The 54,290-nt window shown below is 42.4% G+C and carries 48 protein-coding genes and 1 tRNA gene; 36 read left to right on the top strand and 13 right to left on the bottom strand.

What is annotated here, in order from left to right:
* The 6 genes from yidD to INT03_RS10550 form a co-directional block, all read left to right on the top strand.
* A partial coding sequence (yidD, locus tag INT03_RS10575) for a membrane protein insertion efficiency factor YidD (RefSeq protein WP_193008913.1) occupies positions 1–311 on the top strand: 311 nt, incomplete at its 5' end.
* A gap of 211 nt (positions 312–522) precedes the next feature.
* Positions 523–2,220: a membrane protein insertase YidC gene (yidC, locus tag INT03_RS10570; protein ID WP_193008912.1), complete on the top strand. Its 1,698-nt coding sequence runs from the start codon at positions 523–525 to the stop codon at positions 2,218–2,220.
* A gap of 192 nt (positions 2,221–2,412) precedes the next feature.
* Positions 2,413–3,858 (top strand): tRNA uridine-5-carboxymethylaminomethyl(34) synthesis GTPase MnmE, encoded by a 1,446-nt coding sequence (gene mnmE, locus INT03_RS10565; RefSeq protein WP_193008914.1) that lies wholly within the window; start codon positions 2,413–2,415, stop codon positions 3,856–3,858.
* A 122-nt stretch (positions 3,859–3,980) separates the two neighbouring features.
* Positions 3,981–4,457 (top strand): transcriptional regulator NrdR, encoded by a 477-nt coding sequence (nrdR, locus tag INT03_RS10560; RefSeq protein WP_045442876.1) that lies wholly within the window; start codon positions 3,981–3,983, stop codon positions 4,455–4,457.
* Between the two features lie 37 nt (positions 4,458–4,494).
* The gene (gene ribD, locus INT03_RS10555) at positions 4,495–5,550 is read left to right on the top strand and encodes a bifunctional diaminohydroxyphosphoribosylaminopyrimidine deaminase/5-amino-6-(5-phosphoribosylamino)uracil reductase RibD (RefSeq protein ID WP_193008911.1); all 1,056 of its coding nucleotides are present in this window, start codon (positions 4,495–4,497) and stop codon (positions 5,548–5,550) included.
* Between the two features lie 420 nt (positions 5,551–5,970).
* A complete protein-coding gene (locus INT03_RS10550) occupies positions 5,971–6,645 on the top strand; it encodes a riboflavin synthase (protein ID WP_193008910.1) in 675 nt (224 codons plus the stop codon).
* 66 nt (positions 6,646–6,711) lie between these two features.
* On the opposite strand, the gene INT03_RS10545 is transcribed toward INT03_RS10550, so the two are convergent.
* Complete coding sequence (locus INT03_RS10545) at positions 6,712–9,543, bottom strand: response regulator (protein WP_193008909.1); 2,832 nt, start codon at positions 9,541–9,543, stop codon at positions 6,712–6,714.
* A gap of 361 nt (positions 9,544–9,904) precedes the next feature.
* On the opposite strand from INT03_RS10545, the gene fmt reads away from it, so the two are divergent.
* The 16 genes from fmt to INT03_RS10465 all read left to right on the top strand — a co-directional run bounded on the left by fmt (position 9,905) and on the right by INT03_RS10465 (position 26,281).
* Complete coding sequence (gene fmt, locus INT03_RS10540; protein WP_413469126.1) at positions 9,905–10,945, top strand: methionyl-tRNA formyltransferase; 1,041 nt, start codon at positions 9,905–9,907, stop codon at positions 10,943–10,945.
* A gap of 119 nt (positions 10,946–11,064) precedes the next feature.
* Complete coding sequence (locus INT03_RS10535) at positions 11,065–12,627, top strand: transcription antitermination factor NusB (protein ID WP_193008907.1); 1,563 nt, start codon at positions 11,065–11,067, stop codon at positions 12,625–12,627.
* A gap of 9 nt (positions 12,628–12,636) precedes the next feature.
* Positions 12,637–13,170, top strand: a complete 534-nt coding sequence (locus INT03_RS10530) for a hypothetical protein (RefSeq protein ID WP_193008906.1) — start codon at positions 12,637–12,639, stop codon at positions 13,168–13,170.
* A 50-nt stretch (positions 13,171–13,220) separates the two neighbouring features.
* On the top strand, positions 13,221–14,642 hold the full coding sequence (gene thrC, locus INT03_RS10525) for a threonine synthase (RefSeq protein ID WP_193008905.1): 1,422 nt from the start codon (positions 13,221–13,223) through the stop codon (positions 14,640–14,642).
* Positions 14,643–15,014: 372 nt separating this feature from the next.
* Positions 15,015–16,124: a LysM peptidoglycan-binding domain-containing protein gene (locus INT03_RS10520; RefSeq protein WP_226950304.1), complete on the top strand. Its 1,110-nt coding sequence runs from the start codon at positions 15,015–15,017 to the stop codon at positions 16,122–16,124.
* Between the two features lie 76 nt (positions 16,125–16,200).
* Positions 16,201–17,436 carry a DNA-processing protein DprA gene (gene dprA / locus INT03_RS10515; protein ID WP_193008903.1) on the top strand — a complete coding sequence of 412 codons (1,236 nt, stop codon included), beginning with the start codon at positions 16,201–16,203 and terminating at the stop codon, positions 17,434–17,436.
* Between the two features lie 344 nt (positions 17,437–17,780).
* On the top strand, positions 17,781–18,410 hold the full coding sequence (locus INT03_RS10510; protein ID WP_193008902.1) for an L-threonylcarbamoyladenylate synthase: 630 nt from the start codon (positions 17,781–17,783) through the stop codon (positions 18,408–18,410).
* 122 nt (positions 18,411–18,532) lie between these two features.
* Positions 18,533–19,051: a GbsR/MarR family transcriptional regulator gene (locus INT03_RS10505; protein WP_045447558.1), complete on the top strand. Its 519-nt coding sequence runs from the start codon at positions 18,533–18,535 to the stop codon at positions 19,049–19,051.
* Between the two features lie 156 nt (positions 19,052–19,207).
* The gene (locus INT03_RS10500; RefSeq protein WP_193008901.1) at positions 19,208–20,155 is read left to right on the top strand and encodes a fatty acid desaturase family protein; all 948 of its coding nucleotides are present in this window, start codon (positions 19,208–19,210) and stop codon (positions 20,153–20,155) included.
* Positions 20,156–20,272: 117 nt separating this feature from the next.
* Positions 20,273–20,773 (top strand): hypothetical protein, encoded by a 501-nt coding sequence (locus INT03_RS10495; RefSeq protein ID WP_193008900.1) that lies wholly within the window; start codon positions 20,273–20,275, stop codon positions 20,771–20,773.
* Between the two features lie 23 nt (positions 20,774–20,796).
* Positions 20,797–21,762 carry an epimerase gene (locus INT03_RS10490; RefSeq protein WP_193008899.1) on the top strand — a complete coding sequence of 322 codons (966 nt, stop codon included), beginning with the start codon at positions 20,797–20,799 and terminating at the stop codon, positions 21,760–21,762.
* A 79-nt stretch (positions 21,763–21,841) separates the two neighbouring features.
* Complete coding sequence (locus tag INT03_RS10485; RefSeq protein WP_193008898.1) at positions 21,842–22,312, top strand: hypothetical protein; 471 nt, start codon at positions 21,842–21,844, stop codon at positions 22,310–22,312.
* 115 nt (positions 22,313–22,427) lie between these two features.
* Positions 22,428–23,297: a fatty acid desaturase family protein gene (locus INT03_RS10480; protein WP_193008897.1), complete on the top strand. Its 870-nt coding sequence runs from the start codon at positions 22,428–22,430 to the stop codon at positions 23,295–23,297.
* A 1-nt stretch (position 23,298) separates the two neighbouring features.
* Complete coding sequence (locus tag INT03_RS10475) at positions 23,299–23,760, top strand: thiol-disulfide oxidoreductase DCC family protein (protein WP_193008896.1); 462 nt, start codon at positions 23,299–23,301, stop codon at positions 23,758–23,760.
* Positions 23,761–23,947: 187 nt separating this feature from the next.
* Entirely contained in the window at positions 23,948–24,982 is a 1,035-nt protein-coding gene (locus INT03_RS10470) for a metallophosphoesterase (protein WP_226950303.1), read from the top strand.
* Positions 24,983–25,138: 156 nt separating this feature from the next.
* Positions 25,139–26,281: a metallophosphoesterase gene (locus INT03_RS10465; RefSeq protein WP_193008894.1), complete on the top strand. Its 1,143-nt coding sequence runs from the start codon at positions 25,139–25,141 to the stop codon at positions 26,279–26,281.
* 109 nt (positions 26,282–26,390) lie between these two features.
* Here the strand turns inward: INT03_RS10465 and INT03_RS10460 are convergent, their stop codons facing one another.
* Complete coding sequence (locus INT03_RS10460; RefSeq protein ID WP_193008893.1) at positions 26,391–27,794, bottom strand: alpha/beta hydrolase; 1,404 nt, start codon at positions 27,792–27,794, stop codon at positions 26,391–26,393.
* A 455-nt stretch (positions 27,795–28,249) separates the two neighbouring features.
* Between INT03_RS10460 and grpE the strand changes: the two genes are divergently transcribed.
* Positions 28,250–28,849, top strand: a complete 600-nt coding sequence (gene grpE / locus INT03_RS10455; RefSeq protein ID WP_045447584.1) for a nucleotide exchange factor GrpE — start codon at positions 28,250–28,252, stop codon at positions 28,847–28,849.
* A 192-nt stretch (positions 28,850–29,041) separates the two neighbouring features.
* Positions 29,042–30,985, top strand: a complete 1,944-nt coding sequence (gene dnaK / locus INT03_RS10450) for a molecular chaperone DnaK (protein ID WP_045447587.1) — start codon at positions 29,042–29,044, stop codon at positions 30,983–30,985.
* A gap of 108 nt (positions 30,986–31,093) precedes the next feature.
* Here the strand turns inward: dnaK and INT03_RS10445 are convergent, their stop codons facing one another.
* Together INT03_RS10445 and INT03_RS10440 are read right to left on the bottom strand one after the other, a co-directional pair.
* Positions 31,094–31,903, bottom strand: coding sequence for a methyltransferase domain-containing protein (locus INT03_RS10445; RefSeq protein ID WP_193008892.1), 810 nt, complete (start codon positions 31,901–31,903; stop codon positions 31,094–31,096).
* A 74-nt stretch (positions 31,904–31,977) separates the two neighbouring features.
* Entirely contained in the window at positions 31,978–33,210 is a 1,233-nt protein-coding gene (locus INT03_RS10440; RefSeq protein ID WP_193008891.1) for an 8-amino-7-oxononanoate synthase, read from the bottom strand.
* 307 nt (positions 33,211–33,517) lie between these two features.
* On the opposite strand from INT03_RS10440, the gene INT03_RS10435 reads away from it, so the two are divergent.
* From INT03_RS10435 to INT03_RS10410, 6 genes are all read left to right on the top strand, one after another.
* Positions 33,518–34,063, top strand: coding sequence for a porin family protein (locus tag INT03_RS10435; protein WP_193008890.1), 546 nt, complete (start codon positions 33,518–33,520; stop codon positions 34,061–34,063).
* 111 nt (positions 34,064–34,174) lie between these two features.
* Positions 34,175–34,717 carry a porin family protein gene (locus INT03_RS10430; RefSeq protein ID WP_045447596.1) on the top strand — a complete coding sequence of 181 codons (543 nt, stop codon included), beginning with the start codon at positions 34,175–34,177 and terminating at the stop codon, positions 34,715–34,717.
* Between the two features lie 209 nt (positions 34,718–34,926).
* The gene (locus INT03_RS10425) at positions 34,927–35,475 is read left to right on the top strand and encodes a porin family protein (RefSeq protein WP_193008889.1); all 549 of its coding nucleotides are present in this window, start codon (positions 34,927–34,929) and stop codon (positions 35,473–35,475) included.
* Positions 35,476–35,659: 184 nt separating this feature from the next.
* Entirely contained in the window at positions 35,660–36,157 is a 498-nt protein-coding gene (locus INT03_RS10420; protein ID WP_193008888.1) for an NfeD family protein, read from the top strand.
* A 15-nt stretch (positions 36,158–36,172) separates the two neighbouring features.
* On the top strand, positions 36,173–37,033 hold the full coding sequence (locus tag INT03_RS10415; RefSeq protein WP_045447605.1) for an SPFH domain-containing protein: 861 nt from the start codon (positions 36,173–36,175) through the stop codon (positions 37,031–37,033).
* Positions 37,034–37,197: 164 nt separating this feature from the next.
* Entirely contained in the window at positions 37,198–38,589 is a 1,392-nt protein-coding gene (locus tag INT03_RS10410; RefSeq protein WP_193008887.1) for an esterase-like activity of phytase family protein, read from the top strand.
* A 278-nt stretch (positions 38,590–38,867) separates the two neighbouring features.
* Here the strand turns inward: INT03_RS10410 and hemN are convergent, their stop codons facing one another.
* Positions 38,868–40,409: an oxygen-independent coproporphyrinogen III oxidase gene (gene hemN, locus INT03_RS10405; protein ID WP_193008886.1), complete on the bottom strand. Its 1,542-nt coding sequence runs from the start codon at positions 40,407–40,409 to the stop codon at positions 38,868–38,870.
* Between the two features lie 421 nt (positions 40,410–40,830).
* Positions 40,831–43,161 carry a penicillin acylase family protein gene (locus INT03_RS10400; RefSeq protein WP_296292604.1) on the bottom strand — a complete coding sequence of 777 codons (2,331 nt, stop codon included), beginning with the start codon at positions 43,159–43,161 and terminating at the stop codon, positions 40,831–40,833.
* A gap of 522 nt (positions 43,162–43,683) precedes the next feature.
* Between INT03_RS10400 and INT03_RS10395 the strand changes: the two genes are divergently transcribed.
* Complete coding sequence (locus tag INT03_RS10395) at positions 43,684–45,261, top strand: YifB family Mg chelatase-like AAA ATPase (protein WP_193008885.1); 1,578 nt, start codon at positions 43,684–43,686, stop codon at positions 45,259–45,261.
* A 45-nt stretch (positions 45,262–45,306) separates the two neighbouring features.
* Here INT03_RS10395 and INT03_RS10390 read toward each other — a convergent pair whose 3' ends face one another.
* The gene (locus INT03_RS10390) at positions 45,307–46,008 is read right to left on the bottom strand and encodes a phosphoglycolate phosphatase (protein ID WP_193008884.1); all 702 of its coding nucleotides are present in this window, start codon (positions 46,006–46,008) and stop codon (positions 45,307–45,309) included.
* A 164-nt stretch (positions 46,009–46,172) separates the two neighbouring features.
* Complete coding sequence (locus tag INT03_RS10385; protein WP_193008883.1) at positions 46,173–46,673, bottom strand: DUF4385 domain-containing protein; 501 nt, start codon at positions 46,671–46,673, stop codon at positions 46,173–46,175.
* A gap of 182 nt (positions 46,674–46,855) precedes the next feature.
* Here INT03_RS10385 and INT03_RS10380 point away from each other — a divergent pair, with 182 nt between their 5' ends.
* Entirely contained in the window at positions 46,856–47,224 is a 369-nt protein-coding gene (locus tag INT03_RS10380; RefSeq protein WP_193008882.1) for a hypothetical protein, read from the top strand.
* An 87-nt stretch (positions 47,225–47,311) separates the two neighbouring features.
* Here INT03_RS10380 and INT03_RS10375 read toward each other — a convergent pair.
* Positions 47,312–47,387: transfer RNA gene (locus INT03_RS10375), tRNA-Phe, on the bottom strand.
* Between the two features lie 122 nt (positions 47,388–47,509).
* A complete protein-coding gene (locus INT03_RS10370; protein ID WP_045453868.1) occupies positions 47,510–47,932 on the bottom strand; it encodes a hypothetical protein in 423 nt (140 codons plus the stop codon).
* Positions 47,933–48,332: 400 nt separating this feature from the next.
* On the opposite strand from INT03_RS10370, the gene hisB reads away from it, so the two are divergent.
* The 4 genes from hisB to INT03_RS10350 all read left to right on the top strand — a co-directional run bounded on the left by hisB (position 48,333) and on the right by INT03_RS10350 (position 51,571).
* Positions 48,333–48,998, top strand: coding sequence for an imidazoleglycerol-phosphate dehydratase HisB (gene hisB, locus INT03_RS10365; protein ID WP_045453866.1), 666 nt, complete (start codon positions 48,333–48,335; stop codon positions 48,996–48,998).
* Between the two features lie 159 nt (positions 48,999–49,157).
* Positions 49,158–49,793 (top strand): imidazole glycerol phosphate synthase subunit HisH, encoded by a 636-nt coding sequence (hisH, locus tag INT03_RS10360; protein WP_087813930.1) that lies wholly within the window; start codon positions 49,158–49,160, stop codon positions 49,791–49,793.
* A gap of 183 nt (positions 49,794–49,976) precedes the next feature.
* The gene (locus INT03_RS10355) at positions 49,977–50,351 is read left to right on the top strand and encodes a hypothetical protein (RefSeq protein ID WP_193008881.1); all 375 of its coding nucleotides are present in this window, start codon (positions 49,977–49,979) and stop codon (positions 50,349–50,351) included.
* A gap of 98 nt (positions 50,352–50,449) precedes the next feature.
* Positions 50,450–51,571: an SH3 domain-containing protein gene (locus INT03_RS10350; protein WP_193008880.1), complete on the top strand. Its 1,122-nt coding sequence runs from the start codon at positions 50,450–50,452 to the stop codon at positions 51,569–51,571.
* A 15-nt stretch (positions 51,572–51,586) separates the two neighbouring features.
* Here INT03_RS10350 and INT03_RS10345 read toward each other — a convergent pair whose 3' ends face one another.
* The 3 genes from INT03_RS10345 to INT03_RS10335 all read right to left on the bottom strand — a co-directional run.
* Positions 51,587–52,009, bottom strand: coding sequence for a hypothetical protein (locus INT03_RS10345; RefSeq protein WP_193008879.1), 423 nt, complete (start codon positions 52,007–52,009; stop codon positions 51,587–51,589).
* A gap of 109 nt (positions 52,010–52,118) precedes the next feature.
* The gene (locus tag INT03_RS10340) at positions 52,119–53,435 is read right to left on the bottom strand and encodes a valine--pyruvate transaminase (RefSeq protein WP_193008878.1); all 1,317 of its coding nucleotides are present in this window, start codon (positions 53,433–53,435) and stop codon (positions 52,119–52,121) included.
* Between the two features lie 381 nt (positions 53,436–53,816).
* Positions 53,817–54,290, bottom strand: a 474-nt coding sequence (locus tag INT03_RS10335; RefSeq protein ID WP_193008877.1) for a hypothetical protein, incomplete at its 5' end; no start/stop codon positions are given.

Genomic DNA, 54,290 nt, shown 5'->3' with positions numbered 1-54,290 from the left:
ATCAAAAGTTAATAAGTCCACTATTACCTGCTCGTTGCCGCTATTACCCTACGTGCTCGAATTATGGTAAACAAGCTTTGGCATGGCATGGAGTCCGAGCAGGCAGTTGGTTATTATTAAAACGTATCAGCAGTTGTCATCCTTTGGGTGGACACGGCATTGATTTTGTGCCGCTACCGTTATCCTCTTATCATTATCAATATGTAACTTTTAGCGAACTAGCTACTGGTGTCAAAGTTCAAGGTTTATATGTTTTTAGAGATAATAAAGGCTATGTGTCTCGCTTAAACCATATGATGAAACTAACCTAGCGTTCGTCATCGACTGAGAAGTTGTGGATATCTATTTAGTTACCCACAAGTTATCCACACTCTTGGTATCATTTAAGGCAGATTTTTAGTAAAATGATGCACATTTTATGTAAATGACTGGCAATACTGTTGTCACATATGATGATAATTGTACGGTCATGACACATGCCCTAATTTTTCATTCCCTAATTTTTTAATCTAGGAAAGGTTTATGCAAAAGATATTTCGGGTGATGATCATCATTGCGATGTTAATCACCGCTTATCTGCTGATTTTGGCATGGCGAGATGATTATGCCGATGCGCCAGCTGTAGATACGGTGTCAGAAACCACTACTTCAGTAGGTGCTGACATCCCTTCGACAACTGGTGCCGCAGGTGATATTCCGGTACAGACGTTGCCTGTTGATAATAATACAGTCGCTAATGATGCTGTGACGGCAACGCCTGCTAAAGACACGGGATTAATCACGGTCACTACTGATCGCTATGATATAAAAATCAACCCAGAAGGCGGCGATATTGTTTATGCTGCTCTTAAGCAGTATGACGCAACGCTCGATAGCGATAAGCCTTTCGTATTGCTAGAGAATAATAGTAATCGCGTGTATGTGGCTCAGTCTGGTCTTATTGGTCCTAACGGTATTGATACTGCAGAAGGCCGTGCCAAATACAGCCATACTGCTAATAATTACGTCATGGAAGCAGGGCAACAGACGCTGTCAGTACCGCTGACTTATAAAAAAGATGGCGTGACCGTTACTAAGACCTTTACCTTTACTGAAAATAAATATCCGATTGATATTAGCTATCAAATACAAAATGCTTCTACACAACCGTGGCAAGGTCAGCTATTTGCCCAGTTGAAACGTGATGACAGTAAAGATCCAGGTATGTCTGATAAAGGTGCGCTTAGTATGGCGACTTATTTAGGCGGCGCTTGGGGTACCCCTGATGATCCATATAATAAGCTCAAATTTAAAGACTTTAATGATGGTGAGCTAGCTGTTAGTAGTGATAAAGGTTGGGTTGGTGTTGTACAGCATTATTTTGTATCAGCATGGATACCTGAAAACTTTACCGCTACTTTCTTTAGCCGTGAAACAGGCGATGATTACTTCATCGGTTTCAACAGTCAACCTGTCAATGTCGCGCCAAATAAACAAGTGACATTAGATGCCACGTTATACGCTGGTCCTAAAGTACAATCTGAGCTAAAAGATGTGGCAGTAGGCCTTAATAAAACAGTTGATTATGGGTTGTTATGGCCAATATCGAAAATTTTATTTGCCATCTTGGACGGTATTCATAAAGTCATCGGTAACTGGGGTTGGTCAATCATTGTATTGACGATTTTAGTCAAAATTGCTCTGATGTGGTTCTCGAATAAGAGCTATTATTCGATGGCGAAGATGCGTGCGATTGCGCCAAGATTAGCCGCACTTAAAGAAGAGCATGGCGACGATCGAATGAAGATGTCGCAAGAAATGATGGCTATTTATAAAGAAGAAAAAGTCAACCCAATGGCAGGTTGTTTGCCTATTTTGATGCAAATGCCTATCTTCTTAGCACTATATTGGGTGTTGGTTGAAAGTGTTGAGCTGCGTCATGCGCCTTGGATTTTATGGATTCAGGATTTATCGGCGATGGATCCTTGGTTTATTTTACCATTACTGATGGGTGCCTCGATGTTTGTACAGCAGCAGCTAAACCCGCAGCCAGCTGATCCGATGCAAGCGAAAGTGATGAAGTTCTTACCAATCATTTTTACTGCTTTCATGCTGTTTTTCCCAGCTGGTCTCGTACTGTACTGGACAGTCAACAACTTGTTCAGTATGACTCAGCAATATATTGTCAATAAAAAAGTCGAAGAAGAGCAAAAGCGTCGTACTGTGAAAGTATTGGACTAAGTAGCTCATCAATTGATAAAAGACCATCGCAACGGCGGTGGTTTTTTTATGCGTGACATTTCTATTATCGCTCACTGACTTGAAATAAAATAAGCGCAAAGCATGGCTATTTAAAGTTTGCTTTGTCAGTCTGTGTCCAGCCGTCTATAATGGGGTTTTTAGCTATTGAGAGTAATTGTGGATTCCCTAGAGATGGCGTCAAACGTACCTAAAGCATCTGAATCACCTAAAGCATCTGGCTTGGCCACGATTGCTGCTATTGCCACACCGCTTGGAAGAGGTGGCGTTGGTGTTGTACGTCTGTCTGGTGCGCGTGCTTATGACATTGCCTGTACACTAACAGGTAAGTCTGCTTTTACGCCACGCATGGCCAGTTTTTGTCGTTTTTATCAGGCTGATGGTACAGTCATTGATGAAGGGTTAGTGCTGTACTTTAAAGGCCCGCATTCGTTCACAGGGGAAGATGTGATTGAGCTGCAAGGGCATGGCGGCATGATTCTACAAAACCAAATGTTAGCAAGGGTATTTGAGCTGGGCGCAAAACAAGCGGGTGCTGGGGAATTCTCTTATCGTGCTTTTGATAATGATAAATTGGATTTGGTACAAGCAGAGGCTATCGCTGATGCCATTGATGCGACCAGTGCTGCCGCTGCGAGTAGTGCCATTCGCTCCCTAAGTGGTGAGTTTTCAAAGAAGATTAATCAGCTATTAGAGCAGCTTATTCATCTGCGTTTGCATGTTGAAGCGGCGATTGATTTCCCTGACGAAGAAGACGTGGATTTTTTATCAGACGGTGTTATACAAAGTAAACTTGAGCAAACGCAAGACAAGATACAGCAAGTATTGGCGACTGCCAAGCAGGGTCAGCTCTTACGTGATGGTATCCATGTGGTCCTAGCAGGTAGACCAAATGCGGGTAAATCAAGCTTGCTGAATCGTCTGGCAGGGCAAGAACGTGCTATCGTTACTGACGTTGCAGGTACGACTCGTGATACGCTACAGGAGACCGTCGTGCTCAATGGTTTGACGCTGCATTTGACCGATACAGCAGGTCTGCGCGATACAGAAGACATGGTAGAGCGTATTGGGATTGAACGAGCACGTACCGCCATTACACAGGCTGATATGCTACTGATGGTCTACGATGTGACTCGTGATCTTGAAGAAGAAGATACACCGTTACAGCTTGCAGAACAATTATTTGGTGAGTTGCCAGAGGCTAAACGCTTATTGATTATTGCTAATAAGAGTGATTTGTTAAGTGACTTACTAGATGATAGTAGCAGTCAAATACCCTCTGTCTCGCAAATCGCAATAAAAGAACGTGGTTATGAACAAGTTAATGTTTCATGTGAAACAGGTGCTGGTATCGATAATCTGGTAGAAGCCTTGTGTGCTAAGGTCGGTTTTCATCCACCAGAAAACAGCCTAATTGCTCGCACACGTCATATAGATGCACTTAGACGCACAGCCGACTCTTTAGCAGAGGCGCATGAGCAGTTAACGGTCTTTCAAGCAGGAGAGTTAGTCGCTGAAAGCTTACGCCAAGCTCAGAACAGTTTGGGTGAGATTACGGGAGCGTTTAGTGCGGATGACTTGTTGGGCAAAATCTTTGGTAGTTTCTGTATTGGAAAATAATAAGACGATTTTTTTGAATTGCCTGATACAGCTCGTTAATTCTCAGAAATTTCGGTCTTATCATTCGCTCTTATAAATAGTGACTGTGATTCTTGCGCTTAATATTGAAATAAGGAAACGCTATGCATTGCCCGTATTGTAACGCGTCAGAGACTAAAGTTATTGATTCGCGTCTGGCGGCAGAAGGTGCGCAAGTCCGTCGTCGCCGCTCATGCAATAGCTGCCAAGAGCGTTTCACTACTTTTGAGATGGTAGAAGTAGTGATGCCAAGAATCATCAAGTCAAGCGGTAAAATTGAGCCTTATGATAACGAAAAACTGCGTCGTTCTATCTTATTACCTCTACAAAAGCGCCCTATCACCATTGATGAACAAGAAGCGATGATCAGTCGTATTGAGAAGCGTGTTAGACAGATGGGTGAGCGTGAAATCAGTAGCAAAGTGTTGGGTGAGATTATCATGAGTGAGCTTAAGACGTTAGATGATGTTGCTTATGTGCGCTTCGCTAGTGTTTACCGCGACTTTCAAGATATTGATGCTTTCCATCAAGAAATTGCCAATATTCGTCCAAATGAAAAAGCTGACGATAACGTTAAATAGTTTTTACCCTCTACTTTTTTATTAAGTGTATCTCTTTATGACGCTCTCAAACCATACGCAGAATGCGCAAGACCGTTACTTTATGATGCTTGCGATCGAACAAGCCAAACAGGGTTTATATACCACCAGACCTAATCCAGCGGTAGGCTGTGTCATCGTGCAAGCAGAAGCGATCGTCGGTCAAGGGTTTCATCCGAAAGCTGGTCAGCCTCATGCAGAAGTATTTGCGCTAAAAGAAGCGGGTGCGAGGGCTTTAGGTGCAACTGCCTATGTGACTTTAGAGCCTTGTAGTCATACGGGGCGTACGCCACCTTGTGCTTTGGGTCTTATTAATGCTGGTGTGAAACGTGTCGTGATCGCAGGGCTTGATCCCAATCCGCAAGTGGCAGGACGCGGTGTAAAGCTGTTAGAGCAGGCTGGGATTCAAGTGACAGTCGGTATATTAACTGAGCAAGCAGAAGCTTTAAATCGTGGGTTTTTAAAGGCAATGCGCACCCAGATGCCTTATGTACGACTGAAAATTGCCACCAGCCTTGACGGTCGTACCGCGATGGCATCTGGGGAGTCAAAATGGATTACCTCAGCGGCTGCCCGCGAAGATGTGCAGAAGCTACGTGCACAAAGTGGCGCAATTATTACCGGTAGTGAGACGGTTATCGCGGATAATCCACAGCTTAATGTACGTTCCAACCAACTAGCTGTGCCACCTGAACAAGTTCCTACTCCTAAAGTTGTCGTACTCGATAGACGTCAGCGCTTAGAATACAGCTTACAGTCTGACTATCAGTTATGCCGTCGACCGGATACGATTTATTGGCGCGAAGACAACTTGACTGAATTACTAAAGAAGTTAGTCAGTGATCATCAATGTTATGACGTGTTGGTAGAGGCAGGGGCTAGTGTTGCTGGTAGTTTCTTAAGCCAACAATTGGTAGATGAGTTGATTGTTTATCAGGCGCCTTGTTTGTTGGGCGCGCAAGCAAGACCGATGGTCGATTTTAACCCATTGTCTCTAGCTCAGCAGTTGCGTTTTAATATTTATAGCCATGAAACATTAACTCCTGACCTTAAACTGACTTTATTACCGCTATAACTTGTTATTTATAAACAGCTTATCCACAGTTTGTGCTAAATACTTGCTAAGTATGGATAAGCAGCCAGTGTCGTACAAGGTTCCACATGAAACTGTGTATAACTTTGTTTCACATGAAACAGAAAACTAGACCTTTTATAAAAAATTTCATATTAATCTAATATAATCAGCAACTTAGGTTTTATTACTAATCTTTATTGATATTAGCCAACATCTTGCTTTCTGTGGATAACTTAACGGAAATTCGTTTTTTAATACGTTATGAGTTGATTTATGAGGACTTATCCACAATCTATCCCATCATAGGCTCAATTAAGCCCAAGTTGCCATAAAAAACTGGCTTAGACAAATGCTGCCACAATCTTAATAGATCAAGATATATTGTCTATAAAGACAACATCATAATGAAATGAGGTCGATATGTTTACTGGAATTATAGAGAGTGTTGGAAAGGTTAAGTCCATGCAGCCTACGGGCGGTGATATACGTTTGACGATAGAATCTGATGGTTTGGACTTTAGTGATGTGAAGCTAGGAGATTCTATTGCTTCCAATGGTATCTGCTTAACCGTCGTAGACCTAGGTAGTAATCATTACTCGGTCGATGTCTCACGTGAAACCATTGCTCGTACCGCATTAGAAACTTTAAAAGCTGGTCACACAGTGAATTTAGAGAAAGCGATGCTACCAACCACGCGTTTTGGTGGTCATATCGTCGCGGGTCACGTCGATGGCGTCGGCGTGGTCAGTAAGCTGCAACAAGATGCGCGCTCTATCTATATCGAGATTGAGATACCACAAGGGCTGGCGCACTATACAGCGACCAAAGGCTCTATCACGGTTGATGGTATTAGTCTGACGACCAACCTTGTACGAGATAATATTGTCTCTTTAAATATCATTCCACATACCGCACAAGTGACCAATATCGCTAAGCATTGGCTGGTTGGAAATAAAGTCAATATCGAAGTGGATATCGTCGCGCGCTATTTAGAACGTTTGTTAAATAAGTCGCAAACCAGTGGTATGAATACGCCAAGTCCGCAAAGCCAAATTACAGAAGCATTTTTAGCAGATAATGGTTTTATGAAATAGCTGATTTATGAAGTAATTGATTTATAAAGTAATAGTTTAAACCTGAAGAGTCAGTTTTACAGATTGTCATGATTTTATAAAGCTCTGTAAAACCGACTCTAGCTCTTTCTTATTGATCGGCTTTGCTAAAAACTCATCCATTCCTACTTCTATACAAGCGTCGCGATCTTCTTTGGTGTTGTTTGCAGTTAGCGCCACAATCGCAATTTTATCGCCTTGCGCACGAATCGCTTGGGTAGCCTGTAGCCCATCCATGACAGGCATGCGACAGTCCATCAAAATGAGTGAGATATCTTGACGCTGTTGTTGTAGCATATCTAACGCTTGCTGACCATCTTCTGCGACCACACTACGATAACCAAGTTTACTCAATATCTTGCACGTTATTTTCTGATTGGTTGGACTGTCTTCTACTACCAAGATAAGTGGCAATACATTCTCGTTGGCAGCTTTATCTACTTCGTTTGCTAGTTGCTTACACTCTTCTTTTATCTCTATGGTTTGAACCAGCTTCTGTCTCGCTGGTAAGGTTAAGCGCAGTAATTCAGAGAGCAATAAAGTCGCATCTAATGGTTTGCTCAAGAATCCTTCATATTTATCTAATAGTATAGAGGGAATACGGCGCTCAGGTTTCATACTAAGTAGTATCTTTGGTAGCGACGGATTATCGAGTAAGGTATTTAATGCCTGTTGTCTATCATCATTCCCTATCGCCTGATTAGCGGAAGCAATAGACAGGGTTTCATAATATTCATAATCTAATAGCAAGATAGGGGCGAGTCTTTGCTCGTCTTGCGCCAATTTTTCGTTTAATTGTTGTAGATCTAATTTATCTATAGAAGTGTAGATAGTAGCTGGCATCGATAAATATGAGCAAAAATCGCGCAGATGTTTGGCACGTAGTGGTTGTTTAATCACTGCTATTAGATGGATATGAGTCAAATGCTGACTATGATGATAAATAGGCTGATAATTTGGACGTCTGCAAGGCAGATAAAGATTCAGACTGCTGCCTTCAGTCATCGTGCTTTTTATTTCAATAAAACCACCCAATAATCGCGCAAAACTATTGACGTTATTTAACCCTAGGCCTTGCCCAGTCGTGTTATTTTGCATGTAATTAACGTTTCGATGGGTGTTTTGATTGCTGCTTTTATTAAGCTGAACCAACAGTTGATGTTGCTTCGCTATATCGATGCCCATACCGCTGTCTTTTATGCTAAAACGAATCCAGTCGTGTGAGGCATGATTGGGATTGTCTTTATTGATTTGACTATTTTTAATCAGTGTAAGGTCTTTATTAAGATTTACTAAGCTTCGGTTTTTTGTTGCTAATATCTCTGCATTACTGACTGTTTCGATGGTCAGTGATACATAGCCAGAAGTGGTAAATTTCACCGCGTTATCTAATAAGTCGTACAAGATTTGCTGTAGGCGCTGATGGTCTGTATCAATACAACGCGGACCGTCAGGTGCAAAAAAGTACAGCAGCTCAAGTCCTTGCTGCCTTATCCTTTCTATAAATGACTGACTGACCTGTTGCCCCAGTCTATAAATATCAACAGGCTCAATGCTTAGGCGGGTTTTTCTTACCGTTATCTCCTCGATGTCTAGCACATCATTAAGCGTCGTGAGCATACTTTGACTGCTTTTAATTAAGGATATTAAAATGTCATTCTGCGCAGCAGTCAAGGTCTCAGGATCAATCGGTTCTAGCGTGTCAATCATTGCTTCTAACGGCAGGCGCAAATCATGACCCATCGTCGATTTAATCGTATTAAATTCATCAGTTTGGCGTTGTAGCCGTTGATTTTGTTGCTGTAATTGCCCTATTTGACTGGCAAATTCATTAACATTATTCAGCAGTACGGTAAAGCCGTGAACCTGACCATGTTCACCAAACCATGGCGTAACGTGCAATTGGTAAGTCTGTTCATTTTCTAACCCATAGACTGTTAAGGTACGAGTGACGCGTAGGTTGGATAACGTTTGCAGCAATCGTTGCGTGGATTCATCTTTACCCGCGATAAAGTCCGTCAGTTCATAGTTGCTATCGCTTTGCGGTAAAGACATGAATATTTGTTCAAAGCGTTTATTGAAAAAGCTGATTTGACCATGACGCATGATCATCAGCATCGGTAAAGGGGATTGATCAACCAAACGTTCAAGACGATGTGTTAGGGTTTTAATGCGGCGATAGTCATTATGCAGCTGGTAGCTGACACGGCTCAGCGCATGGCCTAAACGCAAAAACTCAGGCGTAGATTTTTTTTGCAAAAAAGGCGGCGGACTATAGGCTTCTTTTGCGTGGCTACTTAGATTGTCCGTATAAATCAGCAGCTGTTCCCAATTGGTGCGACGATTGAGCATATATAGCAAAGCGATAATAAACAGCATGATCGCTGCCATCAATGGTAACCAGTAGCGATAAGATATCCAGTCAATGATCAGCGGCTTATGGCGCAATATAATATAAAGCTGATGACCACTTTTGAGTTTAATGGTGCCGGTTAAGTTGCGATTATTGAGCGTGTAAGCACTATGACTGCCATTATTAGAAGGGGATGAGCTAATGATAGGAAACGTAACGTTAGCAAAAGCAGGCTCATTGGGCTGAGTATGGCGATGGATATAAGTCTGCCCAGAGGGCATCATAAAAACCAGCTGATAGCTTATGTCTTCAAATACGGGTTTTTCTAAAATCCTTTTAATGTCAGGGTTTAGAAGATCATCACGTTCAGTAACTTCATACTGCAATGTATGAAAAGTATCGATACTGTGTTGTTCACTGTGTTTTTTTATCTCGTGAAACAGCGCAAAATAATAGATAGACAACATGACCAGCAAGGTCAGTGCATAAAATATGAGTAAGCGCTGTAAGGACTGGAACTGTTGCATGAAAGCGTGGTCCTATATCGACACAAGAAACATAGTGAGTAAGTAATCAGTTTGGCACAGTAGCTGGTTTATTCAAGCCGTTTTATCTTTTACGGTTGTACAGCCATTATCTAGAAAAAAATGGTGAATGGCAGTGGAATATCGCTCAATCACGCATTGTTTTGTAAATAAACTCATCAATAAGAGCGCCCTGCTTGCTTTCTATTATAAAGACAAACCGTATCATTGGTAACGCTCGATTACCGTTATTACAACCATGGCACAACATCGCAAACTCACCTATAATGAGTCAATCAACCCTATATAATGCCTGTTTATGACTATAATTGCTTCTGCCTCCGATTTATCCATGCCATCTACGATGAAAGATTGCTCATCTAGTAAGCGCTTAAGAGTTGCGTTTGCTGGCACTCCTGAGTTTGCCGCTGTTAGTCTTGAGGCGCTTATCAGCCAGCAAGAAGCATTGAATATAGACATCGTCGCTGTGTATACGCAACCTGATCGCAAGGCAGGACGGGGTCAAAAATTATCGGCCTCTGCAGTAAAGCAAGTCGCATTGGCGCATGATATTGCCGTTGAGCAGCCTCTCACCTTTAAAAAATCTAGTAGTGAAGGGGTGATTGCACGTGAGATTCTGCGTAGTTATCAGCCAGATGTGATGATTGTCGCGGCTTATGGCTTGATATTGCCGATTGGTGTATTGACCACACCGACTTATGGTTGCCTAAATATTCATGCGTCCTTATTACCACGCTGGCGCGGTGCAGCGCCTATTCACCGTGCATTATTGGCGGGTGATAGCGAGACTGGCATTACCATTATGCAGATGGATAAGGGCTTAGATACAGGTGATATGATTTACAAAATCAGCGCTCCTATTGAGGCTGATGATACGGCTGCCAGCCTCCATGATAAAATGGCTGAGCTTGGGGCGACGGCTATTATTACCGTGCTAAAGGACTTGCCACATTATCAAGCACAGGCTGTACCTCAAGATGACAGTCAAGCCAACTACGCTGAGAAACTGGTCAAAACCGAAGGCGAAATCAACTGGACACAATCAGCGACTATTATCGAACGACAAATTCGCGGTTTGACGCCATGGCCAGGTGCATATACTTTTTTGGCAGGGCAGCGTGTCAAGATTTTAGCCAGCTTACCTGTGAATGCATCACAGCAAACCAATCAGCCTGCTGGTACGGTTATCAGCGTTGGACGCAAAGCGATATTGGTAGCTTGTGGTCATGACAGTAATATTGATAATGGCCTCGAAAAACCGCAAGCCAGCACTTTAGCCATTACCGAATTACAGTTTGCTGGTGGTAAACCAATGACAGCCGAGCAAATCTGCCATGGTAACCAATTAAATGATGGTGACCAGTTCACAGCAGACTCAAAATAATTGCTCCTAAATCAGTTTAATACAGCTTAACCTTATTTATTTTTATATTCGTCATTTAATACCAAACAATCCAACTTTTATCAGACGCTAATTGTTAGACGTCAAGGAAATTCAATTTAATGAGAAGCACTGCGCCAAGAAACAATAAGCTCAAACCGTCAAGCAACCTTATCATGAATGGTAGCGTCCGCGTCCGCGTGATTCGCACTTTACTGGCGATTCAAAATGGTCAGTCGCTAGCGAGCGTCCTTGATCCGCTACTAAACAGTTTGCATGATGGTGATAAAGGTTTTGCCCATGCGTTACTGCTCACCACGTTGCGTCAATGGTATGCCCTTGAGCGTCTACTCGATAGTCTGGCTGATAACTCTATTGATGAAAAAGAGGTACGTACCACTATTCAAGTAGGTTTAACCCAGCTGCTTTATTTGCAAGTGGCTGACCATGCGGCGATTCATGAAACGGTTGAAGCGGCAAAAGAAATCGAATTTGCCCATGCGACAGGTTTAATCAATGCCATCTTGCGTAAAGTCGCTAAGAACCCAAGTAAGTTCCGTAAGAAGTGTGATAAAAAACACAGCTTACCGAATTGGCTTGCCTATCAGCTTAAGCAAGATTGGAGTGAGCAATATGACGATCTGATGCAGGGTTTACGTCAACCTGCGCCGATGTTTTTGCGCGTGAATACAGCGGTTACTTCGATAGAGGACTATCAGCAAGCCTTGGTGGAATTTGAAGTTGAAGCAGATTTGGTTGAGCTAACGAGTGGTTTTAATTTACCCAGCTCATCGGATGCAGCCGCATCTAATAGCATATTAACCAAAGGGTTAAGATTACATCAAAGTACCGCAGTCAATGCCTTACCGCAATTCGCTGAAGGTGCGGCTAGTGTACAAGATATGCATGCTCAGCTTGCCGCGCCGCTTATTCATAACGCTTTAATTAATAAGCTGAGTGTTAAAAACGACGATGCAGAAGACGATACGGATACGAGCAATAACGAGATCCGCATTTTAGATGCTTGTGCAGCGCCGGGTGGTAAGCTTGCTCATTGGTTAGAATTAATCAGCTCAAATGAGTCTTCGTTGTTTCACGTGAAACAAGACGATGCTGAAACGTCGCCTGTGATTTCGAAAGTTAAGATTACTGCGATAGATAATGAGGCGCCACGTATCGAGCGTATTCATACTAATTTACAGCGCTTAAACTTAAGTCAGCACGACTTGCAGCAAGCTGAGAAAAATATTGAGCTCAATATTGTCTGTGCTGATGCAACGACATGGCAAGGCGCTGGTAAGAAAAAGAGCAAACTCGTATTTGACGCTATATTATTAGATTCACCTTGTACGGCGACTGGCGTAATCCGCCGTCATCCTGACATCAGTATTTTGCGTACTGAAGAAGACGTTGAGCAAACGGCACTCTTACAAGCGGATATCTTGCACAATCTATGGCCACAACTTAAAGTTGGCGGTTATCTGTTGTATGTCACTTGCTCTATCCTAAAGCAAGAGAACGTCGAGCAGATGCAAGATTTTATGACTTATTATAATAATGTAGTAGCTGTTGAATTTAGCGACGATTGTAATTGGGGTATTGAACAGGCGATTGGTCGTCAGTGCTTACCAATAGATAGTGCGAGTGGCGATGGCTTCTATTATGCGTTGTTGATGAAGAGTTAATGTAATAGCATGAACAATCTTTCTATGATTAATATTCAGCAAGAATATAACCTTGAAGTGTTTCATGCAGAACTCACAGTTGATGGTGTGGCATTTAATGAGTGGCTTGCTGAGTATATAAATAAGAATACTCGGTTCAGAAACCTAGGTGTTGAAGAGCTAGGACTGAGTCTAAACCTAGATTTATATTCCGATACTAAGATCGTTTGGTACTATTTAGGGCAGTTAGGTGACGGTAATATTAGCTATGTACCATTATTAGTCTGCCCTGAAGATAATGATTTGTCTTGTACCACCATTGCCACTGAACAATATATCATCGATGATAAAGTGGTATGGAAGCGTTTTGGACTGCTTACAGGTTCAATCGAAAAGCAAAATCCAGATGCTATAGATTGGTTTGATACTGTACCTGAATTAACGTTTGCTAAAGATAATTTTGAAAAGGTGTTCAGTCAGTTTATGAAGGACTTTACTGAAGCTTATCAACACCGAGATGAATTTGTAGATATTAATTTTCCAACGAATTTTTGTATTAGTTGATACTTATACTGACTGAAGTCACATAAAACTAAGCTTATATAGGATAAACCATGAAATATATCAGTACCCGTGGTCAGACAGCGCCGATGGATTTTAGTGATGTGTTATTAATGGGTCTTGCACCAGACGGTGGATTGATGCTGCCTGAGCACTATCCGAATATTGATAGTGCGACGCTTACCGAATGGCGTGCGCTGAGCTATCCACAGCTGGCAATGGCGATTATGCAGCGTTTTGCTACTGATATTCCGGTGGCTGATCTGCAAGATATTATTGAGCGCACTTACACCGCTGAGGTATTTGGTTCTGCTGAGATTGTTCCTGTCCGCAAACTTGACAATAATTTATACATTTTAGGCTTGTCGAATGGTCCGACGTTAGCGTTTAAAGATGTTGCCATGCAGTTTTTGGGTAATGCTTTCGAATATGTACTGAAGAAGAAAGACGCGCGCATCACCATTATTGGTGCGACCAGTGGTGATACAGGCAGTGCAGCAGAATATGCCCTGCGTGGTAAAGAAAATATCGAAGTCTTTATGCTGTCACCGCATGGCAAAATGAGTGAATTCCAGCGTGCGCAAATGTATAGTTTGACTGATAAAAACATCCATAATATTGCCATCGACGGCATGTTTGATGATTGCCAAGACATCGTCAAAGCCCTACAGCAAGATGCTGAGTTTAAAGCGGCTTATAATTTAGGTACGGTTAATTCTATTAACTGGGGTCGTATCCTAGCGCAGATTGTTTATTACTTTAAAGCCTATTTTGCGGTCACTACAAGCAACGATGAAAAAGTCAGTTTTAGCGTGCCATCAGGCAACTTTGGTAATATTTGTGCCGGTCACATTGCACGTGAAATGGGGCTGCCAGTTGATCGTCTAATCGTCGCAACCAACGAAAACGACGTGCTTAACGACTTCTTTAATCAAGGTGCTTATCAGCCGCGTCCGACTGATAAAACTTATATCACTTCAAGCCCATCGATGGATATCTCTAAAGCCTCTAACTTTGAGCGTTTTGTTTATCTCTTATTAGATAAAGACAGCGCCCGCGTTCATGAGTTATTTGAAGGGGTGAAATCTGGTCAAGGCTTTGATTTGTCTGACCTAATGGAGGCGGTCAACACTCGCTACGGTTTTGCTGCGGGTAAATCGACCCATAGTGACCGCTTACAAACCATTAAAGCGCTGTATGAGCAGCATGGAGAGTTGGTTGATCCGCATACCGCTGATGGTATCAAGGTTGCCAAAGAGCTACAGCGCGAAGGTGAGGTGATTGTCTGTGCTGAGACCGCGCTGCCAGTGAAATTTGCAGATACGATAATCGAAGCGATAGGTCAAATAGAAATCGCACGCCCAGCCCATACCGAAGGCTTAGAGAGCTTACCGCAACATGTGGTGGTGCTTGATAACAGCGCTGAGCTGGTGGCTGAACAAATCCGTCAGCATGTGATACCAAATCCAGCATAAATCAGAGTGGATTTTAATGCTTATTTTCATGAGGAACTCTATAAATTTCAATGAGGAACTATAGAAATAATATTCATATAAAAGTTACGCCATTGTAATAAAGTGTTTATGATTGTGTTATGGTAGATATAATTGTAATATTAGAAACAGCGTCGGCGACTCATCATTTTGCTAGACGCTTTTTTAGTAATCATACCAGCCAATTACACTGAACAGCTGCCCTATAAGCGTCATGATAATCGTACAGTTAAGTCCTTTTACGACCCTCATTGCTTGTCACTATTTTAATGACAGTCAAAGATTAAGGTTAAGTAATAGATCTAAATGGTACTAATTGTGGCGACAACAGCGGTACATATTGTGGATATAACAATGAAGATGAGCTTAAAAAAGACAGCAAAAGCACTGGCAAAAGGATTATTAGTTACGACATTTAGTAGTGCAATGCTAATGAGTGCTGCCCACGCTAACAATCCACCACCAGCCATCAAAGCGGATGCGCCCAATCGCTATATCGTCAAAAAAGGCGATACGTTGTGGGACATATCAGGACGTTATTTAGACAGTCCGTGGCGCTGGAAAGAAATCTGGGCAACCAATAAGCAAATCAAAAACCCCAATCTTATTTATCCTAACGACATCCTTATCTTATGTGTTATTCAAGGTAAAACCTTAATTGGTGTTGATACTGGCGAAGGTTGTGCTGGAGTTGAAAAGCAGTTAACGGGTAACGTGGTATCTAGCACAGTCTCAGTCACTTCAACAGCCAACAGTATTCCACCGCTTCCGTGGTCTGCTATTCAACACTGGTTAGATAAGACAGTCATCGTTAATCCACAAGATTTTAATACCACGCCTTATATATTGGCCTCTAAAAAAGGCAACTTAATTACCGCTAGTGGCGATAAAGTGTATGCCAAAGGTGTGCCACTGATCGTCGGTCAGCGTTATGGTATCTACCGTGAAGGAGAGCTATATGTTGAGCCAAAAACCCAAGAAGTTATCGGTTTAGAGGTCACGCAAGTTGCGACGGGTTTGGTTACTTCGACAGAAACCAACGGCGTCAGCAGTTTGCAGCTCACCGACAGTTACGACAAAGAAGTACGTGAAGGTGATCGCGTATTCGTTGAGTTGAATAACTCTATTCCACCTGTTTTTTATCCAGCCCCTGCAACGGTCAGTCGTGGTGGCATGATTGTCCGCGTCATGGACTCAATCAGCTCGGCGGCGAAGGGTAGTGTCGTTGCTATCAATTTAGGTAGTACCCATGGTGCTAAGCCTGGTGATGTATTGACTGTCTATCAAAAAGGGGCCTTGATCCGCGATACCAAAGACAATGACACGCCAGTACGCTTACCAAATGAGCCAAGCGGTATGGTCATGGTATTCAATACTTTCGATAATATTAGCTATGCTTATGTGCTTGATTCAGAGCTACCATTAAACGTCGGCGACCAGCTGTTACCACCGCCATATCTATAAATGAGTACACTATAAGTGAGAACATGCTCATTTTTGGACGGGATATACTAACTTAGCCTATACGAGCTAGATGATTATGATGGCAGTTACTTCTTCTTTATCAGATGAGCAGCGCGCAGTACTGGCGCTGTGGACTGAGGTGAATGCATCATTATCTGCTTATCATAAGCTCATTACTTCTTTTGGCACAGCAGAGCTTGCTTGGTACGCCAAAGTAGATGCGTGGCGGCAACTGGGTATTCATCATAGCCATCTTGCCCGTCATGAACAGCCAGAGCAAACGCAAGCCAGCATCGATAAAATTCAGCAAGCACTCATCGAGGGGCGCTACGGTCTGCTATTCGCCGACCAGCCTGATTATCCCGCACAGCTCTCGCAAATCTATGACCCACCGCCTTTATTATTTTACCGAGGCAATAAAGCACGTTTGCGTCAAGCGCAAATCGCGATCGTCGGTAGCCGAAAACCCACTGCCCATGCCCAAAAAATCACCTTTGATATCGCACAATATTTGGCGCAAGCGGGTTATATCATCACCAGCGGTCTTGCCATGGGTGTCGATAAACGAGCACATCTAGGCGCGTTAGCACAGGCAGACGCTGAATATCAAGGTCGAACGATTGGGGTAATGGGTACGGGTATTGAGGTCAATTATCCCAATCATCATGATAAATTGTTTGCCCAAATAATTGAGCAAGGCGGCTGTATTATTAGTGAGCTGTTGCCGCATACAATGCCACATAAGCATACGTTTCCACGGCGTAATCGTTTGGTCGCTGGATTGAGCTTAGCAACAATTGTGACGGAGGCGACCATTCAGAGTGGTTCGCTGATTACCGCGCGTTTAACCTCGGAACAGGGTAAGCAAGTTTTTGCCATTCCAAGTCATATTGATAATAGCAATGCAGAAGGCTGTCATCACCTGATACGTGAAGGTGCGACTTTAATTTATCATCCGCAGCAAGTGCTAGAGGATATCAATAGTCAGTTGCCATATAACAGTCATTCATTTCAATCAAATGTCTTATCTACATTGAATCGTAGTCAGACAGAAAACCCTTTAGAAAACGTTAGCAGTTCTACTGCAGATACTGGCAAGCTAGCATCATCCAATATTAAACCTTCTCCCAGTGCTATCGTTGTACCAGAGCATTTAACCCTTGTTTATGAGCAGCTTGATTGGCACGGGCAGGATTTAGATGCGCTGATTATCGCTACCAAACTTGCCACACCGCAGTTGATTGGACAGCTAATGGAGCTTGAATTGTTAGGCGTCATTAGTGTGCAAGGCGGAAGGTATTTACGCGTCTAAAATCGTACTTTCTATCGCTTTAGGCTTTCCACTTATCTATTTTCAAGTGATTGACGACAGTACAATCTAGGGTGTGTCATCAATTAGATTGTGAGGCTTAAAATGAGAAAAATTGTAGATAAACAAGGAAGAAATTGCCGTTAATATGAACATATTGACAAAATTTCTGACGATGTTTAGCAAAATTTAGCCATTTTAAGACCACTAAACGTACTAATGTGCTAATTGATGACACGCCCTAGGTAGCTGCTAATAAGGTCGCTTTAAACTTCGCTGCCCTAATTTTTCTCAGTCTTATGTTATGATGAGTGCTTAAATTTCTACCTTTTTGAAGCCTTCAAGCCATGGAAAAATCTACATCTTTTACTACTGATTCTGTCACTCAAGCTGCCAAATGGCTTAAAGAAGGACAGCTACTTGCTTATCCCACCGAAAGCGTTTGGGGTATCGGTTGTGATGCTTATGACGAAGCAGCCGTTCAACGTATTTTATCTATTAAACGGCGTCCACAAGCCAAAGGCATGATCGTCATTACTGACAGTGCTGAGCGTTTAAAGCCGTTACTAGAGCCTTTAGAAGAAGGTCAGCGCCAACAAATCATCAAGAGTTGGCAGGCAAATACTGACAGTATAGAGCTACAAGGTAAGCAAGCCCATACATGGCTACTGCCTATCCCTCAGACACTTGAAAAGACTATCCCTCCTTGGATCACAGGGCAACATCAAACAGTGGCGGTTAGAGTTATTGCGCATCCTATGATTCGTCAATTGTGCCAACAACTGGTCGACGTTCAAAACCCATTTGGGCTATTGGTTTCCACAAGCTGTAATCCATCAGGACAACCGCCTGCTATGACTTTTACTGATGCGTATGGGTATTTTGGCGAGCAAATCAGCTACTTGCAGGCTGAAACATTAGGCTATACTTTACCGAGCCAAATTCGTGATGCAACCACGGGTTTGGTTATTCGTTAGCGCATAACCTTCAACCAAACGATGAATATTACTTCTTAATTTCACTGTTGACAGAAATAAAAGAATAGCGCAAGATAAGTCAATAAATAACCAAAACTTATAAAATAGAGTGCAGATTAATCATGAAACTAAATCCTGTGACCGAAAAATTTATCTTACATTGGGGTGAAATGGGCTCGCAGTGGGGCGTCAATCGCACTATGTCACAGATTCATGCGTTGTTATTCATCATTGGCAAGCCATTAAATGCTGAAGAAATTACCGAAACACTTGGTGTTGCTCGCTCTAACGTCTCAAACAGTATTAAAGAGTTGCAGCATTGGGGCTTAGTACAAAAGGTTTCCATATTGGGTGATCGTCGCGATCACTTCACGACCAATACTGACGTTTGGGAGCTGGCACGTATTATCGTGGTTGAACGACAAAAGCGTGAGCTTGAGCCAACAGTACAGTTCTTACAAGAATTGATGGACAGTCCTGAATTTGAACATGAAAATAATGAGGTAAAGTCACGTATTCGTGATACCCAAGAATTCGTTAGCACCCTAACCACATGGTCATCTGAGATGCTTAAACTGCCCACAAGCATCCTCAAAAAAGTCCTAAAACTGGGCGCTAGTATTAAAAAAGTCTTACGTTAATAGTGAGCTGTGTAATTTAACATAAAAAATTTGCGATATAATTTCTTTTTTGACAGAAATATATGTAATAACTATAAAAGCCAGTTAAGTTTAAGTGAGATAAGTTTCTATAAAATAGCAGCAACAAAAAATAGTAATAACAAATGGATGTGTAAAATGACAGTCAATCAAACACACGCTAATAAAGAGCAAACCATTAAAAAGGCTATTGCTGCAGTCGAGTGGCAAGACTTGCGCCGGTTAACGCGCGGTCAAATCGCTTACAACGTTATTTTGCCTTATCCGTTTTTATTGTTGTCATGGTGGTTCGCCAGCCACTCTTGGTATGTCTTAGCATGCGGGGCTTCTTATTTATTCTTTGCTGCCGCTTTTCGCCAAGCGCACGATGGCTATCATCATAGTTTGGGTACAGGAAAACGTACGACCACCGCCATATTATTATTGCTCAGCGTACTATTAATGACCAGTTTGCACAGCATTCGAGCCACGCACATGGCGCATCATCGTGACCCATTGGGCGATAGTGATATTGAAGGCAGTCTAGCAAAAGTGTCATGGTGGCAAGCGTTGCTTGGCGGGATAGCGTATCGACTGGATATTTATCGGCAAGGACTGCGTCTAAGCAGCCGTCGCAATCAAAATTTGGCTTGGCTAGAGTTTGCTTTGATTGGTTTAGTCGTCATAGTTGCCCTCATATTGACCACCTTTACTATTCCTACTCTCGCGATATTAGCGCAAGTATTGATATATCACATACTGACCATGATGTTGGCTAACGCCAGTGTCGGTATCATTGCTGTGTGGGGAGTGCATCATGATTGTGATGAAACGATCGCTCGTACTGAGCGTAACCGAGTAGTCAACTTGCTGACCTTCAATTTGCTTTATCACGTAGAGCACCATCTCTTTCCTGCCGTCCCATCCAACCATTTACCTGAACTTGCCAAGCGTTTGGATACCGCCGCGCCACACTTGACCAAAGCACATGTGTTACCGAGTGTGGCTAACGTCATAGATTTTATTAATCATCGTTGGAACAAATTAAAGAATAAATCTCAAAATAATAATGATAGTGACTGTCCTATCCGTAAGCATTTTGCCTAATAAGTAGGCTAAATAAAATCAAGATGCTTATCCACCAATTATTCACAGTAATTTCATTGGCTTTGCCAATGCCATATTTATACTAAATTAACGACTAAAGTTAAGAGGATAAATATCGTGAAAACGAATAACAACGTGGCTGCGTATCCTTATGTACAAGTGATTATTCTGTTTGCAGGGCTTGGGAGTGTGGTTGGTGGAGTGATTGCAGAGCTGGCTTTATTGTTTTTTTTTAGGAATGCGGACTTTGCTCAGATCGGTTATCAGCCATTACTTTACGTTGGTTTGTTGGGCTTTATTCCCGCTTTATTAACCGGCATTATCGTCACTTGTAAGAATGTATGGCGCGGTGACCATAAGAGTATAATCACGATATTTTTGATTGGGTTTATAACGTCAGCAGGTTACATGGGTGCAATCGTTCTATATTTAGGCATCAACTCTTTGATAGAGGTTGGCGTGCTACTGGCCTTTATGATTGGTATAGGACTATTTGGCGCTATCAACTCAGTTATCGCTGGCTGCATTGCTTTACCAAAAGCATGTAAAAGTCGTTTTGATATAAAAGTTAAAAAAGAAGACGATGACTATAGCGAATTAAGTTTTACTAAACGATAAGCGAAAAATATAAGGAATAGGACATGAATATTTTAATCAGTGGTGGCTCAGGATTTTTAGGCAGTGCCTTTAGCAATGAAATTACGGCGCGTTACCGTGCCCAAGATAAAGCGCTGCATATTACTTGGCTGACGCGTGATAGTAGCCAAGTCCATCCGAATGATATCGAAATGATGACTTATGATGAGCTGGCGAGCTCGGATAAGAGCTTTGAGGTTATTTTAAACCTAGCAGGGGCGGGTATCGCCGACTCGCGTTGGAGCGATGAGCGCAAAGAGGCGCTGATTGTTAGCCGAGTTAAGCCTACCGAGTCCTTATTGGCATTTATTAAGGGCACCAGTATTAAACCAAAGCTAATGCTTAGTGGTTCAGCGATTGGTTGGTATGGCACGCAAGGTGACAAACCTCTTACCGAAAGCAGTGGTTTTGAGACTGATTTTGCTCATCGATTATGTAATGAATGGGAGCAGCTAGCATTGACAGCAACCGAATATGGCGTGCCCGTGGCTATTGTGCGTACTGGCGTGGTGATTCATCCTGAGGGTGGTATGCTCGGTAAATTATTAACCCCATTTAAAATGGGTGTCGGTGGACAATTGGGTGATGGTCAGCAGATCATGAGTTGGATCAGTCGTGAAGACTGGGTAGGGGCAGCGATATTCATTATTGAACAGCATCTTGCTAATTATGCGGACACTCAGACTACCGATGAGCACTCGTTAGAAACTATCAATGATACGCCAGTGCTGGTTTATAACCTAACGGCACCCAATCCTGTAAACAATCATACTTTCACCAAAACACTGGGGTCATGGCTACATCGTCCGACATTTTTCACCTTACCAAATTTCTTACTCAAGCTGATGTTTGGTGAAATGTCGACGCTGCTTGTAGACGGACAAAAGGTATTGCCGCGAGCATTACAGGAAGCAGGTTATGAGTTCCAACATCCAACGCTGAAGCAGGCGTTAGAAGAGCAGAGTTCGTAAATCATTAAGTGATGTTTCATGTGAAACATTATTATTTACATGATTTTTTGTTTCATGTGAAACCTAAATGGAGATGTGTATGAGTGACATTGAGGTTGGCGCTACAGCATCCAGCTATCCAAAGAGTAAGGTGATAAATCAATATGCACAATTTGGCGGGGCACTAGGTGGGATATTTCTATGGTTAAGCGTAGCAGTACCTGATGTCTTGTTTAATGATTATAATTTTGATGCGCCCGAAATGTTCAATATTACTAACGTCTATTTCATCACTGCATTTAATGTAGTTTGGCTGCTAGGGTTTGCGCTGATTTTCTATATAATTTTTGGATTTATATTAGGCCTGTTACCTTCGTTATTTACAGGCTGGATTCTTGCGCAAGTAAATGCTCACTGTAATTATAAAGGCCTTCTCATCTCTTTAATTACGGGTGGTTTTATGGGCTTTGCCTTTCTATCTTTACTAGAGCTACCTCTTATTATGCAGGTTTTGACAGGTGGAGCTAGCGCTGTGATTACAGGTCTTATCGCATTACCTAAATACAAATAAAATTTAAATAGTTATTTCACTATTGACAGAAATAAAGTAAATTAAACCAGTCGATTAAATTAAGTAGTCGCGCCAGCAAGATAGCTACTGCTTATCACCAAGTAAGGAGAACATCATGCGTCATCCTTCGTTAGCAAATATTGAATGGCAAGATTTGCGACAGCTTAGTCTTGGCGAGACTGTTTATAATATTTTCTTATCTTTGCCTTTTTTATTATTGTCATGGTGGAGCGCGTGGCAAGGGTGGTGGTTGCTTGCACTTGTGGCGACATTTTTCTTTTTTACTGCCGCACTGAGACAAGCCCATGATTGTTATCATCGAACGTTGGGAGTAGAGAAGCTTGCCACTGAAACCATGCTGTTTTTTCTCAGTATCACGATGCTCTGTAGCACGCATGCTATTCGGCACACACATCTCAATCATCATAGAGATCCACTGGGTGACAGCGATGTCGAGGGTAATTGGGCTCGTCTGCCTTGGTATCAGGCGATATTAGGCGGTGGTATTTTTTCGATTATGATTCAGGGGTTTGGCTTGACGCATGGTAGCCGCCGCAATCGTATGCTCGTTGGCTTTGATCTGTTGCTCATTTTCGCAGTGATTGCCACCGCTTTTATCACGATGCATCCAGTTTTGATATATCACGTATTGGTGATGATATTGGCCAATATCATGGTGGGATTCTTTGCCGTATGGAGCGTCCATCATGGTTGCGATGATGTGGTATATGCCCGCAGTGAGCGCCATCCATTGATTAATTTGCTAACCTTTAATTTGCTCTATCATATTGAGCATCACCTATTTCCAGCTGTCCCGACCAATCATTTACCAATACTGGCTAAGCGCTTAGATGCCACCGCACCGCAGTGGACGCAGCAGCCCGTCATTCCTTTTTTAGCACCAGTCAATAATTATCAAGAATCTAGCGTGATTAATAAAATGAATAACCTCAATGCTGAGGCATCACTCATAAAGGAGTCGTAACATGATTATCCAAAACCATATCAACAGCTATAGAGAGCAAGCGAATTTATCTATTACCATGTACTACGATGATGCGTGCGTGATATGCAGCACCGAGGCGCATAATATGAAAAAACGTCAACCGGAAAAGATACGCTTAGTTCCTGTGGAAGAAGGGCTGGATGAGTTGGCAGTCGCAGGATTTAGCCGTAAGGATGCGATGACTTATATGTGCATGCAAGACAGCTACGGCAATTGGTACACGCATATGGATGCCGTGCGGCTGCTCTACAGGACGGGCGGCGTTAAATGGTCACCGTTATTGTTTTTGCCAGTGGTCAAGCAACTTGGCGACTTGGCTTATCCTTATGTCGCGCGCAATCGCTATAAAATCCCGAATTGGGTGACCAAGTTGCTCTATGGCAAAGCGCTGATGCAAGCTTGTGACAATGGCGTCTGTAAAATAGCACCAGATAAACGTTAAAGTACGTTTAGTGGCAACCATTTAGTTTTGTGGCAACAGCACTTTAGAGGCAAAGCATATGAAGTTTTCGTGGAAAAAAAGACGCTATATCCAGAGCATTCAGTTTTTGACGTAAGATAGCGTTATCTCTATCTGATTAGACCTTACTATGTGGCTTTTTATCGTTTTTACTCAGTTGCTAGCTGTTATGACCACCGTTCTTATTTACTGGTTAATAAAGCCAAAAACGACTGCTGCAAAAGCTGCACTGATAGCTGTTGTCTTTATTATTAATAATAGTGCTCTCATTTATGGTTTGACTGAGTTTTGGGGTGAGCGCTTTCACGTTTATCTGGTCGTTAGTATTTTGCAAGGTTTTATGATTTATGCGGGTTTGATAACTGCTGCAGTTGCGCTACTCGTTTATCCGCTTTTTAGACGGAAATCTCATCCAATACTCTTGCGCGCTCTATCTGTCACGATTTATATAGCCATTGTTAGCTTAGCTGTATTTAATGCCTACTCGCCCGAAGTACATCGATTGACGATCACTACAGCTAAGCCGCTGGCTAAGCCAATGAAGATAGCGCTTGTCTCTGATACGCATCTGGGCAGATGGTTTGGCAATCGGCAGATAAAGAAAATGGTGCACCTTATCGATGCGCAACATCCCGATGTCTTGGTTATTGCTGGTGACATTATGAATGACAATACCATTGCTTACGATAATACCAATATGCATGAGCAGCTATCAAAGCTAAAGGCGCCGCTTGGCGTCTATGCGACTTTAGGCAATCACGATTATTTCGGTTATGACCAGCAGATTACACAGGCGGTGGAAGAGGCTGGCATCAAAGCGCTTGATAATGAGAGTGTGCTATTAGATGATTCAGTATGGCTGGTGGGGCGCTCAGATGATATCGATCGTACTAGACTGTCAGCCGAGGAATTATTGACGCAAGTAGACACAGATAAACCAGTGATATTTTTGGAGCATCGTCCTAGCGCGATGGATGAGGTCAGCGCCCTGCCAGTCGATTTGCATCTGTCTGGGCATACCCATGGCGGGCAGATATTTCCACTAACGCTATTGATGGATTGGTTGAAACCACTAAACTATGGCAGCAAAAAAATAGCCGATACGCAGTTTTTGGTGACCTCTGGTTATGGTATCGGTCCAGTACCATTTAGACTGGGTACGCGTTCTGAGATTTGGATAATTACGTTGCAGTCTGGTGTATGAGCCATTTAAATAAACAGTGTTACCCTAATGATAAAGCCTCTACTATATCTAAATGGTAGAGGCTTTTATTTGCTGTTAGGCTGGCTAATAGCTACTTTGCTTGTCTGGTTAGCTAAAAACACACTGCATTGACGCCATCATACTCAAGGATTCTTCATGCGTTATATGTTTTTTATCACCATCTTTGCGCTATTGCAGCTCTTTAGTGCCGGCGCAGCTCTAAGCGTGCAATGGTGGTTACAGCCTTGGCAGACAGCAGGCTTGCAAACTTCGGTATGGGTCATCGTATTCGTTATTACCAACGGTTTGCTTCTACTCAGTGTCAATAGAGCATTTAAAAATAGCTATCGCTGGATCAGTGGTTGGATGTTAGTCATGCATTTCATGCTATTGACGGCTTTAGTTACCAGCCTATTTTATGGTGGATATTGGTTGGTCACATCGCTAACTGGTGATGCGCTCGCTACAACGGCTACCGTCGATTTTGGGTTGTGCATATTGGCATTGGCAATATTTATCGGGTTGTTTTTCTATGCCCTATATAGTGCTTATGCGCCTGTGGTACGTGAGTTATCTATTGATATTGATAAGCCTTTGGCTAAGCCATTACGTATTGCGGTCGCTAGTGATTTGCATATCGGGAGACTGTTTGGTAGCGGTGCAATAGATAGGCTACATCATCTTATGGTAAAAAATACAGCAGATATATTGCTGATGCCGGGTGATATCATGGATGACAATATACAGGCATTTACTGATTATAATATGGCAAAAAACTTGGCGGAGTTATGCAAAAGCCTGCCGTATGGTGTTTATGCAACGCTGGGCAATCATGATTTATACGGGCACGAGCAGCCGATTGTCCAAGCGTTGCGTGCTGCTGGCGTGCAGTTGTTAAATGATGAAGTAATCGGTATCGAGCATGAAGGACAACCAATCTGGCTGGTTGGGCGTTTTGATAACCATAAAAGACAGCGGGTAGCCACAACCGATCTACTGGCTCAAGTTGATACTACACAGCCAGTGATACTGCTAGATCATAGACCAAGTGATATTGCTGAGCACAGCCAAATGCCGATTGATTTACAGCTCTCAGGGCATACCCATAACGGTCAAATATTCCCCGCCAACTTTATTGTCAGTGCCATCAACCGCTTGGGTTATGGCTATGAAGCCATTGGCAAAGGACACTTTGTGGTGTCATCTGGTTACGGCTTTTGGGGCATTCCATTTCGCTTGGGTTCGCGCTCAGAGATTTGGCTGATCACTTTGAATGGTCAGGTTGGAGATAACGTTTAAGCAAGTCATATTTAAGAAAACAATGCTTAAAAAAGTAACGTTTAAATAGTGGCAGTGCCATTCTATTTTATAAGTAAACAGGCACTCTCTTATACAACTGTGTTGATAACTATGCCGCTAATTGTGACTGAGTATTGATAACGTCACGCACAAAACTCGCAAACCCTTTAATAATATCGCCTGTTTTTTGTCCGATACCTTGATGAATACTCATAAAATGAATAAAACCATGCGGCGCACCAAGAATGGTATGAGTCTCGACTGCTACACCATGCACCTTTAATTGCTTTGCATAAGCAAATGCTTCATCACGTAATACGTCTAATTCTGCGGCGACAATATAAGTCGGGCATACTTTACTATTATCACCAAGCATCGGACAGTTAAGTATATGCTGGCGTGGCAAGGGGCTGTTATTTAAACAAGCAGCATCAAATACAGCCACATCGGCATGATCCAATAATAATCCCTCACCATATAACTCCCAACTTGGATAATCCGTTTCGATATCCGTCACAGGATATAAAGGCATTTGTGCAAGCGGCTTTGGTAAGGGCTCTAATAAATCGAACATTTTTTGACCTGCAATGCCCAGATCTGACCATGCGACTTTCGAGGGCGCAGTGAGTTGTTGGGCAATCAAAGTGGACAATCCGCCGCCAGCACTATAGCCTGCTAGTACGATTCGCGAGGATAAAGCGCCTAAGGTATGGCAATGCTCAGCCAGCCAAGCGTAGGCAGTAATACAGTCTTTAAATGCGGCTGGTGCAGGATGCTCAGGTGCTAAGCGATAATCAACACTGACTATCGGCCAGCCCGTCTGCTCACAAACCGCGTGGCAAAATTCATGATGGGTATTGACATCACCAATACAAAATCCACCCCCATGAAAATATAACAACACTGTTTCATCAGAATTATGAGTATCCGCTTTTTTGAACCCTAAGCCATGAGAGCTCGCGTCTGATTGATAACAGCGAATGGTCATATCGCCATCATCAGCGTTGGCAATCACTTTGTCTTCCCAATGCACAAGCTTCTGATTTTTTTTCGTAAATCGCTTCATGTTGCTGATGATATTGTCACTTGCTTGCTGCCATACCTGCGGCGCTTGCATCGCCACGGCGTCAGCGGCGAACCTTTCGCGCAGCTCATGCATTGGTGTCAGCTCAAGAGGCGTTTTAAGTTTACTATTCACCGCGAGAATCAAACGCAGGTGAGCATCGGCGTGAAGGTATTGTTTTGAGGTCGGTCCTTTCCAATAACCAACCAAGCTCTCTAATAGTGGCGTTGGCAGATAGCCGACTCCTTTCATGGCATAGTGCAAGGTATGCGGCTGGCAAGTCGTCAACGGGTTATAGCTAAGTACTTTTTGTTTGGCGGTCAAACGATTCTCTTGAGTGCCATTTTCTTCTTTTATACCTTTATCTATACGATCTGTTGATGCGAGCTTTATCGTCATCAGCGCTTTATTTAATAGCGCATTGATTGATAACACGGTTGATTTAGACATAACACTTCTCGTTGATGATTGTCAGTATGCGTTGTCATATATGAGCATTCACTTTGACATGAGCCATACTATTTAATAGCAATAGTAGAGTAATCAAAAATAAAGTTGAGTATTGTTTGGTAATGGCTTATGTACCAATGGTAAGTTTTTTGGAATAAGTACTGCTTTCTTGTAGCTTGTGTTAACGAACGTGGATAGTCATTTACCACCTATGAAATTCTGTTTTGAGCACTTTAATCCAGATTTAGGCAATATTTGTTGTAAATTAGAAAAATTCCCTTGGCTTAGGCTTGAAATTTAGCTCCATCACCTTTATCAAACAGCTAGTAGAAGGTACTCATAACAACAATGTGTAAGACGGGTTAATTATTTAATAAGAGCACAGTATCCCTAGTAAATAGTGAGCTTGTTGCCTCTTATATAAATTGTCATTATTAAAATTCTAAGGAGCTATCATGAGCGAGCAAAATACCAACCACGAATCGCCTGAGCAAAATGTGGCGCATGACAATATTGAACACAGTGACAGTATTTTAGAAGAAACCATGAAAGAGTTTGATCCAAAGCATAACTCAGGTGAAGAAATGACCATCGAAAATGAAATCGATCTCGACACCTTTAAAGCGCGCATCGCTGAACTAGAAGGTGAAGTGAAGCAAGCTAAAGAAGTCACCGCTCGTGCCAATGCTGAAGCTTACAATGCACAAAAACGCATGGAGCAAGAGGCGGATAAGAGTAAGCGTTTTGCCTTGCAGAAATTTGCCAAAGAGCTATTAGAAGTGGTCGATAATTTAGAACGCGCCATCGAAAGCGCCCATGCCGATGACCCTGTTACAGAAGGGGTGAGACTGACGCACAAAGCGTTATTGGACGTATTAAATAAGAACGGCGTCGAAATGGTTGACCCACAAGGCGAGAAATTTAATGCTGATTTGCACGAAGCAGTGGGTATTGATGAAGAAGCGGAAGCTGATACTGTCGGTACTGTATTACAAAAAGGTTATAGCTTGAACGGTCGTTTATTACGCCCAGCCATGGTACGTGTTGGGCAGTAGTACTAAAAATTGGATTTTTAATGTGCTAAACCCTACTATTATTAAGGGTTTTCACAAAAAGTCACACGAAAGACAAATTTTGCATGATGATTGACTTGAAAAAATCCATAAGTAAACCGATATATATAGCAACAAGAGATCAACCACGGTCTGAATAGATAAATACTTAAAACAAATTAGGAGCAAATAATTATGGGTAAAGTAATTGGTATTGATTTAGGTACGACTAACTCGTGTGTCGCAGTGATGGAAGGTGACAAAGTCAAAGTCATCGAAAATGCTGAAGGTACTCGTACAACGCCATCTATCGTTGCTTATAAAAACGATGAAATTTTGGTGGGTCAGTCAGCCAAACGTCAAGCGGTCACCAATCCAAACAACACGTTGTTTGCGATTAAGCGTTTGATTGGTCGTCGTTTTGATGACAAAGTCGTGCAAAAAGACATCGGCATGGTACCTTACAAAATCGCCAAAGCAGATAACGGTGATGCGTGGGTAGAAATTAATGGTAAAAAATTAGCACCACCACAGGTTTCTGCTGAAATCTTGAAAAAAATGAAAAAAACAGCAGAAGACTATCTTGGTGAAACTGTTACTGAAGCGGTTGTAACGGTACCTGCTTACTTTAACGACTCACAGCGTCAAGCAACGAAAGATGCGGGTAAAATTGCCGGTCTTGATGTAAAACGTATTATTAACGAGCCAACCGCTGCAGCACTTGCTTATGGTATGGATAAAAAGCAAGGCGATAGCACTGTTGCTGTTTATGACTTAGGTGGTGGTACGTTTGACGTATCAATCATCGAAATCGCTGACGTTGATGGCGAGCAGCAGTTTGAAGTTTTAGCAACCAATGGTGATACATTCCTTGGTGGTGAAGACTTTGACTCAGCATTGATTGATTATTTGGTTGATGAGTTCAAAAAAGACCAAGATGTCAATTTGAAAGGTGACTCATTGGCGATGCAGCGTCTAAAGGAAGCGGCAGAAAAAGCGAAAATTGAGTTATCAAGTGCCCAAAGTACTGAAGTGAACTTGCCTTATATTACTGCAGACAGCAATGGTCCTAAGCATTTGGTGGTCACTATCAGTCGCTCAAAACTTGAGAGCTTAACTGAAGAGTTGGTACAACGTACCATGGGTCCTTGTAAGATTGCGCTTGAAGATGCTGGCATAAAAATTGGTGACATCGATGATGTTATCTTAGTTGGTGGTCAGACTCGTATGCCACTGGTACAGCAAAAAGTACAAGAGTTCTTCGGTCAGGAGCCACGTAAAGATGTGAACCCTGATGAAGCAGTAGCGGCAGGGGCTGCGATTCAAGGCGCGGTATTGTCTGGTGAAAAAACAGACGTATTGCTACTTGATGTGACGCCATTAACGCTTGGTATCGAAACGATGGGTGGTGTCATGACACCAGTTATTGAGAAAAACACCATGATTCCTACTAAGAAATCACAGGTATTCTCAACGGCTGAAGACAACCAACCAGCTGTGACCATCCAGGTTTATCAAGGCGAGCGTAAAATTGCTAACCAAAATAAACAGCTTGGTCGTTTTGATTTGACGGATATTCCACCAGCACCACGTGGTCTACCGCAAATTGAAGTTACTTTTGACATCAATGCTGACGGTATCATGAATATCTCAGCAACTGATAAAGGTACTGGTAAAGCGCAAAGCATCCAGATCAAAGCAGATTCTGGCTTGACGGATGAAGAAATCGAGCAAATGGTTCGTGATGCAGAAGCCAATGCTGCAGAAGACGAAAAATTCGCTAATTTAGCGCAAGTTCGTAACGAAGCAGATGGTCGTATTCATGCGGTACAAAAAGCGTTGAAAGACGCTGAAGATAAGGTAACTGCTGAAGAAAAATCAACAGTAGAAGCTGCTATCTCTGAGCTTGAAGCGGTAATGAAAGAAGATGATCATGATGACATCAAAGCCAAGCTTGAAGCATTAGACAATGCTTTCTTGCCAGTTAGTCAGAAGATTTATGCTGACGCAGGCGCAGGTAGCGAGGGCATGGATCCAAGCCAGTTCCAACAAGGCGCGGACAATGCAGCAGATAGCAACCAAGCTGATGATGACGTCGTTGATGCTGAGTTTACTGAAGTAGACGAAGACAAAAAATAACTGTGATTTAGTAACTAAACGCAGTTAAAACAAAAAACGCATCCTTCGGGGTGCGTTTTTTTATGGCTGCTATTTATAAAAAATATCCTACCACTCTATATCTTGTCTTCATGATTTAAAGGCACTCACTATCAGTACTTCATAAGTCAAATGAACGATAGGCTGACCGTCGTCATCTTGCGCCGAAAAATGTTGCCAATAATCAGACTCAAACTGTTGCAAGCGTGCCTTGGTCCACATAAAGGGCTGGGTGCTGTTGGCTTTTACTTGCGTCTGATTGGTCGATACGCCTGTCAATTTCATATGTTTTAGGATGGCGTAAGGACTGGCAAACGGTAACTCGAAACGCTGAGTGGACAGTTCAACTTTCTCAAAACCAGCACTAATTAGTGCTAATCGCCACTTAATGATATCGGGATAGTGAAGACCCTGATCCGTTAGAGTCTTTATTTGCAAAAAGTTATTTGGCGTAAAAGTATTAAACAGCAGTTGACCTCCAGCTTGCAAACGGCGTGCTGATTGCGCAACAAAGTTTAAGGGGTCATCAAACCACTGCACAGCATTGGCACTGATTATTAAGCTATGCTCATCCTCAAAGTCCATCGTTTCAGCATCGCCAATTGCTATGTCAGCATTGGGCATTATGGATTGTAAGGTAGCCGCTTGTTCAGCGCATAATTCATTGATTAGCCAATATTGACTTTGAATGTGTGCTGCGAGTAGGCGGGTCATTTGACCGGTTCCTGCACCGACTTCAAGTACACTGTCGTGTTCAGTGTGGGTGAGTTTGTCTATTAAATATTGACAGACTTGCTGCTGAATATTGGCATGCTGGTCATAGTCGCTGGCATTGGCAAAATGACGAGCGATGGTTTGTTTTCTGGTGCTAAAGTTATCAGGCGTGGCGAGTGTTTTCATACGGTTTATTATATCCAAGTGAGCCAATTATCAATCGATAGCAGGACTGACGTCGCTGATGTATAACAACAGATTTATAATTGTTGTATCAATTGTTCGCAGTCTTCATCTGTCAGCTTGGCATTCATCACCAAACGGATACGAGCGGTGTTTGTAGGCACAGTGGGTGGCCTGATAGGCAGGGCGTAAAAACCTGCTACTTGCAATTGTTGTGCTTTGGCAAGCGTGCTGGCATTGTCGCCCAAGATGTAAGGCACAATCGGTGAGTCATAGTGTGGATGCCGGGTGTTCTGGGACACACGGTATCTTGGGTCGATGGCTTGACTAAGCTTGGTAGACAACCGCGCTAAATGCGCCCGTTGATTATTTAGCATTGGCATTTTTGCTAAAATAAATCGCGTCCATGCGTGATTGATAGGGGGTAATGCAGTACTAAAAATTAGTGGACGCATGCGGTTAATTAGCCATTGCTTGACGACATCATCGCACATGATATAAGCACCCACCGAGGCAAACGCTTTACCGAAAGTACCGACCAAATAGTCAATATCAGCCAATGTCTGCGTTTCTTCTGCTAGTCCCAATCCTGTATCACCTAATACACCGATGGCATGAGCCTCATCGACATACAGTTCGATACGAGCATCGCTAGCTTTTAAGTGTACCAGTTGACATAAATCCGCACGATCACCATCCATACTAAAGATGCTCTCAGTGACAATAATGATGCGCTCAATGTCTGGCGCTGCTTGCTCAATAAACGTCGCCAAATGTTCATAATTATTGTGACGATAACGATGATAGCTGACAAGTTTGCTTTGGCTCAAACGCAACCCATCGATAATGCTGGCGTGTACCAGTTTGTCAGCTAAGATCAGTGTTTTGACTGGCAAGGCTGTGAGGGCTGGCAATATACCAAGATTGGCATGATAGCCGCTATTCAATACCAATACCGATTTTGAGGCAGAGATATCACGTTTGCCGACAGCGGTTTGATACCATTCCTGCAGCTCAGACTCTAGCGCTTGTAGCTGTGCATCATTTCCAGTGAGCAAGCGTGAGGACGTCGCACTCATCTTAGGCATTTGTGCGACTGATAGCAGTGTTAGTTGACTGAGAAATTCGTTTTGTAATTCGGTGTCGCCGCCTAAGCCCAGATAATCGTTACTGGCGATATTGAGTAAGGTTTTACCACCGCTAATAACGTATCGCCCATGATGATGGAGATTGGGTAATTGACGGTATTGTTGGGTGGCTTTGAGTACTGTAAGCGCTTCTTGTAGGCGGCTAGTTATACGTCCAGTCATTATTTTTACCTTAAAATATTCGGTATCTCTTATTGTTTTATGTTTATTTCTGCGAGAAAGGCGATGAAATGAGTAGGGATTATTGCATAAACTCAGTGGTTGTAACAAAAGATTTCATATCTTTGCCTTTGTAACCCAAGCACTGATAAATACTTGCAAATCTTAACTCTCATACCATCAAACACTGACAGACGACTTGAAATAGTTTGTTACTATATACCCATCGTTAGCAAACAAGGCGATAGGGCTATAAAAGCCAATATAAATAGATAACTTGTTTGTCCAAATTGATTTTAAGGAGCTAATAATGAAAACTCTACAAAAAACGCTACTTGCACTAGCAGCTGGTTCTTTGTTAACTGTTGGCGCACAGGCCGCTACTTCTTATAGCAACGGTTACACTGGTCAGCCGTATGTCGGCGTCAAAGTCGGTCAGTTTGATCTAGATATTGACAATGCAGATGATCCAACTGCTTATGGTGTCTACGGTGGTTATAACTTCGATCAAAACTTCGGTGTCGAAGCAGAGTATGTAGGTTCAGATGATGCTGATTACAGAAACGGTGATCTTGATGCCAAAACTTATGGCGCGTACGGTACTGCACGCTACCAGTTCCCAAACACTGGCTTATACGCCAAAGGTAAGCTAGGGGTTGCTAAAACTGAAGTAGAAGGTGATTACACCGTTGGCCCAGTCAAAGTTTCGAACTCTAGCAGCGACACAGGTCTTGCTGGTGGTGTAGGTCTTGGTTACTCAGTGAATCCTAACTTTGGTGTCGAAGCTGAATACTCAATGATGGACAGTGATGTCGATGCCAAACTACTTACTGTTGGCGCTCAGTTGAAGTTCTAAAGCCAAAACGATTTATCAGCTAAACGAGTGAGAGAAGATGGCAATAATAATCTTTTCTCATCCAGATACTTTATAGACAAATAATTAAAAATATAACCCTAGGGGAATACTATGAAAACTTTACAAAAAACGTTACTTGCATTAGCAGCTGGTTCTTTATTAAGCATGGGTGCACAAGCCGCCGTATCTTATGGCAACGGTTACACTGGTCAGCCATACGTTGGTGTAAAAGTCGGTCAGTTTGACCTAGATGTAAACGGTGCTGACAAGCCAACTGCTTATGGTGTCTATGGTGGTTACAACTTTGATCCTAACTTTGGTATCGAAGCAGAATATGTAGGTTCAGGCGATGCCGATTATTATAACGGTGATATCGATGCCAAGAGCTATGGCGCGTATGGTACTTATCGTTATCAGTTCCCAAATACTGCGCTATATGCCAAAGGTAAGCTGGGTGTTGCTAAGACTGAAATCGAAGGTAACTATATCGTTGAAGACTCTAATAGAAAAACCATTTCTAACGATGATACCAGCCTTGCAGGTGGTGTAGGCCTTGGTTATTCGGTTAACCCAAACTTCAGTGTCGAAGCTGAATATGACATGTTAGGTAGCGACGCAGATCTAATGACTGTTGGTGCTCAGCTAAAATTCTAAGTTTTTGATTAGCAGTATGATAACTAAAAAACGCACCTCGAAGGGTGCGTTTTTTTGTACGATAAAAAGCACTGTAAGCGTCATTAAAAAAGAGTGCATTTGAAATAATGTTCTGTTAATATCTCGAATTCGACAATAGTTCAGCTAACTTATATGCTCTGTTATTTTCATTCAGATGGTATTTTTAGTTTTATTTAACAGGAAGATATATGAATACTTTACAAAAAGCTTTGATCGCCCTATCAGTTGGCTCTTTATTGAGTGTCAGCGCGCAAGCGGCAGCTAACTATGCAGGTCAGCCGTATGTTGGCGTAAAAGCTGGTAAGTTCATGGTAGATGCTGATGGTCTAGATGATCCTACTGCTTATGGTATTTATGCTGGTTATAACTTTGATCCTAACTTTGGTGCTGAAGTTGAATATGTAGGCTCTAGTGACACTGATGTTGATACAGGTACCAGACTTCTTAAGGGTGAATATGACCTTAAAACTTATGGTGCTTACGGTACTTACCGTTATCAATTCCCTAATACTGGTTTATATGCCAAAGGTAAGTTAGGGTTTGCTAAAGCTGAGATTGATGCGTCTTTAAGTGACGTACTTGGAAACACTGTTAGTGAAAGCGATAGCGATAGTGGTGTTGCTGGTGGTATTGGTTTGGGTTATAACTTTAACCCTAGCATGAGCGTTGAAGCTGAATATGATTATGTCGCTGAGGATATTACTCTATTGACTTTAGGTGCTCACATTAAGTTTTAATAAGTTGATTAAAGAAAAAAGAAACGATCGCTTTGGCGGTCGTTTTTTTATGCTCTAAGTTTTAATATGTGTTTCTCATATTTTTCGAAGTATACACACCATATATTGATGATTTTTAAGAAATTATTAATACTAAAAATGTGCTACATTAAAAGTTAGAATGATAAAGATAGGGAATATAGTGATGATGGAGATGCTGTGGCTGATTGAACCTTGGCACTGGTTAGTCTTAGGTTTTATATTGCTGATCATTGAGATGTTTGTGCCGACATTCGCCAGCCTTTGGTTTGGTGCTGCCGCCATCATCGTTGCCGCGCTTTCGTGGCTATTGCCTATTTCTGTCTCTGTGCAAATTATTATTTGGTTGGTGCTTTCTGCCATATTCTTGCTGGCATGGTTCAAGTTTATTAAACCCTTATCAGTAGATCGCACCAAAGCAGGCTTGGGTGGTAGTGTTATCGTTGGTGAAACTGGCATGATTATCGTCCAGCCGCAGCCAGATAGAGCGGGCACTGTCAGATTCAGTGTTCCTATTGTTGGGGCAGCGGAGTGGATGTGCCGCACTACGGGTGAGCCGGTGGCGGTCGGCGATCGAGTGGTGGTGACCGATATTGTCGGTAATGAGCTGATTGTGAGCAGTATGAAATCGCAGGCAGCGATTAATAAAGACATGCAATTATAATAATAAGGATGAATTATGGAAAGCTTTAGCATTGTCATGGTGGTTTTGGTTGCACTGGTTGTCTTTACGGTTTTCAAAGGCGTTCGAATCGTGCCACAAGGCTATAAGTGGGTGGTGCAGCGATTGGGCAAATATAGCCAAACACTAGAGCCGGGTCTCAACCTTATTATTCCTTTCGTTGATGATGTCGCTTATAAAGTGACGACCAAAGACATTGTTCTTGATATTCCCTCACAAGAGGTCATTACGCGAGACAACGTCGTTATTATTGCCAACGCTGTGGCTTATATCAATATCGTGCGCCCAGATAAGGCCGTTTATGGCATTGAAGATTATGAATATGGTATTCGTAATTTGGTGCAGACGTCACTACGTTCAATTATCGGTGAGATGGATCTTGATAGTGCATTGTCTAGCCGTGATGAAATCAAAATGAAGCTAAAGCATGCGATATCAGAAGATATTGCGGACTGGGGTATCACCCTAAAGACAGTAGAAATTCAAGATATTAATCCATCGCAAACGATGCAAGCATCAATGGAAGAGCAGGCGGCGGCAGAGCGTCTACGCCGTGCGACAGTGACTCGTGCTGATGGTCAAAAGCAAGCGGCTATCTTGGAAGCAGATGGACGTTTAGAGGCGTCACGTCGTGATGCCGAAGCACAAGTGGTATTGGCGAGAGGTTCTGAAGAGTCTATTCGCTTGATTACTAATGCAATGGGCGAGGAAGAGATGCCTATTGTTTACTTACTTGGTGAGCAATATATTAAGGCGATTCGTGAGCTGGCAGAGTCTGACAATGCAAAAATGGTGGTATTACCTGCTGATATTTTAAGTACCATCAAAGGTATGGTGGGTGACAAGCTTAAGGTTTAATAAGTCATGTATAGCCATGTGTTATAGCATTAACTCTTAAAATGGTCAGTGAGCTTCTTAGGCGCTGGCTATTTTTTCGACTGTCAATTGTGCTGAACGCTACATCTAATAAATAACTCATATGGTTCGTTTAACAAGAATAAAATATATATCAGGGATAAAAAATGACGATACAAAATATTAATACAGAAATCATTCAAATAAAAGACTTTATCCAAGGCACGGCACTACCTTATACCGTGCTAGATGATACGCATATCAATGCTGCGTATCCTGAGAGGAAGCTTGAGATTAGAGGGGGTGGTTTTGGCTCAGATGCAGCGGCTCATCCAACCAATGCCAAGCAATTTTATGTGCTCACTGATCGCGGTCCCAATGCGGATTTTGCAGGTAGTGCAGGCACGGGTAAACAGTTTTTAGTACCTGACTATACACCGCGCATCGGATTGTTTGAGCTACAAGCAGCTGGGCAAATTATTAAGATTAAAGAGATACTACTAAAAGACGTAAATGGCAATCCTATCTCTGGGCTACCGAATCCACAAGCACTCGGCGGAACTAATGAAGTCCCTTACGATGTAGACGGCCAGCCGATGACCATGAATCTCAATCTACCTTTTGATGCAGTGACCAATCCTATCAAAAACGATATCAATGGTTTAGATCCTGAAGGTCTTGCTGCGCTCACAGATGGCAGTTTTTGGATCAGTGATGAGTATGGTCCTCATTTGGTTCATTATAATGCGCAGGGGGTGGAGATTGAGCGTATCAATGCCTTTGCGAGCGATGAGCGCAATAATGTGATGGCTAATGGTCAGCTGATTTTACTACCAGCAGAATTTACCAAACGTCGTGCAAATCGCGGTATGGAAGCATTAACGATTACTCCAGATCAGAGCACACTGGTGGGTATTATGGAGTCTTCTATGGACAACCCTGATCATTCAGGTCGTGTTTCTAGTTTGACGCGCATCGTCACTATCAATCTATACTCTGGTCAAATAGCACAGTATTTGTATCGTCTCGATCATGCTCACCATGTGACTTCGGGTATCGTTGCGATTAACAATCACGAGTTTTATTTGATTGAACATGATCGCAAGTTTCCGCTGCAAGACAAGTCTGCGCAAAAGCTCATTTATAAAATAGATCTCTCGCAGGCGACTGATATTGAGAATATTTTAAATACAGATAATATCAAGCAAGATCATGTATTGGGTTTAACGATTAATGAACAAACGCTGGAGCAGCTTATTGCAGCCGATGAAAAAAATTGGCAATTGCTGAAAGAATTGGCAATCAAACCAGTCAAGAAAACCTTGGCAGTCGACGTTCTCGCGACTGTAGAGTATCCACATGATAAGTTAGAAGGTTTGTGGTTGCGTCAAGATGGCTCATTGGGTCTACTGAATGACGATGACTTTGCGATGACGGATTCAATGATTGCCAATGCTAAAAGCATAATTGAGCAAAAATATTTGGACAGTGAAAAAACAATAGAAGATGCAAATAGGCTATATATGGTGATGCCTTCTGAATGTGGTGATGGCTACTGAGTAGGCTAGGGCATGTCCTCAATTCAATTGATCATATCTAAACGGGCTAAAAATGGCTAAATTTTGCCAAACATCGTTAAATAGCTGGTTAATATCCCGATATTATCTGCGCTATTTTCCTCGTTTGACTGCAATTTATCTCATTTTTATCACCATTTTTGAAATGAGGACACGCCCTAGAGGTATTTTTCGTCAATCATCAGCTTTATTAAACACCATAAAAAAGACCTCAAGTGAGGTCTTTTTTATGACTGCTTTTAATTTATGGAACAACTCAATCAAATAACTTTTGAGAAACGATTCTTATGTTTTTTCTCAAGATATTCATCAAATACCATGGCGACATTACGACCTAATAATCGACCTTTTGGTAGCACGCGAATACCAGCCGCGTCCATATCGATGAGCTTGTCTTCTTGCATGGCGCCAAGCTGTTGAATCTCATTGATAAAGTAAGTGATGGCATCGATACCAAATTTTTGATTGATGTCTTTAAAATCGATATAGTCGTGACAGAGTAGATTCATAATCACATATTCACGCAAGCGATCTTTGATAGATGTTTTGATGACTTTTACTGCAGGCATGGCAGCCGAGTTACTTTGTGCAGCATCGATGCTCGCTTGATAAACTGATAAATCTGTATCATTTTGCAAAATATAGCGGGTATTGGCATTGGCAATTTGACTGATAGAGGAGACGCCGAAGCCCAATAAATCACAATCGCCCATGATGGTATAACCTTGAAAGTTACGATGCAGTTTGCCCTCACGCTGCGCCACGGCTAATTCATCATCAGGCTTGGCGAAGTGATCAATACCGATATATTGATAGCCAGCTTCGGTCAGCGTATTGATGGTATTGCCAAGCATCGTCAGCTTGGCTGCTGGGTCTGGCAAATCAGCTTCTTTAATCTGGCGCTGGGCCTTGAAACGTTCTGGCAAGTGTGCGTAATTGAATACTGACAAGCGATCCGGCGACATCTCGATGATACGGCGCACCGTTTTATCCAAGGTTGCGGGTGTTTGATGCGGCAAACCATAAATCAGGTCGATATTGATAGAGTGAAAACCTAAGTCACGCGCCTCATTTAACACATTTTCAATGAGCTCTGCTGAATGTACACGGTTGACGGCGATTTGTACCGTTTCATCGAGGTCTTGTACGCCTAAACTGACACGGTTAAAGCCAAGGTTACGCAACACTTTTAACGTCTCGCCACTCAGCTCACGTGGGTCAATTTCAATAGAGTAATCGCCTTTGTCTTCAGGTAAGAATTCAAACTGAGTTTGTAAAAACTCCCACAGTTGAACCATTTCTTCATCACGCAAAAATGTTGGCGTACCCCCACCCAAATGCAGCTGTTTAACGAGGGGTTTGCTACTACCTTCTGGGACAGGTAGAAGGCGGCGTTTGTGCTTAATCTCAGCGATTAAATACTGCAAATAATCGCCTGAGTCGCTATTTTTCTTGGTGATAATTTTATTGCAAGCGCAGTAATAGCAGAGGTGACGACAGAATGGAATATGAAAATATAAAGACAGTGGTGCACGAGCTTCACGGTTTTGAAGGATCTTTGACTCAAGACCAACAGAGATAGGTGAGAACTCTAAAGCGGTCGGATAGGAGGTATAACGTGGTCCTGAACGATTGTATTTATTAATAATAGCTTCATCAAAGGCAGGTAGCTGCTTACTCATCATACTGCCACGCGTACTGGCATAAGGACTTTCTGATTGCATAACAGGGCGTGTCGTGGTCGGTTGCTCTCCTGCACGATTGTAAGGCTGCTGAGTATTTAATTCTGAATGTTCTGTCATGCGGTACTCCTCGTTTTGACCTTGAGTATTACTGTTCTTACATCTCTAACGACCAAATATCTGAAAGCCAGTAGGTGTTTGATAGATGATTAATAACCATAATAACTTTGTTATCAATAATAATTTTCACAGCGCTATATGCTGCTAAATTGATAGCCATCAATAAGCACTATTATAACAAATCCTTGTTTGCAGTGGGGTGGTCGGCGAGTTTTCTTACATACAAACTGTCTATGATAAGTCCATTTGATTTTGGCAATTATACTCATACCCCTCTTGCGGTTAGCTGGCTAAGTGCTGGCATCATGATGCATCGACGATATTCAAACAGACTGCTTCCATAAAGTAAAAAGACCTCAGCATATATCTGAGGTCTTTTTATCACTAATTTAAGTTATCACTAATTTAAGTTACGTCAAACTTATTCTTTTAGCTGGATTTTATTGCCAACGGCTTGCTTGCTAACGTCATTAGCATTGAAGGGTAAGCGAATCCATTCTTTAGCTGAATAGCGACGGGTTTGGTCACGGTGATACGGCCGTGTGCTATCTGCTGATTGTGAGTATGCGAGTAAGGCTTCTACAACGGGGCCTTTGGTATCAAAAGTCACCGACTGCATATAAGTGGGTCCATTGTTGATGACGTAATTACCAGCAGCGTTTGCGCCAGGTCCTCTTGCCACATTAAAAATACCTTCGCGTCCTTGTCCACCATGCATAGGAATACGTTCGTTATTTTTACCTGCATCAATTACGAATTGTAGCTCACCTAAGGTTGCATCCAATGCGATATTTTTATCTTGGAAGAACTTAATGGAATCTCCTAAAGCAGTACGTGTATCCGCACTAATAATTAAACCACGAGGCGTATTGACTGGGTCTTTTGCATCGAACTTAACACTGAAGATCGTATCAGTCGTTTCATTAAAGTCCACATTACGCCAAAACTCTCTAAAGACATGAGCGCCTTTGCTCTCTAAATTATTACGACGATCCCAATTACTCAAGATATTACAAGCATTAGTTGCATCAATAGTAGAGCCACCTGTCAAAGGCATGCTAGCATTCACTCGACAATCTGCTAATACGTCGTCGAGTACCAACTCAGCGACATAACTGCGGTTACCATAGACGACCTTTTGCATATTGTTTAAATTGAAGTTAGTACCGCCCAAGTTATCTTTATTACTGAATCGATCTTGTATTTGAACCAGTCCCATACGTGAGCGCATAAGCAATGGAACACCATCTGCTGGACTAGCACCCAAGAAGGGGGCTAAACGACGACGTAGGAGCGGTGAAAATCCAGTCAGTGGTTGCTCTAAATTGCTTAACCAATAGCTATCATTCGAGTTAGCAACATAATCATCGCGGATCAAGAAAGGTAAGTTTGAGCGCCCAAAGATACCTGCTTGCGGTGAGTCTGTATCAACTCCCCATTCACAGGCAGCGGTACTACCATTCAGTGCTGGCAAGTCAGAGGCAATTAAAGCACCAAGGAAGGGGCCAGATGCAGCACTACTACAAGCTTCAAGCTTAGCTTTGGTCACATTTGGTACGGTTGAGATGTCAGCATAGAGTGCCTTACCATTACGGTCGGTAGCAATAGTATTAACAAACCCAAGACCAAGGACGCTTTGCATTCTATCGACTAAGTCCTCAACACTCGTAGCCTTATTCATACTACGCCATTGATTGAGTGCTCTTGGGTTTTCAGAGGCGGCATCACGGATAGTATAAGCTAGATTATTAGCGCCCCATGCTGGTAATTGACCATTGAGTAAATTGACCGCTAACATAGGTCCATATTGTGAGACATAAATATTGTGAACCTGCGTCTGATTATTTGGTAGCTGAATAGTGACAGGAACGGTTTCGATATCGCGCTGCTCAGTCACACCAGCGCTATTAGTATAATTGTATTTGAGAGGATCTCCGTCAACTAGGCTAAGCTGATAAAGCGTAAAACGTTTGGCAGTGGATACGGTATGGCTCCATGCCACGTCTTTATTAAAACCGATGTTAGGGAAAGGCTGACCTTGCTGAGCCGCACCCATCACATCCAGCTCACCTGGCATCGTTAAGTGAAATTGATAGAAGCGTTGGACGCCATCCCATGGCTCATGCGGATTGGCATACATGACCCCGCTACTAGTACCAGTCACCTCCTTACCAAAGGCATAGGCATTACTACCGCCACTCATCGCATTAATCGTATCCATATTGAATGCAGGTGCTGACTCTACGACAGGGTTTGCGACTGGAACACTACGCATTCTTGAGCTACCCTGAATGCCAGCAATAGAAGGCGGTGCCGCTGCTACAATGGGACCGACGAAATTAGATAAGCCACCACGTAGATTGGCTTTACCGTAGACCGTCAATAAATCATCGAGAGTAATCTCGCGTACCCATTCAGCATTGGCACAAGCAGGATCGATATTGGCCACGCCTTTATCACGTAGATAACGGCTATAGCCTGCTGCATAACCTGTCACAGCATCAATGACTTCAGGGTCTTGAGCTGCTAAAAATTCAGCTTTTCGCTTGTCAGTGTTGTACCACGTATAAAAAGCATCGCTAGCCAAATTACCGTCAGCGCCTAGATACAGCATACTCTGACCGCTAGCGACTACAACTTCACGTGCTAGTGAGCAAATATTATCTTCTGCGAATGCATAACCGACGCCATAACCAAGGCCTTTGTAATCCTTTGCGGTGATGTGCGGTATACCGAACTCAGTGCGCTGAATATCGGCTTCATAATTAGTGGAAGGTAGTATGACATCATCGTCATTGAAACTATTGTCGCTGTCTTAGCAGCCGAATAGTCCTAAAGAGACTGCTACTGTCAGTAGCGTGAGTGTGGGCACACGCCGATTATGCATCTTTATGCTCATAAGCTTATCCGTCCATGGTAGTAGGTATTATATAAAGTAGGTATTATATAAAGTAGGTGTTATATAAATCTGCAGCAAAAAGCCGCCAGCAAACTTTATATGATCAATAAAATCCTTTTATTGCCAATACTCTTGCTAATCTTTAATGCTTTGTAGCGCGATTAAAATTATCCAATACGTTAATAACATGGTTAACAGGCGTGAGAATTTTTGGGGCAGCATAGCCGAATAAGACTGAGCGAAAGAGCATCCGTTTATCATATAACAACTGTTGATAATTATGCTAGTAAATAAAATGAGACAAGGAAACATGACATTTGCGCACTGATACATAATACTCTATTATCATTTATTCCCTATATTAGGAAAATGCTGATGTCGTTTGCTCAAGTCTATACCCGTTCAGTCGTCGGATTACATGCGCCCAAGGTCATTATTGAAGTGCATCTGTCACAAGGGTTGCCAGCATTGACCATTGTCGGTTTGCCGGAGGCGGCGGTACGTGAGAGCAAAGACCGTGTACGCTCTGCGATTCTGAACTCTGGCTTTCAATTTCCTAATCGTCGTCTCACGATCAATTTAGCCCCCGCTGATTTGCCTAAAGATGGCGCGCGTCTTGATTTACCGATTGCCATCGGAATCTTGGCAGCCAGTGATCAATTGGATCCAGAAGTATTATCAGGGTTTGAGTTTATCGGTGAGTTAGCGCTCAATGGGAATTTACGGCAAGTGACAGGCAGCTTAGCGGTGGCACGAGCGATCAAAGCTGAGGCGCTGGCGTCCAAGGTATTGCAGCTGGCAAATATCACTGAACAAGAGCTGAGCGAACCGCAGCCAAAACCACAAACACCGCAGCTTATCGTACCGATTGATAATGGTGCTGAGGCTAGCCGTGTGGATGGCGTGACGATACTAGCCGCGCAAAGCTTAAAGACAGTTTGTGACCACTTACAGTCGTTAGCGAATCCAAGCGCAGCCTATGAATCTTTGGACGTTGTACAACCCAGTCCAGCACAGCAGCATGTTGGCTATCAAGTGGACTTGGCTGATGTCAAAGGACAGCATCATGCTCGGCGCGCGCTAGAGATTGCCGCCGCTGGTGGTCATTCGCTGTTGTTCACAGGGCCACCCGGCTCAGGCAAGACATTGATGGCCTCGCGGCTACCGACCATATTGCCGGATTTGAGTGCTGAGGATGCGTTAGAAGTTGCCAGTACTTATTCAGTGGCAGACAGCGATTACGATTATGGGACAAGACCATTTAGGCAAGTTCATCACACTATATCAGCCGTGGCTTTGGTGGGTGGTGGCTCACGACCAAAACCGGGTGAAATTACCCTTGCCAATAAAGGCGTATTATTCCTTGACGAATTGCCAGAGTTTGATCGGAGTGTGCTTGAGGTATTGCGTCAGCCATTAGAAGCCAAGCAAATCACTATTAGCCGTGCCAACTCGCAGATGACTTTTCCGGCAAATTTCCAATTGGTCGCTGCCATGAATCCATGTCCATGCGGCTATGATGGCGATACCTCAGGGCGTTGTCGCTGTCGACCTGAGCAGATTAAACGTTACCAAGACAAACTATCAGGTCCACTGCTTGATCGCATTGATTTGCATATCACTGTACCTGCGCTGCCAATTGCCGACTTGCAAAATGCTCAAGCTGGCGAAACCTCCGAACAAGTGCGCGTTCGAGTTATTGCCGCACATAAACATCAGATGCAGCGGCAACAAAAGGTCAATAATGAGCTTAGCCCTAGCGAGATTGATAAATATATCCAACTAGGAGAGGGCGAACAGCAACTATTACAGCTCGCTCAGCAGCGTCTAAACTTATCGGCACGCGGTTATCATCGAGTATTGCGAGTGGCGCGTACCATTGCTGATTTGGCTGACAGTATCGATATTACAAGCGCTCATGTGTCTGAGGCGCTGAGTTATCGGAGCAAATAATAATTTCAAAGAATGGCTTAAATGAATTATTCTAATGTTCAAATTTTAGCTGTCTATCTTATAATTTTTGAAAATATATTCTACTAATGCCGCAAAGTCATCAAAGGCTTCGGTAGGATTTAGCTCACGGATATCTTGTCCATAATTATAACCATAAGACAGCCCGAAAGTATTCATATTAGCATTTTGTCCGGCTAAGATATCGTTTCTAGAATCGCCAATCATCACAGCTTGTTCTGGAGTGACGTTCAACGCTTTACAGACATGCAATAGCGGTGCTGGATCAGGCTTTTTAGTTGAGAGACTATCACCGCCTAATATTTCACTGAATAAGTCCTGCCAGCCAAAGGATTGCAATATTTTCGGTACAAAACGAATCGGCTTATTGGTCACTAGCGCCAGCGTAAATCCTGCCGCTTTTAGCTTTTTTAGTCCGCTATCGACATCTGGGTAAGCAACGGTTTTGCTACCACTGAGATTTTTGTAAGACTCAAAAAACAGGTGCTCTGCGTGATTGGCTTCCTCGACCGTCAACTCGCCTTCTAACACTTCTACCTTACCTACTAGTGCGCGCTCTACCAGCAATCTTGAGCCGTTGCCTATCCAGTTTCGTATGGTCTCGATAGGGTAAGTCTCTTTGCCCAGCGTGTTTAACATCGCATTAGTCGCATCAGCCAAATCTGGCACACTATCAATGAGCGTGCCATCGAAATCAAAAATCAAAAGTTGCTTAATATCTACAGTCATTATTATTTGCCCACGCTATCAATTTTATACTTCTTTGGAGTATTAGCTCCAAGCCCTCATTACCTTAGCACAGCAAATCATGAATTCAATTATTTAACAGTCTGTCATTATCAATATTTCTATCTTTTCAGGCTGAGGATAATTTTTATTGATATGTTTTATGTTTATTCAACCTCTTTATAACGTTCGCGATGTTCCTTTTTCATTCTTAGATACTCTTCGTTCTCACGACACTCGTCCCATTTTTGTTTAAATATGCGCGCTGACTCTGCTTTGATTGGGTCTTCGATTTGTCGTGGCAACTCTTCGCGACCATGTGCGCCGCTCTGACCTTTTTTATCATCGGGAACAGCACCCTTGTATTTTTTGCCGCCTTTGTGATTGGCGTAACGACGGGCGCGGGTGTAGCCCATTTGAATAAATTTGCGCGCCATATCTGCACCGACAAAGTCATCGGCCGCCAGATAATCTAAAAACATCTGATAAATTGTCTCGCTGCTCTCAAGCGCAATATCAGGGGTCGCAAAGCGCCAGTGTGGCAGGATTTCAGACTTATACGGCTCTACCAATAATACACCTTGTTCGCCGCGACCGACACGGTAAAGCTCTGGCTGCGCGCGCAAATCTAGGTTTTTATAATCCAAATCGTAATCGAACGCTCTCATCGCTTTTCCCTATTAGTATTCGTCATCTGTCAAATTTATCATTATCAATACTATCGAGTATACTGAGCGCCGCTGTCTAAAAAACAGCACAAAAATGTTATGCAACCGTGACAGTAAGCGTTTAGCATGAGAAGCATGGCGAATAGAATTAATCATTGAGCAGGTCTGAGTAGGTTAAAGTTATGACAGTTAATAAAAACATCCTCAATAGCATCAGTCTAGCTGGCTCGACTTTTACGATGTCGTTAAAAAGTATATTTGTGATATTGGTGCTGCTGCTCATCAGCGTGTTAAGCACCAATGTTGCCCATAGCGCATGGTTTGAGCGGTTGATTCCGCAAGGAGAAACTTACACGGTACGCGAGATAGATCGTGATTTGGCGTTCGTGATTGATGGTTTCATTTATGATGCGCGCACGTCTTGCTTTTTAGCAGTGGGCGATAGAGTGATATTTTTTGAAGGGCGTCATGGTATCGATTACCGCGCGACGGTTTATGACTTAGACTCGCGTGAACGTTGCGAGGTGTTATTAAGGAGACGTTTGTCATAAGCTATTAGACTTATTTCAGAACGGAATATAAGCATAAAAAAAGCCCCGAACATTGCTGTTTGGGGCTTTTTAGAATTCTTAAACGAATGGTGGCTCGAGGCAGGTTCGAACTGCCGACACACGGATTTTCAATCCGTTGCTCTACCGACTGAGCTATCGAGCCGTCTTCGTTGAGGCGCTATTAAACTAAATATAGACGTTGCTGTCAAGTAGTTTTTGCATAATAGAAGATAAAAGACGATAAATAATCAAATATTGGCAAAATTAACTATCTCTGCTTTCGATTTAATCTTTAACACGCAGTAAATCATACTCGCTCATAATACGATGAATATCTGCATCGGCAGGGACAAACTCACGCACACCTTTTTTGACCTCGGCATCATAGACCAGTTTGATAAACTTAGCATCGATCGCGCGACCGCGATTTTGCTGATGCACCGTTAAATATTGCAAACGCTTGGCATCGGTTTGCCCATCATCAAAACAGCCAACAGCGGCGATAGGTTTATCATTAAACATACCGACGTATAGATACTGACCACGCTTAAAACCTTGCTCAACGATATTTAATACCTCGATACCATCAGGCTGCGCGTCATCGCTATCGTATAATGCCTGCAAGCGCTCTGATAGCTCATTGTCGCGAGCAGGTTTTTTGATAAGTGGTACATCCAAGCTATTAATGGCGATCGCTTCTAAAGGCATGGCAGTTCCTATAAACAGAGGGTTTCTATCGTATAAAGTAGCAGTATGACACAGCACAAAGTTATAACACGGCAAAAGTCATAGAAAGTAGGCTGTAGAATATGATATCTAAAAGTCAGTGCAAATCATGATTAATAATACTGAACACACTATTTTAGCAGAATGAGGTAATTTTGTGCGTGGTTTACCGCTTGGTCGTGGCAGTAAATGTTAGGGTTTGCTATGATGAGGCTAGATGATATTTAGTACGTACAAACCCTAATACCTTGATATCTTTTGTATATATCATTTTCTAATACATTTTTTGCTAGCGCTGACCCAGACACTAGTAAAATATTTAGACATGTTTCGCCTTATTTATTGACCGCTTTTCACTGATAAAAACTGATAGAGAGTAGCCATGACAGCCAATGCAATGACGACTGCTGATACACCTGAGCAAAATGCACCAAAAAACCTAAATCTACATGGTCGCCCTGAACGTATTGCGACCGTTGAGCGCATTACTGCTGAGACCCAAGTGACTTGTACCGTCAATCTTGATGGTACGGGTCAAGGGGTTGTAGATACTGGCGTACCGTTTTTGGATCATATGATTGATCAAATCAAGCGTCACGGTTTGTTTGACTTAGAGATTAAATGCAACGGTGACACCTTTATCGATGACCATCATAGCGTTGAAGACACTGGTATTACCCTTGGACAAGCATTTAACAAGGCATTGGGCGACAAAAAAGGCATTCGTCGTTATGGGCATTTTTATGCGCCGCTAGATGAGGCATTGACCCGCGCTGTCGTCGATCTATCAGGACGTCCGGGTTTACACATGGACATTCCATTTACCCGTTCGCATGTCGGTAATTTCGATGTTGACCTGTTTAGTGAATTCTTTTATGGTTTTGTGAACCATTCTTGGATGACGGTGCATTTAGACAATCTAAAAGGCAAAAATAGCCATCATCAAATTGAATCTACCTTTAAAGCGTTTGCTCGTGCGCTACGTATGGCGTGCGAATATGATGAGCGTGCACTCAATACTCTGCCTTCGACTAAAGAGGCTTTCTAATGCGCATTTAAGGGTCTGCTACGGTGTCAGTCAAGCTTGGCGTACTAGTTGTACAGCCTGTGCTTGACTTCCTTGTAGCAAAACCTTATCTACACCTTAGTAATGGCCAACAGTATAAATAGTACAGTAGTCAAAATATTTAAAAATGAGAACCAATCGATGACTAAAGTAGCGCTACTAGATTATGGTATGGGTAATTTGCATTCCGCCAGTAAAGCCTTGTCAGTGGTAGGGGCAGACGTCTCTATCACCAATGATCCTAAGGTTGTCGCTGCGGCAGACAAGATTGTCTTCCCCGGTGTCGGTGCGATGCGTGACTGTATCGCTGGCATGCATGAAGCAGGGATTGATGACGTGATACGCCATGCAGTGTTTAACAAGCCTGTCATGGCTATTTGTGTGGGCATGCAGGCATTGTTTGAGCAGTCCGCTGAAAATGGTGGCACAGACTGTTTGGGTATCTTAAACGGTAATGTAGAAGCATTTGACCCTACGTGGAAAGACGAGCAGGGCGCAACTATAAAAGTACCGCATATGGGCTGGAATACCATTAGCGGTATGGATTTTGACCATCCGCTGTGGCATGGTATTCAAAACAATGCGCATTTTTACTTTGTACATAGCTATTATTGCGAGCCTACTGATAGCTCACAAGTGGCAGCGATATGTGACTATGGTCAACCGTTTTGTGCCAGTGTCATCCAAGATAATTTATTTGCCACCCAGTTTCACCCAGAAAAAAGTCATACTGCTGGCTTGCAGTTGTTGAAAAATTTCGTTGAGTGGGATGTGTAAGTAGTTGATAACCGTGAAGTGAATATTTAATTTAGCAGAAGGTAGATTATCAATTGTATAATCTGCCTTTTTTATGCTCAGCCATCACTTTGTAGCTGCCACTCTTTAGTTATTATAGTTTAGCCATCATGGTTTAGTGATACTCTCAGTCGTTTTCTACTTGCTTATATTTGGAATATCTCAGTGGATTTTACCGCTTTTAAAATCAATGTTATTGAAGTGTCTGGACTTGCCAAAGATGCCTTACATATCTATGTCGGCGTCGGCATCTATCTTTTGTGTCTGCTTGTGCTGCGTCCTATCATTAAAAACCAAAGCATCAGATCATTCATGGCTTTAGTCGTCGTGACGGGCATTGCTTTATTGGGCGAGTATTTAGATAATCGAAATACGATTGAAGCGTCAGGCATGGTGGGCTTAAGCCACGAACAGCTGGTCGCAAGCCTCCGTGATTTGATCAATACGTGCCTGCTGCCTTACGTGCTCTATGCGCTGAATAAGTGGACGAAGATATTCAGTTCATTCAATCCGTCTACTAAACTGTTAAAGCAGCGCTAATATTCTGAAGTGATTTTATTTCAGATATCAAAAAAGTAAACTTAAGTAGGATTTTATGGTGTAAAATTTATAATATAAAATATATAGCAGACCATATTATGTCTTCATTTAAAATATCTACTTACATTTTTTCTTCTATTATTCTATGTCTAACGATGTTTAGCTATCATTCAGCAGTGGCAAGTCAAAACGTCATCATTGACCTCAATAAACCCATATCGGCAGCACTTTTGGCGCAGTACAATCGTGATGGTATCGAGATTGACTACGATGATACGACTGTATTGAAGCAAGTTTACGTGACGGAAAAAGATGGGGCAATCGCACGTCAGTTACCAAGCGGCGCTGCTCGAAAGGTGAAAAGCTATACGTTCGGAGAGAAACTAGAGGTCATTGAAGATAGAAAGGATTGGTATGCGGTGCAAGACAGAATTCGTAGAGAGTATGACGAGGACAATGATGGCATTGTAGAGACAGACGTTGTTAAATGGGAAAAGGTCTTTGTGAGAAAAGAGCAAACGGGTTCTACTATACCTGCCTCGCTAACGTCCAAAGATTTAAACATACTAGCATATCTATCCATTGGCGAAGACTACGAGACTTTTGAAAATGGCAAAGCACTTAACGATTACCTAAAAATAGAGCTAATTGATAAGGCTTTGTTTGAGAAGAAACGTCCACTTGCCGTTGATTTTTTATCAAAAGATGAAAGTATTAAAAAGAGAAATGGGGTGATATCCATTCCAACTGCTGGCAAGGTAGTAACGTTCACTGATAAGAATGTAGATAATGATGGGTATCAGATTTTTGAGTACGTAGGTCAGATTGCCCCGTTAAATCAGTATTTGGTCAGTGGAGGTTACTGGGAAAGCGGTGACTATAAGATGATTGATAAAAATTCGGGTGAGACGACGCAGACGTTTATAGATTATCCTCATATCTCGCCCAATAAAAAATATATCATCTCAGCCTATACCAACCCATATGAGCAATACACCGATCTAGAGCTGTATAGAATTAAGGGAACAGACATCATCCCGATTATGGGTGCAGGCTTTAGGCATTGGATGCCTATGGAGGAGCCAAGAGACATATTTTGGGCAAGAGACGGCTATTTATATTTAGCGGTTACTCATAGCGCCGCCTTCTGGAAAGAAAACGGCAACTTTAATGATCTTAATGATACTTTTCAATATATTAGGATAAAGGTAGATTTATAATTGTTAGGCTAAATACTAGCGAGTAGCATCGTAAATACGCTCAAAGTTGTTTTCAGTAAACTCAAAACAGAAGTATCCACTATCCTCATCACGATAAGCGGAGATATCTCCCTCTATACAGAATTCGTTAGAATTTTTAGAAAAAATTAGTTTTTTATAATTAACTAAGTATCCAAAAGGATAAGCTATTTGAGTTTCTGGGTTTATAACAACTAAATAACCAAAGTTATCTTCCGGAAATACTAAAACTTTATCTTTATCAAAATTGACAGTCTTGTCAGTATTTTTATAGGATATTTGATTATATTCGTCGCAAAAGTCTTCTACACCATAGTCATAGTTGCATTCCTCATTGCCATGAATCAAAACTTTATAGTTGGCGTCATCGGAATGTACAGCGCTACAACCAGACATTAGAAGTAAGACTATAGCTGACATAAGTCTCATTTAATTATTCCTAAAATAATGTGATGGCTGTAACTGGCGTAGAGACTTTCGAATACTTTTACACTAGATCTAACTATAATTCTCAGCTCACTTGCAAAACCTACCGACCATCATATAACTCACGCACCACTTCACCAATCGCTGCAATACCATCGGTTAGCGTCTGCTCATCAGCCGCGATACTCATACGAATACACTCATGTGCATGCTGATAATCGCTGACATCGACACCAGGGAAGAAATACTGACTTGGTACAATGAGTGTGCCTTTTTCTTTTAAAATCTCATACAGCTCAACGGTGGTAATCGGCAAGTCTTTAAACCATAACCATAAGAATATCGCGCCTTCAGGCTTATGAATCATCAACGGATAATCGCCCAAAGCTTCTTTTAACAGCTTCACGGCAAGGGTCGCCTGCTTTTGATAAAACGGTTTAATCTCATTATCGGCTAACTGCTTGATACGGTCATTTTCTACCAATGGCGTGGCAATCGCTGCACCAAAGCGTGTCGGTGCTAAATTCACCACCGCATTCATCGCGCTGACCGCTTCAATCACTTTCGCATCGGCTACGATAATACCCGTACGCATACCGGGCAGGCCGATTTTAGACAGGCTAAAGCACAGAATCGTATTGTCATCCCACGTCAAATGCGCGTCTGAATAGATGATGTTAGGGAAGGGCATACCGTAGGCATTATCGATGATAAGCGGTATGTCATAACGTTTGGCAATCTTGGCCAAATGTGCCATTTCATCATCGGTCAGTACGTTGCCAGTCGGATTGGTCGGGCGGGAGCAGCAAATCGCGCCAATACGGCCTTCCTTTAGCGCTGGCAAGTTCTCTAACGCGTCAAAATCCACACGATATTTAAAGAAGCCTTCTTCACCATCATGAGTCACTTCATCGATATGTGGCAATACCGCTGCGAAATGCTGACCTTCGACATGCACGTCGCTATAGCCGATATACTCAGGGGTCAATGGCAGTAGAATGGACTTGTCGATAGATTGGTTCTTTTCATCAGCGAACGCACCGCCAAACAGATTAAACAGATAGAAAAACGCATTCTGTGAGCCATTGGTCAAGGCAATGTTTTCTGAGGTCAGATTCCAATCATAATGACGGTTAAAGAAGCCAACCAAGGCATCGATAAAGGCCGAATCACCTTGCGGATTAGAGTAGTTCGCCATGCTGATAATGGCGCTACTATTGGCCTCACCTGCATCATTATCATTGCCAAGCGCTTTATACGTCTCCAAAAACAACTCATTGACGGCATCAATTTTGGCAGGGTTACCACCGCCCAGCATGTTGACTGGCTGATCGCTTTTTAGCGCATCGCCCAGATCATCCATCAATTGTGAGATGCCAGTGGGCTGGGTAAATTTTTGACCGAACTTTGAGAATTTCATAAGGCTACCATGCTGTTTGGGAGGGTATTATAAGTGGGTATTTAACCGATAAAGTTGGGCTAGTATAGCAAATGAGGGCTATAAAATAAGCAAAGTGCGGGGGAGATATTGACTTATATGTCTATACAGGTTGTGAAGCAAAAAAAAGCCTTCTAGGTGAGTAGAAGGCGTTTGAGGTTGTGTAGATAACCCTCTTTGCGCTTGCAGTTCGTGGCGCACAGCACATCAAAATAGCGTTCTAATGTTCGAGCAATCAATCCTATGCAAGGCGTTATAAGGGTCACAGACCATTGAGCTATCAGCGTAATCATGATTGCAAACTATTATAATACGATAGTCAAAAGCAGCATAAAATCCTGTTAATGAAGTCAATATAATAAGTTATAAGTCTCTAATTATTTCATAAATTTCAGGTGTAGTAACGCCACTATCTAAGAACTGAAATAATATAACTTGTAGCTCAGGGTTTATTTCAAACTCTTCCTGATTAAGTTTGGAGTTTCTATTAGTTTGAATAATACCACTACTAAGCATACGATCAACTAAATACCCTCCCTTCTTTTTTCTAATTTCTACTGACTTTCTGGGCTTAAAATTACCATTACTATGGAATAGTTTAATAAGACTTTTGAGTGATTTCATGCTTCTATCGTCGCTTATATGTGAAGGGCTGTCGATAGAGTCTATGATTTCTGAGGTATTATCTAGCAAAAGTACTTTTTTCGAAAGATGGGTTTTTTTTAGTTGAGAACTAGTTTTCTTAGAAGGAGGTATTTTGATAACTCCACTTTCAAAAAGGGTTGTTTCATCAAAGATACAGTTTACAAGTCCATAGTAATCATAAATATAGCAATC

It is taken from the genome of Psychrobacter sp. PG1 (assembly GCF_014897815.1).
Lineage (GTDB): Bacteria > Pseudomonadota > Gammaproteobacteria > Pseudomonadales > Moraxellaceae > Psychrobacter.
The sequence above is the reverse complement of the archived record's forward strand: the minus strand, read 5'-3'. Positions and strand labels throughout refer to the sequence as shown.

Excerpts from the sequence above, each read along its gene's own strand:
- INT03_RS10480 (WP_193008897.1), top strand. The coding sequence starts at position 22,428 with ATGCGTCATCCTTCGTTAGCAAATATTGAATGGCAAGATTTGCGACAG.
- INT03_RS10370 (WP_045453868.1), bottom strand. The coding sequence starts at position 47,932 with ATGCCTTTAGAAGCGATCGCCATTAATAGCTTGGATGTACCACTTATC.
- INT03_RS10410 (WP_193008887.1), top strand. The coding sequence starts at position 37,198 with ATGACGATACAAAATATTAATACAGAAATCATTCAAATAAAAGACTTT.
- INT03_RS10425 (WP_193008889.1), top strand. The coding sequence starts at position 34,927 with ATGAATACTTTACAAAAAGCTTTGATCGCCCTATCAGTTGGCTCTTTA.
- INT03_RS10545 (WP_193008909.1), bottom strand. The coding sequence starts at position 9,543 with ATGCAACAGTTCCAGTCCTTACAGCGCTTACTCATATTTTATGCACTG.
- INT03_RS10505 (WP_045447558.1), top strand. The coding sequence starts at position 18,533 with ATGAAACTAAATCCTGTGACCGAAAAATTTATCTTACATTGGGGTGAA.
- INT03_RS10470 (WP_226950303.1), top strand. The coding sequence starts at position 23,948 with ATGACCACCGTTCTTATTTACTGGTTAATAAAGCCAAAAACGACTGCT.
- INT03_RS10345 (WP_193008879.1), bottom strand. The coding sequence starts at position 52,009 with ATGTCAGCTATAGTCTTACTTCTAATGTCTGGTTGTAGCGCTGTACAT.
- INT03_RS10435 (WP_193008890.1), top strand. The coding sequence starts at position 33,518 with ATGAAAACTCTACAAAAAACGCTACTTGCACTAGCAGCTGGTTCTTTG.
- INT03_RS10485 (WP_193008898.1), top strand. The coding sequence starts at position 21,842 with ATGAGTGACATTGAGGTTGGCGCTACAGCATCCAGCTATCCAAAGAGT.
- INT03_RS10510 (WP_193008902.1), top strand. The coding sequence starts at position 17,781 with ATGGAAAAATCTACATCTTTTACTACTGATTCTGTCACTCAAGCTGCC.
- yidC (WP_193008912.1), top strand. The coding sequence starts at position 523 with ATGCAAAAGATATTTCGGGTGATGATCATCATTGCGATGTTAATCACC.
- INT03_RS10550 (WP_193008910.1), top strand. The coding sequence starts at position 5,971 with ATGTTTACTGGAATTATAGAGAGTGTTGGAAAGGTTAAGTCCATGCAG.
- hemN (WP_193008886.1), bottom strand. The coding sequence starts at position 40,409 with ATGACAGAACATTCAGAATTAAATACTCAGCAGCCTTACAATCGTGCA.
- INT03_RS10460 (WP_193008893.1), bottom strand. The coding sequence starts at position 27,794 with ATGTCTAAATCAACCGTGTTATCAATCAATGCGCTATTAAATAAAGCG.
- fmt (WP_413469126.1), top strand. The coding sequence starts at position 9,905 with ATGAAAGATTGCTCATCTAGTAAGCGCTTAAGAGTTGCGTTTGCTGGC.
- INT03_RS10535 (WP_193008907.1), top strand. The coding sequence starts at position 11,065 with ATGAGAAGCACTGCGCCAAGAAACAATAAGCTCAAACCGTCAAGCAAC.
- INT03_RS10420 (WP_193008888.1), top strand. The coding sequence starts at position 35,660 with ATGATGGAGATGCTGTGGCTGATTGAACCTTGGCACTGGTTAGTCTTA.
- mnmE (WP_193008914.1), top strand. The coding sequence starts at position 2,413 with ATGGCGTCAAACGTACCTAAAGCATCTGAATCACCTAAAGCATCTGGC.
- INT03_RS10520 (WP_226950304.1), top strand. The coding sequence starts at position 15,015 with ATGAAGATGAGCTTAAAAAAGACAGCAAAAGCACTGGCAAAAGGATTA.
- hisH (WP_087813930.1), top strand. The coding sequence starts at position 49,158 with ATGACTAAAGTAGCGCTACTAGATTATGGTATGGGTAATTTGCATTCC.
- INT03_RS10430 (WP_045447596.1), top strand. The coding sequence starts at position 34,175 with ATGAAAACTTTACAAAAAACGTTACTTGCATTAGCAGCTGGTTCTTTA.
- INT03_RS10500 (WP_193008901.1), top strand. The coding sequence starts at position 19,208 with ATGACAGTCAATCAAACACACGCTAATAAAGAGCAAACCATTAAAAAG.
- INT03_RS10475 (WP_193008896.1), top strand. The coding sequence starts at position 23,299 with ATGATTATCCAAAACCATATCAACAGCTATAGAGAGCAAGCGAATTTA.
- INT03_RS10395 (WP_193008885.1), top strand. The coding sequence starts at position 43,684 with ATGTCGTTTGCTCAAGTCTATACCCGTTCAGTCGTCGGATTACATGCG.
- INT03_RS10350 (WP_193008880.1), top strand. The coding sequence starts at position 50,450 with ATGTCTTCATTTAAAATATCTACTTACATTTTTTCTTCTATTATTCTA.
- dprA (WP_193008903.1), top strand. The coding sequence starts at position 16,201 with ATGATGGCAGTTACTTCTTCTTTATCAGATGAGCAGCGCGCAGTACTG.
- INT03_RS10385 (WP_193008883.1), bottom strand. The coding sequence starts at position 46,673 with ATGAGAGCGTTCGATTACGATTTGGATTATAAAAACCTAGATTTGCGC.
- INT03_RS10440 (WP_193008891.1), bottom strand. The coding sequence starts at position 33,210 with ATGACTGGACGTATAACTAGCCGCCTACAAGAAGCGCTTACAGTACTC.
- dnaK (WP_045447587.1), top strand. The coding sequence starts at position 29,042 with ATGGGTAAAGTAATTGGTATTGATTTAGGTACGACTAACTCGTGTGTC.
- INT03_RS10530 (WP_193008906.1), top strand. The coding sequence starts at position 12,637 with ATGAACAATCTTTCTATGATTAATATTCAGCAAGAATATAACCTTGAA.
- INT03_RS10390 (WP_193008884.1), bottom strand. The coding sequence starts at position 46,008 with ATGACTGTAGATATTAAGCAACTTTTGATTTTTGATTTCGATGGCACG.
- INT03_RS10340 (WP_193008878.1), bottom strand. The coding sequence starts at position 53,435 with ATGAAATTCTCAAAGTTCGGTCAAAAATTTACCCAGCCCACTGGCATC.
- INT03_RS10415 (WP_045447605.1), top strand. The coding sequence starts at position 36,173 with ATGGAAAGCTTTAGCATTGTCATGGTGGTTTTGGTTGCACTGGTTGTC.
- INT03_RS10445 (WP_193008892.1), bottom strand. The coding sequence starts at position 31,903 with ATGAAAACACTCGCCACGCCTGATAACTTTAGCACCAGAAAACAAACC.
- ribD (WP_193008911.1), top strand. The coding sequence starts at position 4,495 with ATGACGCTCTCAAACCATACGCAGAATGCGCAAGACCGTTACTTTATG.
- hisB (WP_045453866.1), top strand. The coding sequence starts at position 48,333 with ATGACAGCCAATGCAATGACGACTGCTGATACACCTGAGCAAAATGCA.
- grpE (WP_045447584.1), top strand. The coding sequence starts at position 28,250 with ATGAGCGAGCAAAATACCAACCACGAATCGCCTGAGCAAAATGTGGCG.
- INT03_RS10465 (WP_193008894.1), top strand. The coding sequence starts at position 25,139 with ATGCGTTATATGTTTTTTATCACCATCTTTGCGCTATTGCAGCTCTTT.
- thrC (WP_193008905.1), top strand. The coding sequence starts at position 13,221 with ATGAAATATATCAGTACCCGTGGTCAGACAGCGCCGATGGATTTTAGT.
- INT03_RS10490 (WP_193008899.1), top strand. The coding sequence starts at position 20,797 with ATGAATATTTTAATCAGTGGTGGCTCAGGATTTTTAGGCAGTGCCTTT.
- INT03_RS10380 (WP_193008882.1), top strand. The coding sequence starts at position 46,856 with ATGACAGTTAATAAAAACATCCTCAATAGCATCAGTCTAGCTGGCTCG.
- nrdR (WP_045442876.1), top strand. The coding sequence starts at position 3,981 with ATGCATTGCCCGTATTGTAACGCGTCAGAGACTAAAGTTATTGATTCG.